The 57,157-nt window shown below is 60.0% G+C and carries 50 protein-coding genes and 12 pseudogenes (2 of these 62 only partly in view); 22 read left to right on the top strand and 40 right to left on the bottom strand.

What is annotated here, in order from left to right:
• On the top strand, positions 1-444 hold the 3' portion of the coding sequence (locus tag AC1ECN_RS07080; RefSeq protein ID WP_245488724.1) for a hypothetical protein. It extends 153 nt beyond the left edge of the window; only the last 444 of its 597 coding nucleotides appear in the window; its start codon lies beyond the left edge, outside the window; its stop codon occupies positions 442-444.
• A gap of 30 nt (positions 445-474) precedes the next feature.
• On the opposite strand, the gene AC1ECN_RS07075 is transcribed toward AC1ECN_RS07080, so the two are convergent.
• The 5 genes from AC1ECN_RS07075 to AC1ECN_RS07055 form a co-directional block, all read right to left on the bottom strand.
• Complete coding sequence (locus tag AC1ECN_RS07075) at positions 475-2,106, bottom strand: ABC transporter ATP-binding protein (protein WP_130674451.1); 1,632 nt, start codon at positions 2,104-2,106, stop codon at positions 475-477.
• Positions 2,103-3,026, bottom strand: coding sequence for an ABC transporter permease (locus AC1ECN_RS07070; RefSeq protein WP_477952588.1), 924 nt, complete (start codon positions 3,024-3,026; stop codon positions 2,103-2,105). Before AC1ECN_RS07070 ends, AC1ECN_RS07075 begins: the two co-directional genes overlap by 4 nt.
• A gap of 1 nt (position 3,027) precedes the next feature.
• Positions 3,028-3,945 (bottom strand): ABC transporter permease, encoded by a 918-nt coding sequence (locus tag AC1ECN_RS07065; RefSeq protein ID WP_477952586.1) that lies wholly within the window; start codon positions 3,943-3,945, stop codon positions 3,028-3,030.
• 92 nt (positions 3,946-4,037) lie between these two features.
• Positions 4,038-5,552 carry an ABC transporter substrate-binding protein gene (locus tag AC1ECN_RS07060; protein WP_477952584.1) on the bottom strand — a complete coding sequence of 505 codons (1,515 nt, stop codon included), beginning with the start codon at positions 5,550-5,552 and terminating at the stop codon, positions 4,038-4,040.
• A 40-nt stretch (positions 5,553-5,592) separates the two neighbouring features.
• A complete protein-coding gene (locus AC1ECN_RS07055) occupies positions 5,593-6,219 on the bottom strand; it encodes an RraA family protein (protein WP_130674522.1) in 627 nt (208 codons plus the stop codon).
• Positions 6,220-6,330: 111 nt separating this feature from the next.
• On the opposite strand from AC1ECN_RS07055, the pseudogene AC1ECN_RS07050 reads away from it, so the two are divergent.
• From AC1ECN_RS07050 to AC1ECN_RS07035, 4 genes and pseudogenes are all read left to right on the top strand, one after another.
• Positions 6,331-6,510, top strand: a pseudogene (locus tag AC1ECN_RS07050) (helix-turn-helix domain-containing protein); the annotation flags it as partial.
• A 39-nt stretch (positions 6,511-6,549) separates the two neighbouring features.
• Positions 6,550-7,290 (top strand): substrate-binding domain-containing protein, encoded by a 741-nt coding sequence (locus AC1ECN_RS07045; RefSeq protein ID WP_245488722.1) that lies wholly within the window; start codon positions 6,550-6,552, stop codon positions 7,288-7,290.
• Between the two features lie 107 nt (positions 7,291-7,397).
• Positions 7,398-7,688: a ribbon-helix-helix domain-containing protein gene (locus AC1ECN_RS07040; RefSeq protein WP_130674455.1), complete on the top strand. Its 291-nt coding sequence runs from the start codon at positions 7,398-7,400 to the stop codon at positions 7,686-7,688.
• Positions 7,675-8,001 carry a type II toxin-antitoxin system RelE/ParE family toxin gene (locus AC1ECN_RS07035; protein ID WP_130674456.1) on the top strand — a complete coding sequence of 109 codons (327 nt, stop codon included), beginning with the start codon at positions 7,675-7,677 and terminating at the stop codon, positions 7,999-8,001. The genes AC1ECN_RS07040 and AC1ECN_RS07035 overlap by 14 nt, the downstream gene beginning before the upstream one ends.
• Positions 8,002-8,126: 125 nt before the next feature.
• Here the strand turns inward: AC1ECN_RS07035 and AC1ECN_RS07030 are convergent, their stop codons facing one another.
• Positions 8,127-8,549 (bottom strand): helix-turn-helix transcriptional regulator, encoded by a 423-nt coding sequence (locus tag AC1ECN_RS07030; protein ID WP_397465660.1) that lies wholly within the window; start codon positions 8,547-8,549, stop codon positions 8,127-8,129.
• Positions 8,550-8,603: 54 nt separating this feature from the next.
• Entirely contained in the window at positions 8,604-8,948 is a 345-nt protein-coding gene (locus AC1ECN_RS07025; RefSeq protein WP_281033852.1) for a cupin domain-containing protein, read from the bottom strand.
• An 821-nt stretch (positions 8,949-9,769) separates the two neighbouring features.
• Here AC1ECN_RS07025 and AC1ECN_RS07020 point away from each other — a divergent pair.
• The 5 genes and pseudogenes from AC1ECN_RS07020 to AC1ECN_RS07000 all read left to right on the top strand — a co-directional run.
• Positions 9,770-9,970 carry a hypothetical protein gene (locus tag AC1ECN_RS07020; protein WP_027688540.1) on the top strand — a complete coding sequence of 67 codons (201 nt, stop codon included), beginning with the start codon at positions 9,770-9,772 and terminating at the stop codon, positions 9,968-9,970.
• A gap of 126 nt (positions 9,971-10,096) precedes the next feature.
• Positions 10,097-10,432 (top strand): annotated as a pseudogene (locus tag AC1ECN_RS07015) (NADP-dependent oxidoreductase); the annotation flags it as partial.
• Positions 10,433-10,996: 564 nt separating this feature from the next.
• Entirely contained in the window at positions 10,997-11,857 is an 861-nt protein-coding gene (locus tag AC1ECN_RS07010; RefSeq protein WP_477952608.1) for a cupin domain-containing protein, read from the top strand.
• A 57-nt stretch (positions 11,858-11,914) separates the two neighbouring features.
• Positions 11,915-13,123 carry an MFS transporter gene (locus tag AC1ECN_RS07005; RefSeq protein WP_130674459.1) on the top strand — a complete coding sequence of 403 codons (1,209 nt, stop codon included), beginning with the start codon at positions 11,915-11,917 and terminating at the stop codon, positions 13,121-13,123.
• Positions 13,124-13,406: 283 nt separating this feature from the next.
• Positions 13,407-13,736, top strand: a pseudogene (locus AC1ECN_RS07000) (hypothetical protein); the annotation flags it as partial.
• A gap of 604 nt (positions 13,737-14,340) precedes the next feature.
• Here AC1ECN_RS07000 and htpG read toward each other — a convergent pair.
• Positions 14,341-16,227, bottom strand: coding sequence for a molecular chaperone HtpG (htpG, locus tag AC1ECN_RS06995; RefSeq protein ID WP_027688544.1), 1,887 nt, complete (start codon positions 16,225-16,227; stop codon positions 14,341-14,343).
• A 589-nt stretch (positions 16,228-16,816) separates the two neighbouring features.
• On the opposite strand from htpG, the gene AC1ECN_RS06990 reads away from it, so the two are divergent.
• Both AC1ECN_RS06990 and AC1ECN_RS06985 read left to right on the top strand, forming a co-directional pair.
• A complete protein-coding gene (locus AC1ECN_RS06990; RefSeq protein ID WP_027688545.1) occupies positions 16,817-17,095 on the top strand; it encodes an HU family DNA-binding protein in 279 nt (92 codons plus the stop codon).
• Positions 17,096-17,321: 226 nt separating this feature from the next.
• A pseudogene (locus tag AC1ECN_RS06985) lies at positions 17,322-17,539 on the top strand (SOS response-associated peptidase family protein); the annotation flags it as partial.
• A 206-nt stretch (positions 17,540-17,745) separates the two neighbouring features.
• Here the strand turns inward: AC1ECN_RS06985 and AC1ECN_RS06980 are convergent.
• From AC1ECN_RS06980 to AC1ECN_RS06970, 3 genes and pseudogenes are all read right to left on the bottom strand, one after another.
• Positions 17,746-18,042 (bottom strand): annotated as a pseudogene (locus AC1ECN_RS06980) (GNAT family N-acetyltransferase); the annotation flags it as partial.
• A gap of 145 nt (positions 18,043-18,187) precedes the next feature.
• Positions 18,188-19,453, bottom strand: coding sequence for a type II toxin-antitoxin system HipA family toxin (locus AC1ECN_RS06975; RefSeq protein ID WP_164563664.1), 1,266 nt, complete (start codon positions 19,451-19,453; stop codon positions 18,188-18,190).
• Entirely contained in the window at positions 19,434-19,745 is a 312-nt protein-coding gene (locus tag AC1ECN_RS06970; protein WP_027688548.1) for a helix-turn-helix domain-containing protein, read from the bottom strand. Before AC1ECN_RS06970 ends, AC1ECN_RS06975 begins: the two co-directional genes overlap by 20 nt.
• A gap of 236 nt (positions 19,746-19,981) precedes the next feature.
• Here AC1ECN_RS06970 and AC1ECN_RS06965 point away from each other — a divergent pair.
• Positions 19,982-20,168: pseudogene (locus tag AC1ECN_RS06965) on the top strand (hypothetical protein); the annotation flags it as partial.
• A 13-nt stretch (positions 20,169-20,181) separates the two neighbouring features.
• Here AC1ECN_RS06965 and AC1ECN_RS06960 read toward each other — a convergent pair.
• The 8 genes and pseudogenes from AC1ECN_RS06960 to AC1ECN_RS06925 form a co-directional block, all read right to left on the bottom strand.
• Positions 20,182-20,394, bottom strand: a pseudogene (locus AC1ECN_RS06960) (NAD(P)-binding domain-containing protein); the annotation flags it as partial.
• A 99-nt stretch (positions 20,395-20,493) separates the two neighbouring features.
• A complete protein-coding gene (locus AC1ECN_RS06955; protein ID WP_245488719.1) occupies positions 20,494-21,636 on the bottom strand; it encodes a M24 family metallopeptidase in 1,143 nt (380 codons plus the stop codon).
• Positions 21,633-22,853 (bottom strand): M20 family metallopeptidase, encoded by a 1,221-nt coding sequence (locus AC1ECN_RS06950; protein WP_130674460.1) that lies wholly within the window; start codon positions 22,851-22,853, stop codon positions 21,633-21,635. Before AC1ECN_RS06950 ends, AC1ECN_RS06955 begins: the two co-directional genes overlap by 4 nt.
• A gap of 22 nt (positions 22,854-22,875) precedes the next feature.
• Entirely contained in the window at positions 22,876-24,507 is a 1,632-nt protein-coding gene (locus AC1ECN_RS06945) for a dipeptide ABC transporter ATP-binding protein (RefSeq protein ID WP_130674461.1), read from the bottom strand.
• Positions 24,508-24,517: 10 nt separating this feature from the next.
• Positions 24,518-25,342, bottom strand: a complete 825-nt coding sequence (locus AC1ECN_RS06940) for an ABC transporter permease (RefSeq protein ID WP_130674462.1) — start codon at positions 25,340-25,342, stop codon at positions 24,518-24,520.
• Positions 25,335-26,282: an ABC transporter permease gene (locus AC1ECN_RS06935; protein ID WP_130674525.1), complete on the bottom strand. Its 948-nt coding sequence runs from the start codon at positions 26,280-26,282 to the stop codon at positions 25,335-25,337. Before AC1ECN_RS06935 ends, AC1ECN_RS06940 begins: the two co-directional genes overlap by 8 nt.
• Before the next feature lie 62 nt (positions 26,283-26,344).
• Positions 26,345-27,895: an ABC transporter substrate-binding protein gene (locus AC1ECN_RS06930; RefSeq protein WP_130674463.1), complete on the bottom strand. Its 1,551-nt coding sequence runs from the start codon at positions 27,893-27,895 to the stop codon at positions 26,345-26,347.
• A gap of 19 nt (positions 27,896-27,914) precedes the next feature.
• Complete coding sequence (locus tag AC1ECN_RS06925) at positions 27,915-29,228, bottom strand: M20 family metallopeptidase (protein WP_477952579.1); 1,314 nt, start codon at positions 29,226-29,228, stop codon at positions 27,915-27,917.
• Positions 29,229-29,343: 115 nt separating this feature from the next.
• Between AC1ECN_RS06925 and AC1ECN_RS06920 the strand changes: the two genes are divergently transcribed.
• From AC1ECN_RS06920 to AC1ECN_RS06900, 5 genes and pseudogenes are all read left to right on the top strand, one after another.
• The gene (locus AC1ECN_RS06920) at positions 29,344-30,108 is read left to right on the top strand and encodes a GntR family transcriptional regulator (RefSeq protein WP_032997563.1); all 765 of its coding nucleotides are present in this window, start codon (positions 29,344-29,346) and stop codon (positions 30,106-30,108) included.
• 15 nt (positions 30,109-30,123) lie between these two features.
• Positions 30,124-30,249 (top strand): annotated as a pseudogene (locus AC1ECN_RS06915) (oxidoreductase); the annotation flags it as partial.
• 2 nt (positions 30,250-30,251) lie between these two features.
• Positions 30,252-30,350 (top strand): annotated as a pseudogene (locus AC1ECN_RS06910) (protein-methionine-sulfoxide reductase catalytic subunit MsrP); the annotation flags it as partial.
• A 155-nt stretch (positions 30,351-30,505) separates the two neighbouring features.
• A pseudogene (locus AC1ECN_RS06905) lies at positions 30,506-30,903 on the top strand (IS110 family transposase); the annotation flags it as partial.
• A 235-nt stretch (positions 30,904-31,138) separates the two neighbouring features.
• Complete coding sequence (locus tag AC1ECN_RS06900) at positions 31,139-32,038, top strand: universal stress protein (RefSeq protein ID WP_130674465.1); 900 nt, start codon at positions 31,139-31,141, stop codon at positions 32,036-32,038.
• Between the two features lie 173 nt (positions 32,039-32,211).
• Here AC1ECN_RS06900 and AC1ECN_RS06895 read toward each other — a convergent pair whose 3' ends face one another.
• Genes AC1ECN_RS06895 through AC1ECN_RS06860 form a run of 8 tightly spaced genes read right to left on the bottom strand, consistent with a single transcriptional unit; the run spans position 32,212 to position 40,821 of the window.
• Positions 32,212-33,255, bottom strand: a complete 1,044-nt coding sequence (locus AC1ECN_RS06895; RefSeq protein ID WP_130674466.1) for a DUF4365 domain-containing protein — start codon at positions 33,253-33,255, stop codon at positions 32,212-32,214.
• Between the two features lie 12 nt (positions 33,256-33,267).
• Complete coding sequence (locus AC1ECN_RS06890; protein WP_018494998.1) at positions 33,268-33,801, bottom strand: NADH-quinone oxidoreductase subunit B family protein; 534 nt, start codon at positions 33,799-33,801, stop codon at positions 33,268-33,270.
• Between the two features lie 12 nt (positions 33,802-33,813).
• Complete coding sequence (locus tag AC1ECN_RS06885; RefSeq protein ID WP_130674467.1) at positions 33,814-35,328, bottom strand: hydrogenase large subunit; 1,515 nt, start codon at positions 35,326-35,328, stop codon at positions 33,814-33,816.
• 13 nt (positions 35,329-35,341) lie between these two features.
• Positions 35,342-36,805 (bottom strand): hydrogenase 4 subunit F, encoded by a 1,464-nt coding sequence (locus AC1ECN_RS06880; RefSeq protein ID WP_130674468.1) that lies wholly within the window; start codon positions 36,803-36,805, stop codon positions 35,342-35,344.
• Positions 36,802-37,467 (bottom strand): hydrogenase-4 component E, encoded by a 666-nt coding sequence (locus tag AC1ECN_RS06875; protein ID WP_026238625.1) that lies wholly within the window; start codon positions 37,465-37,467, stop codon positions 36,802-36,804. Before AC1ECN_RS06875 ends, AC1ECN_RS06880 begins: the two co-directional genes overlap by 4 nt.
• Complete coding sequence (locus tag AC1ECN_RS06870; RefSeq protein WP_477952577.1) at positions 37,467-38,423, bottom strand: respiratory chain complex I subunit 1 family protein; 957 nt, start codon at positions 38,421-38,423, stop codon at positions 37,467-37,469. Before AC1ECN_RS06870 ends, AC1ECN_RS06875 begins: the two co-directional genes overlap by 1 nt.
• Positions 38,414-40,435 carry a hydrogenase 4 subunit B gene (gene hyfB, locus AC1ECN_RS06865; protein WP_477952575.1) on the bottom strand — a complete coding sequence of 674 codons (2,022 nt, stop codon included), beginning with the start codon at positions 40,433-40,435 and terminating at the stop codon, positions 38,414-38,416. Before hyfB ends, AC1ECN_RS06870 begins: the two co-directional genes overlap by 10 nt.
• Positions 40,432-40,821 carry a helix-turn-helix domain-containing protein gene (locus AC1ECN_RS06860; RefSeq protein ID WP_477952573.1) on the bottom strand — a complete coding sequence of 130 codons (390 nt, stop codon included), beginning with the start codon at positions 40,819-40,821 and terminating at the stop codon, positions 40,432-40,434. Before AC1ECN_RS06860 ends, hyfB begins: the two co-directional genes overlap by 4 nt.
• Positions 40,822-41,075: 254 nt before the next feature.
• On the opposite strand from AC1ECN_RS06860, the gene AC1ECN_RS06855 reads away from it, so the two are divergent.
• Complete coding sequence (locus AC1ECN_RS06855; protein WP_027688563.1) at positions 41,076-41,828, top strand: YoaK family protein; 753 nt, start codon at positions 41,076-41,078, stop codon at positions 41,826-41,828.
• A 134-nt stretch (positions 41,829-41,962) separates the two neighbouring features.
• On the opposite strand, the pseudogene AC1ECN_RS06850 reads toward AC1ECN_RS06855, so the two are convergent.
• Positions 41,963-42,398, bottom strand: a pseudogene (locus AC1ECN_RS06850) (IS701 family transposase); the annotation flags it as partial.
• 255 nt (positions 42,399-42,653) lie between these two features.
• Here AC1ECN_RS06850 and AC1ECN_RS06845 point away from each other — a divergent pair.
• The 3 genes and pseudogenes from AC1ECN_RS06845 to AC1ECN_RS06835 form a co-directional block, all read left to right on the top strand.
• A complete protein-coding gene (locus tag AC1ECN_RS06845; protein WP_477952571.1) occupies positions 42,654-43,814 on the top strand; it encodes an iron-containing alcohol dehydrogenase in 1,161 nt (386 codons plus the stop codon).
• Complete coding sequence (locus tag AC1ECN_RS06840; protein ID WP_085065870.1) at positions 43,814-44,086, top strand: acyl-CoA thioesterase; 273 nt, start codon at positions 43,814-43,816, stop codon at positions 44,084-44,086. Before AC1ECN_RS06845 ends, AC1ECN_RS06840 begins: the two co-directional genes overlap by 1 nt.
• Positions 44,087-44,321: 235 nt before the next feature.
• Positions 44,322-44,622 (top strand): annotated as a pseudogene (locus tag AC1ECN_RS06835) (hypothetical protein); the annotation flags it as partial.
• Positions 44,623-45,275: 653 nt separating this feature from the next.
• On the opposite strand, the gene AC1ECN_RS06830 reads toward AC1ECN_RS06835, so the two are convergent.
• The 12 genes from AC1ECN_RS06830 to AC1ECN_RS06775 form a co-directional block, all read right to left on the bottom strand.
• Positions 45,276-45,899: a nucleotidyltransferase family protein gene (locus AC1ECN_RS06830; RefSeq protein ID WP_018495009.1), complete on the bottom strand. Its 624-nt coding sequence runs from the start codon at positions 45,897-45,899 to the stop codon at positions 45,276-45,278.
• Between the two features lie 189 nt (positions 45,900-46,088).
• Complete coding sequence (locus AC1ECN_RS06825; RefSeq protein WP_477952569.1) at positions 46,089-46,784, bottom strand: XdhC family protein; 696 nt, start codon at positions 46,782-46,784, stop codon at positions 46,089-46,091.
• Entirely contained in the window at positions 46,784-47,113 is a 330-nt protein-coding gene (locus AC1ECN_RS06820) for an XdhC family protein (RefSeq protein WP_018068311.1), read from the bottom strand. Before AC1ECN_RS06820 ends, AC1ECN_RS06825 begins: the two co-directional genes overlap by 1 nt.
• 16 nt (positions 47,114-47,129) lie before the next feature.
• Positions 47,130-49,472 carry a glycoside hydrolase family 3 C-terminal domain-containing protein gene (locus AC1ECN_RS06815; RefSeq protein ID WP_130674472.1) on the bottom strand — a complete coding sequence of 781 codons (2,343 nt, stop codon included), beginning with the start codon at positions 49,470-49,472 and terminating at the stop codon, positions 47,130-47,132.
• Between the two features lie 33 nt (positions 49,473-49,505).
• Positions 49,506-49,985 carry a MarR family winged helix-turn-helix transcriptional regulator gene (locus AC1ECN_RS06810; RefSeq protein WP_130674473.1) on the bottom strand — a complete coding sequence of 160 codons (480 nt, stop codon included), beginning with the start codon at positions 49,983-49,985 and terminating at the stop codon, positions 49,506-49,508.
• 55 nt (positions 49,986-50,040) lie between these two features.
• Positions 50,041-50,640, bottom strand: coding sequence for a cysteine hydrolase family protein (locus AC1ECN_RS06805; RefSeq protein ID WP_130674474.1), 600 nt, complete (start codon positions 50,638-50,640; stop codon positions 50,041-50,043).
• A complete protein-coding gene (locus AC1ECN_RS06800) occupies positions 50,640-51,689 on the bottom strand; it encodes an ABC transporter ATP-binding protein (protein ID WP_018068307.1) in 1,050 nt (349 codons plus the stop codon). The genes AC1ECN_RS06805 and AC1ECN_RS06800 overlap by 1 nt, the downstream gene beginning before the upstream one ends.
• Positions 51,676-52,455, bottom strand: a complete 780-nt coding sequence (locus tag AC1ECN_RS06795; protein ID WP_003554934.1) for an ABC transporter permease — start codon at positions 52,453-52,455, stop codon at positions 51,676-51,678. The genes AC1ECN_RS06800 and AC1ECN_RS06795 overlap by 14 nt, the downstream gene beginning before the upstream one ends.
• 10 nt (positions 52,456-52,465) lie before the next feature.
• A complete protein-coding gene (locus tag AC1ECN_RS06790; protein WP_018068306.1) occupies positions 52,466-53,380 on the bottom strand; it encodes an ABC transporter permease in 915 nt (304 codons plus the stop codon).
• Positions 53,370-54,446, bottom strand: a complete 1,077-nt coding sequence (locus AC1ECN_RS06785; protein ID WP_130666410.1) for an ABC transporter substrate-binding protein — start codon at positions 54,444-54,446, stop codon at positions 53,370-53,372. Before AC1ECN_RS06785 ends, AC1ECN_RS06790 begins: the two co-directional genes overlap by 11 nt.
• 363 nt (positions 54,447-54,809) lie before the next feature.
• A complete protein-coding gene (locus AC1ECN_RS06780) occupies positions 54,810-57,047 on the bottom strand; it encodes an MGH1-like glycoside hydrolase domain-containing protein (protein WP_477952565.1) in 2,238 nt (745 codons plus the stop codon).
• Between the two features lie 17 nt (positions 57,048-57,064).
• Positions 57,065-57,157, bottom strand: the 3' end of a protein-coding gene (locus AC1ECN_RS06775; protein WP_477952563.1) for a carbohydrate-binding protein. 2,592 nt of this gene lie beyond the right edge of the window; 93 of the gene's 2,685 nt are visible here — the last part of the coding sequence; its start codon lies off the right edge, out of view; it ends in the stop codon at positions 57,065-57,067.

Below are 57,157 nucleotides of genomic sequence, written 5' to 3'. Positions count from 1 at the left end.
CCGGATGCCGATGTTCTCGGCCGTGGCGCAATGCTCTCGGGTATCTTATGCCGAATTCAGGGTTATCAGCAGGACGCACGCTTAAGAGCGCTTCACGATTGCGTCCTTTTCCTCCAGGCACAAAAGCTCGGCTTGATGGTTCTAACTGCGAATGTGAGCGATTTTGACTACCTGCTGCAACTGATGCCGACTTCTAGGGTTTTGCTATATCGGGTGGCTGCGCGACGAACGTCCCTTGCCTTTGATATCAGCCAGGTTCTGAAGCTCGACCCGACTTCGGCCTACGGCCTGTATCTGCGGGTGAAAATGTTGCGCGGCTATGGCGCGACATCGCAGCTGGGCGAAGCGCTCGACCAGGCGATAACGGCCTATCCGCGCTATATGCCTCTCCACCAGATCGTCTTGTCGACCCTGCAGCCAAAATGGGGGGCGAAATCGATATGATGTACGCCTCGATGCAGCTGTCCTGAATTGTCATGCCGCAGTCGGAATATGCGCCATGCTCGCAGACAAAAGCCGCTTGGTATAGTCGTTCTGCGGATTGTTATAGACGTCTGCCGTCTTGCCCTTCTCCACGATCCTGCCGCGATACATGACCACGACATCGGTTGCGAAATCGCGTACCAGCGCCAGGTCGTGGGCGATGAAGATGTAGGATAGGCCAAGTTCGCTGCGCAGTTGCTTGAGAAGGTCGATGACCTGGGCTTGGATCGACACGTCGAGGGCCGACACGGCCTCGTCGCAGACGATGACTTCCGGATTGAGCGCGAGCGAACGGGCGATGGCAATTCGCTGCCGCTGCCCGCCGGAGAACTGGTGCGGATAGCGGTCGATGTGGTCGGCTTTCAATCCGACTCGCTCCAGCAATTCGATGACCTTGCCGCGCCAATCCTTGCGAGGCAGGACATCCGCATGGATCGCCCAAGGCTCGGCAATGATCTGGCCGATCCTCATGCGGGGGTTGAGGGACGCGGTCGGATCCTGGAACACGAACTGCATGCGCCGGCGAACCTTGAACGTTTCTGCGGCGCTCATGGCGTTGAGATCCTTGCCGTCGAAGCGGATCTCGCCGATGGTCGGCTTGTCGAGGCCGAGCAGCATCCGGGCAAGCGTCGATTTTCCGGAACCGGATTCCCCGACGATCCCCAGCGTCTCGCCGCTTTTAAGGACGAAGCTTGCTTCGTTCACCGCCCGGATCGCGTTGGGGCCGGCCTCCGCCACCTTGCCGGGCCGGATGCCGTAGATGCGCGATACATTGTCGACTTCGAGGAGCGTGCGGCCATGGATTGCCGCCTCCTGCGTCGCGTCGAAGCCGTGACGTCCCGGCATCGCGTCGAGCAGTTTTTGGGTATAGGGGTGCTGCGGCGATGTCATGATCTGTTGCGATGTCCCGGATTCAACGATCCGTCCATCCTGCATGACCGCGACGCGGTCGGCGACCTTTTCCACGACGCTCAGATCGTGGGTGATCAGCACGATACCCATCCCGCTTTCGGACTGCAGCTTCTTCAACAAAGCCAGTACCTGTGCCTGCACCGTCACGTCGAGGGCGCTTGTCGGCTCGTCGGCGATCAACAGGTCCGGCTCGAGCGCAATTGCCGAGGCGATCATGATGCGCTGGCGCTGGCCACCGGAAAACTGATGGGGGTATTGTCTGGCGCGGCGTTCCGGTTCCTCGATACCGACGCGAGCGAGAAGATCGATGACGCGCGCATGGGCGGTCGCCTTGTCGACGCCGTGGACGCGGAGCGTCTCGGCGATCTGCCAGCCCACTGGGTAAACGGGATTGAGGGCTGCCAGCGGATCCTGAAAGATCATCGAGATCTTCTTGCCGTTGATGGCCCGGCGCTCTTCCTTCGAGGACTTCAGGAGATCCTGACCACGATAGAGAATTTGCCCGCTGGCAATCACTGCCGGAGGACTGTCCACGAGATCCAGCACCGCGGAAGCGCTGACGCTCTTGCCGGAGCCGCTTTCGCCAAGGATGGCAAGCGTCTGGCCGGGATTGATCGACCAGCTGACATCGTTCACCGCATGTACGATCCCGGTGCGGTTCGGAAAGTCGATGCTGAGGTTCCTGATTTCGAGGAGTGCCTGCTGGCTCATTTTGCGCCTGCGGATGTTTGGAAACGCCGGCGCTCGACCGGATCGGTAACGATGCGCAGCCAGTTGGAAAGGAGGTTCAATGCCATTGTTACCGCCATGATCGCCAGACCCGGCCAGAAGGACAGCCACCACGCCGAACCGAGATAGTTGCGGCCATCTGCGACCATCAGGCCCCAGGTGACTTCGGGCGGCTGGATGCCAATGCCGAGGAAGCTCAGCCCCGATTCTACCAGCATGACGAAAGCCATTTCGAGCGCCGCCAGATTGATTACCGTCGGCATGACCATTGGTGCGATATGACGCAGCAGAATGCGATCCGTCTTCGCGCCCATCGCCAGAGCTGCCGTGACGAACATCCGCTCCTTGAGTTCAAGCACTTCGGCACGAACGGTGCGCAGGAAGATCGGAATGCGGGAGACGGCAAGCACCAGGATGACGTTGCTGACCCCGGGAGAGAAGACGAAGAGTACGATCACCGCCAGCAGCATCGACGGGAAGCTCATAATCGCGTCGGCAAGGCGCAGGAGCGTCGCGCTGATCCAGCCGCCGGTATAGCCCGCGACGAGGCCGAGAAGACCGCCGACGACGGTGGAAATGACCACGGCGCTGGCTGCGATCAGCATCGTGTTCTGGCTGGCAACGATGATGCGGGCCAGAAGGCTGCGCCCAAGCGCTTCGGCGCCGAGGATGAACAGCCAGCCCTTATCAAGCGAGAAAGGTTTGGCGTTGCGCGCCAGAAGATTCACGGCGCGCGCCTGATCCGCCAGCAGCCAGGGGCCGAGGACGGTGCAGAGGAGAACGAAGAGCAGCAGGATGGCGGCACCGAAGGCAACCTTGTCCTGCCAGAGGAGCCAGACGACGTCGCGGGCGACGGATGTTCTGGCGGCCGGCTTTGCCGCGGCGACGACTGGGACGGTCATCTCAGTTGTACCGGATGCGCGGATCGACGATGGCATAGGTGATGTCCACGATAATGTTGATGATGAAGACCGCGAGCGCAGTCACCAGAACGGCAGCCTCGATGACGGCGAAATCGCGCAGCATGACGGAATCGATCATGAGCTTGCCGATGCCCGGAAAGCCGAACACCGTCTCGACGATGACTGCGCCGTTGACGATGCCGGCGGTCTGGTCGCTTGCGACGGTGATGACCGGAAGAAGCCCGTTTCTGAGTGCATGGACGAACACAATGGCGCGCGAGCCGACCCCCTTGGCGCGAGCCGTCTTGATGTAGGCTGACGACAACGCGGTCAACATGGAGGTGCGCACCACCTGCACGAGAACGCCAGCGGGCCGCAAGGCCAGCACAGCGACGGGCAATACCCAATGCAGGGGCGTTCCGGTGCCGGACGTCGGAAGCACGCGCAAGGTCACCGCAAAGACGAGGACGCCGACGATCGCCACCCAGAAGTTGGGAGTGCTGGCGCCGAGCAGCGAGATGAAGCTGGCGAGCCGGTCGAATATCCCGCCGGGCTTGAACGCCGCCAGGGAACCCGTCACCACCGCAATCACGGCAACCAGCGGCATTGTCACCGCCGCAAGCATTAGCGTCGTCGGAAAAGCCTGCAGCACGACCTCGGTCGCCGGCCGCGAAAATTGCAGCGACTGCCCCATGTCGAGATGGACAAGCCCCCAGATGAAGCGACCGAACTGGATGTAGAGCGGGTCGTTGAAACCGAACTGCTCGTTGAACTGGTTGCGGACTTCCTGCGAGGCCCCCTGCGGCAGATAGAGATCGACCGGAGAGCCCGTAATGCGCGCCAGGAAAAACACCAGCACGATAAGCCCGATGAGCGAAAGCAGGCTTTGCAGCGAACGCTTATAGATGAACGAACCCAAATCCCGCTCCTCCGTCAGATGGGAATGATTGAATCTTTGCGTCAAACGGAAAGAAGGGTAAGCGCCAACAGGGCTCGCGCTTACTCTAGCAGCTATTTCAGCTTGAGGCTTGCCAGTTGCAGCTCGACCGCATTGGCGATCGTCGGCGAGAAATCGATCCGCTCGCCGACCCGCATGAAGTTGACCATGTGGAACAGCGGCACATCGGCGACCTTGTCCTCGTAGATGCGACGGAAAACCTCCTGATAGTCGGCGACGCGCGTGTCGCCCTGTTCCGTGCCCGCTTTGTCGATAAAAGCGTCGAGTTCGAGATCGTGCAGCTCGCTCTGACGGCCGTTGGAGTGATACTTGAAGAAGGCCGTGAACGCAGCGTCACCACTGTTGTTGTCATGCATGGTCAGGAAAATGTTCGGCTGACGATCCGCGGCAAACGGCTTGTTTGCCATCTGCAGCCACTGTGACATTTCAAGATTGTCGAGCTTGATGTTGAGACCCACCTGCCGCAGCATTTCGGCAGCGGCTTCGACGAATTCATTGGAATTGGCGAACATACCCGCCCGGCCGACCATGCGGATTTCCCGCGTCACGTCGACGCCCGCAGCCTTTGCCTCCGCCAGAAGCTTCTCTGCTTGAGCCGGATCGTATTCCCAGGGCTTCAATTTCGGATTGAAGCCAAGGACGCTCGGGCCGACCTGCTGTGTGGCAAGCTGGGCTTCGGAACTGATGACACTGCCGAGGAAGGCATTGCGGTCGATCGCAAGGTTGATCGCTTTTCGGACGCGCACGTCATTGAGCGGCGGCACGTCGACGGAAAGGCGAAACATGGACGTATCAGAATTCGGGTAGACCTTGTCCGTCGCCTGATTGGTCGCATCCTGAGGCGCGATCGAGAAAGCCAGGTCGGCCTCGCCAGTTTCGACCATGGCGGCCGCGACCGAGGATTCGCTGCGCCAGACATAGGTCGCCTTTTCGATGGCGGGCTTGGAACCCCAATAATTGTCGTCGCGCACGATGACGACGCTGGTACCCTGCGTCCAGCTTTCGAACTTGTACGGGCCCGTGCCGATCGGTTTGTTGGTATATTCGCCCTTGGGCGTATTCGGCGAGGACATCGTCAGCTGCGCCAGCAGCGTCGGCAGGATCGGCACCGGGGTTTTCGTGGTGAACTTCACTGTGTTGTCATCGACGACCGAGGCGACGATGCTCGTGCCGTCGAGATATTTGGTGCGGGTAATGCAGGTAAGCTTCGGGTCGTTCGTGCGCTCCACCGAATAGACCACAGACTTCGCGTCGAAAGGTGCGCCATCATGGAATTTGACGCCCTTGCGGAGCTTGAACACCCACTCGTTCGGTGATGGCTGTTGCCAGCTTTCGGCCAATCGCGGCAGGATTTTGCCATTGCCGTAGTCTAGTTCCACCAGTGTCTCGACGACATTCTGTTTGATGATACGGCCGATCACCGATCGTGGCGTTTCGCACGGATCGAGCCGATCCGGTCCAGCAGGCTGAACGATGGTAACGGAATTCTTGGCCTGCGCCCATGCCATGCCGGACGGAACGGTGACCGTCACAGACGCAGCCAGTATAAGTGTCTTCCAGAAATTCACAGACTTATCCTCCCTTTAAGCTGTCTAGATCTTCCGCGATTCAGCCCTGTAGCTGTAATCGCGCCTCCTTGAAGCTTGAGATCTTGACCCTTTCATTTTCCTCCTGGGCCCGGACGCCCGGAAGAAGTTGCACAGCCAAGGTGGGTGCCAGCGCTACGATCCCATCTTCGTCGCCGACGATCAGATCACCCGGATTGATAACAAGACCTCCGATCGAAACCGAGACATTGAGGGCGCCGGGTCCGAACTTGTATGGGCCCCTGTGGGTTACGCCGCGCGCATAACAGGGTAGATCCGACGCGCGGATCGCCGCCACGTCGCGGATCGCTCCATCAATGATGAAGCCGGCTACGCCAAGGGATTGCGCGTGCGTCAGGATGATTTCGCCGATCAGCGCCTGGCTGATATCTCCTCCGCCATCAACAACGATGATATCGCCCGCCCGCGCGATCTTGAGCGCTGCGTGGATCGCCAGGTTGTCACCTGCCCGCGTTTTGACGGTCAACGCCGTGCCGATCATATGGCCCCCCTTGTGGTAAGGCAGGATGCCGGTCGCGCCGGGCAGCCGAGACAGGTTGTCGCTGATAATGGATGTCGCAACGCCGCGATATTCCGCGACAAGGGCCAAGGAGACCTGCTCCGCGGACGGGTGTTCTGCAATGATCATGAAGCCCCCTTCAAAGCCCTCCACGGCCTTGATGTCAGGGATTTATAATATTGCCACGCCACGCAAAAAAGCGATAAATATCAATTTATATAAATCGAAAAAATTCATGGAATGGCGATGTTCACGCTCAAGCAATTGGAAGCGCTCTATTGGGTGGCGACTTTAGGAACCTTTGAGTCCGCCGCGTCCTACCTCAATCTCACGCAGTCGACGATCTCGAAGCGCATTGCGGAACTGGAGGCCGGGTTTGCCTCGCCGCTCTTTGACCGGACACTGCGACAATCGGTGCTGACCCCACAGGGCAACGACGTCAGGGACATCGCCGAACAGATGCTGCGCCTGCACGATCGCCTGAAACTGACGGCGCGCTCTATCTCGACACCACTCAAGTTTCGGCTGGGCGTCAGCGATCTTGTGGCGATCTCCTTGCTTCCGGAGCTTCTGGCGACGATCGTGGAGCGATATCCCGGCATTACGCTGGAACCGGAGATCGACCTGACAAAGGGGCTGCTGGAACGCCTGAACGATCGTAAGATCGACTTCGTCATCTGTCCGCGCCTGTTGCAGCATCCTCAATTCATCAACAGGCGCCTGGGCGAAATCGAATTGGTCTGGATGTGCAGCCCTAAGACCAACAACAGCGACCGGGTTCTGACAAACGACGAGCTTTTGAAATATCCATTGCTGATCCAGTCTGCCGGCTCGATCCTGCGTCCCATCCTTCACGACGTTATCGACAATCCAAAACTGCCTTTCACCAAAACCATATCGTGTAACAATATGGCGGCTTTGGCCGAGCTCGCCACTTTCGGTCTCGGCATCACCGTTCTGCCAAAGGCTTTTTTCAGCAAATACGTCGCGGATGGACGGCTTCGCATTTTGAATACGGAGATGAAGCTTCCGAACCTCGAATATTTCATCACCTATCGTAACGACTACCACAGCGTATTTTTCGAGGAGATCGCTCAGCTCAGCATGGAATTGGTCGTCAACACCGCATTGGGAGAAGATCAAATGAAGAGGGTATCGTTTCGTGAAAAGACGACAGGAGCGCACGTCGCTTTGAAATGAATTAGAAATCGCGCCTGCACCTACCCTCTATCAGACGGCTTCATCTTTTCGCTGGAATCAGGTATGATTTTATCATACTTTATAAGCAATCAAGGAAGAGTGCGACGATGCGAAATGCGGAAAAGGTAACCATTACCCTGACAGCCGATATGTTGCAGGGCATCCGCGATACGGTCGAGGCCGGTGAGTTTGCGACCACGAGCGAAGCGATGCGTGATGCGGTACGGGTGTGGCAGCGCCAACGGCTTGAAGATGCCGAACGCCTCAACGCCATGCGGGCTCGCATCCGGCGTTCCCTGGACGATCCGCGTCCGAGTTTGACGGCGGAAGAGGCGGAAGCGGAAATGGACCGCTTCATGAAAGGTCAGGAAAAAGCATCCCGCAATGCGGTGCGTTAAGGTCATCTACCGGCCCGAGGCGCTTAACGACCTTCGCCAACTCTATATCGATATTGCCGATATGAGTCGGAGCCACGTCACCGCCAATCGCTTTGTGAAGCGCATCATGGCGAGGTGCCGCAAGATCGGTGATGCGCCGAACGGCGGGCGTCCGCGGGATGATCTCGCGCCCGGCCTACGAACCGTGCCGTTCGAGCATTCCGCCGTAATCGCCTATCGCGTCACCAAAGCTGTTGAGATCGTCAACGTGTTCTACGGCGGCAGAGACTATGAGTCCCTGTTTCGGGCGGGCGATGACGAGGAGGGGTCTTAACGGGCTTCCAAGCTCGGCGCAGCTGGTGTCTCGTCTACGGATATTGGGGTGGACGGCAGTAGCGACCCGATCACCTGATCGCGAAGTGAAGTCAGCAGGGCGCGTCACGAACGGTCTCGAACTGCTTATGGTGCGGGTCGCGTTTCAGAGGCTGAGTTTCCCTGTCCGCGATATTGGCGGGGCGAGCATCCAATGACGCGCTTGAACGCTTTGCTGAACGCGCTCTCGGACTGATAGCCCAGCGCTGGCGCGACCACCGAAATCGGATCGTCGCCCTTTTCGAGACGGTCGCAGGCGAGCAGCATCCGCCATCGGGACAAATACTCGATCGGTGTCTCGCCGACGCTTGCCTTGAAACGCTCCGCAAACACCGATCGCGACATGCCGGCGGTCTCCCCAAGTTCCGCCAGCGTCCAATTTTTGGCGGGCTCGGCGTGGATTGCTCGAATTGCACTGATCAAATGCTTGTCAGCCAAGGCGTAAAACCATCCCGTGCCCGGGTGATCTTTGGCCAGATGAATGCGCAGAGCCTGAAGAAGCAGCAGCATATGCGCAAGACGCCATGAGGCAACCACCCGGCTGATGCGAACGCACCTCCTGTATCATGCGCTCGATCGACCAGCGCAAGGCGTTCCGCTCCGCTTCCAGATGAAGGTGCATGATGGGCGGCAGCATTCCAGCAGCTTGTCGGCGTGATTGCCGCCAACCGCGAAACCCGCGCCCACAAGGGAAAAACTGCCCCCTCCGTTGACGGTCACCATCCCGCCGGCACGTGCGGGCGGAAAGATTGTGGAGGCTGCCACCGAGGGTAGGTTCAGGTCGCTTGCAAGTCGGAACGGAAACCTGCGCGGAAGCACGAAGCAGTCGCCCTGTTCGAGACGCACCGCGTCGGTGACGCCGTCCACGGACAACCAGCAGCGGCCCGATAGCATCACATAGCATTTGATCTGACGGTGAACGCTTGCTCGGTCTCATTTCGCAGTTCCAGTTCAACGACAAAAGTGACGTACAACCTGTTCGGTGTGGCTAGTCGGACAACAAGACTGCCACCAGCCAGCCCAACATCGAGACCGGTTTCAAGACTGAAGCCGCGTGTTCAGGAGATGCAGCATTGGATGTAAATGCTCAGGGCAACTGGGAAGCCTTCTAGGCGAACACGTCCATTAGATGCGTTGCTGTGGTCCGGGGGTGATCGCGGGATTTCAACACGCCGGGAACCGTTATCATTGGCCCGAGGAGACGCTTTCTTTGACATGGGTCAATGCAATTTCCTGACTGCGCGCTATCTGTTGCAAAGGGATCAGGAGGACGACGCTATGGGTAAAGGACGGAAGCGAATATATGAAGCGGTCCTAGAGGGAGCAACAGGGGGCCTGTCTGAGAAAGAACTCTACGACTTTACCGTTAAGCGCTGCCAGAAGGTCACAAGTAAAAAGATCGTACGCGCATCCGTGCTTGTACTCTCGGACCCTGTTGTGACAGATAGCAGCATTCTGAGGACTATCTCCACCTTTGCTGTAGAACACCGTCTCAAGCAGTTGGGTATTGAAAACGGGCGCAAGAAAAACGGCATGAAGCGTAGGTCTTCATCTCACGCTTCTGACATCGAGTTCGGGGGCGATGACCGCACCGCCGGCATGTCCGACGCCAAGCAGCGAATGCGATCACGGCGAGGACATCAAAGGCGTTCTACCTCGATAGCACCCCTCCCCACTCCTACATGAATTACTTCTATAAGTAGGGCAGTGAAAACTATTGGAGACGAAAGATGTCACGCGCGCACAAGCTTACCAGCACGGAACAACTACTCTCCGAGGAGGCGTCAAAGCGGCTCGGCTTCAAGGTCACCGTCTATGAGGAGGACCGCTGGATCTGCGATCCGGCCGACGAGAACAAGGTGATGGGTTTTGGCGGGACTGCCGCTGAGGCCATCGAGAAATGTTACCACGAGAACGTCCGGCCATCGTAGGGTAACATGGGCCCGCTCCTAGGGAGGGGTTGTTTCGGCTTCGCCCGTCCCCGGCGCCCCCTCTGGGGTCTTCATCGGGCATCCGGTTTAATAGATCGGAGATGGGTCGGCGTCAGTCGCGTGTGCGCGGTGTTTCCATTGCTGAATGACTTCGCGCGCATACCGGTCTGCGGACTCATCGCGCATTACAACGATGCATCCTCTGCCTCGAGCGGACCTGATCAGCTTCCTGCCGCGATGCGTGCCATCCTGCGGAAAAGCCTCACCATACGAGGCTTCATACAGCGCGAATTTGCCGAACAGCGTCCTGACTTCTATCATTAGGCCGGAGCGTGGATCTCTGAAGGGCGGCTCAAGTACAAGGAAGATATCATTGACGGACTTGAAAACGCTCCGGAGGCTTTCCTTCGCCTTCTGGAAGGGAAGAATTTCGGAAAGCTGATCGTGCGCGTCGCGCCCTGAATATAGCCTTGGCGTTACCTATTTCCCGGTGCGGTTCTTTTTGCTCGCTGGCGCGACAGAACAAGAATCCCGAAGAAGCAAACACCCGTTCCATGCGAAGCTAGACGCTGTGCATCCCGACGTGGTGCGGGATGCAGCCTGCGGACCTTTTGGACGCGCAAGCAACATAGAGTTGACCACACCGCGTTTACCAGAAGGGCTCGGTGCGCTGGCACACTGTCGGTCCGCACCATCGCGTCACAGAAGTCATGATAGGAATTCGCCTCGTGGGAATCGAACCGACATACCCCACGCCGTTTCGGACTTGACTTCAATCCATCGGCTAACAGCTTCAGAGAGGCCGCTGCTGGCAGCGATCACGCTCAAGTTCACAGAAAAATACCGGGCGACACAATCGTGCTTGTATGCCGGACGCTCGAGACCTAAATTGGCTAAATGCTTGACCATTCGTCTCGACCGTTGTCGCCGTCAAATATCCCAATGGATGCGCTAAGCGAAGTGCTGCAAGACTTTCGCTTGAGTGGCGTCAACTATGGGCGCTGCGAACTCAGACATCCATGAAGCATTGCCTTTCCGCGACAACAGCTACTTCGTTTTCACTTCGTGAGCCAGGGTCCGTGCTGGATCCATACCGAAGCTCAAGGGTGGCAGGAGTTGAACGATGGAGATCTCGTGTTGCTGCCCCAAGGTATCGCGCATAGATTAGCCAGCGCGCCAGATGTTGAGGGCGACTCACTCCAAAGCTGTCAGATAACAAGGTTGGGCAGCAACGTCTGCGAAGTGGTGCGGGAAGGAACGGGTGCGACCAGCACCCTCTTCTGCGGCTCCATGGCTTTAAGCGCGTATGCGATTAGTCCATTGATCGCCTTGATGCCGCCAATCATCAAGGGCTGCGATGTAGCCGGCAATGACCCGATCGTCCGTCCCCTGCTGGCGGCGATGTCGGCGGAGGCTTCACAGCCCCAGATGGGCAGCGCGACGGTCCTATCTCGTATGGCAGACTTGCTCGCAGCGCGGCTTATCCGCTGCTGGGTGAATTGCAGCGGAGCCTCGACCACCGGCTGGCTCGCCGCCATCCGCGACCCTCACATAGGTCGCGTTTTGGCAGCCATGCACCGGGACCCCGGCCATAACTGGACCCTCGAAAGCCTCGCAGCCGTGGCAGGCCAGTCGCGCTCGATCTTTGCCGAGCGCTTCAGCGCTATCTTAGGAGAAGGCGCGGCACGTTATCTTGGCCGTCTGCGGATGCAGCTTGCCCGCGAGTTGCTGGGCCAAAGCGGCATGTCAGTTGCCGAAGTTGCTTCCCGTTTGGGTTATGAGTCGGAGGCATCCTTCGCTCGCGCGTTCAAGCGCATCACCAGCGTGTCACCGGGTATTGTGCGCCGCACAAGTTCTGGACGAATGGACATGAATTTCGGATTTTAAGGCACATATCATCCTAAGAAGTTCGTCTATGAAATCTCTGAACGTGGAGGTAATTCTATGACGGACACGACATCGAAACTTGACAACGCGGCGATAGACTTTGACACCGCCGAGCCAGCCGCCTGGAGCGTTCCTACTTGGTTTGCGGTTCTTTCGATGGCCGCAACCAGCTTTGCGCTGGTATCGGCTGAGTTCCTGCCGGCCGGCCTGTTGACACCAATGGCGCACGATCTCGGGATTACCGAGGGAACTGCCGGACAGGTCGTCACGGCTACCGCTTCAGTCGGCGCCGTGACGGCCCTATTGAGCAATGTTCTCATCGGCAGACTGAACCGCAAGGGGGTGCTGGTCGGTCTTAGTGCGTTGGCGATCGGATCCAATATTCTTGCAGCGCTAGCGTCCGATTTTTGGCTGTTGTTGTTGGGACGGGCTGGGCTAGGCATCGCGCTTAGCGGTTTCTGGGCGCTTTCAGTCGCGGTCGTGGCGAGATTGGTTGGCGCCAATGCGACAGGTCGGGGCATGGCTATTGTCACCCTCGGCGTCTCGCTCGCCACTATAGCTGCGCCATCGATGGGCGCTTTGATCAGCGATTGGCTGGGATGGCGCGTCGCCATGGCGATGACCGCCGGACTTGCCGCACTTGCCATGCTGCTGCAGGCATTCAGCTTGCCAACGCTGCCGGCAAGCACAAGCAACAGCCTAGCCGACGTGTTCCGGCTGACAACCCGGCGTGGCGTTCAACTGGGAATGCTTGCCATCCTTTTGCTGATGACAGGGCATTTTGCCGGCTCGGTTTACCTGCGTCCGTTCCTGGAACAAGTGACGCACCTTGAAACCGAATGGCTTGCCTTAGCGCTGCTCGGGTTTGGCATCGCCTCTGTGATCGGCAACGTCGCCGGTGGCCGAATGGCCGACGCAAGTATCCGCCTGGCGCTTGGTGTCACTGCCGCGCTGATGGCGGTCGCGGCGCTCGCCTTGGTGCTTTCGGGTGCTCACATCGGCGTTGCGTTCACCTTCGTTTCACTTTGGGGCTTCGCGTTCGGCATGGCACCAGTGGTGCTGCCGACCAATCTGTCCCGCGGAGCCCCCGACGCTCTGGAGGCAGCGGGGAGCCTGATGGTCGTCTCCTTTCAGGTCGCCATCAGTATCGGCGCGGTTCTTGGCGGCTATGTCGTCGATCACTACGGTGCTGTCGGTCCCTTGACCGTTACCACCGTCCTAGCCGCATCGACGATCGCCTTGGCGCTGCCGCAGCCTCGAAGCTGATCTTCACCTTCCGGGTTGAGCAAGTGCGACCACCGTTGACTGGCAAACGTCCTCGAGAGCTGGACACTTGTCTAATACGTCGCCTTGATGAGAATCGAACCGTCGGCCTGCCATTGCAACTGAGAGACAGCCTTAAGCAAGCTCCCCTTACGGTCCCGCGACAGTCCCGGTGACTCTCACGCGCTGCGCTTATGCGCGCGAAGAGGCCCCGTTCGGGACGCTCCGACTCCAGTTGGATGTCATCCTACTGCAGCGCTTGTTCTAACACGGCAGGCATGTCCTCTCGTTGCAGCCTTTGAAGTGGAACGATTCCCGCGCAAAGTTCTGTGGCGCCGACCCCGCTGCTGCCGACAAGGCCGACGAGGCGGACGTTACCGCCACGAGCGAGAAGGAACCGGCAAAGCCGACGACCGCGGCGGCGAAGAGCGTCAAATTCCCGAAGGCGATCGACAAGAAGTATTCGAGCGAAACGCCTGGCAAGGACCGCCTGCACACTTGCGTCCACTCCTACCATGCGGCCAAGGATGCCAGCACGCTCGGCGATCTGAAGTGGATCCAGAAGGGCGGCGGCTATTGGAGCCTGTGCAATACCAGCATCAAGKCCGCTGGTTGATCGAAGCTTTAATAGGTCTGCAGATGCATGAAAGACCGCCGCCAGCGGTCTTTCCGCTGCCGCGGCAACAACGCCTCGATCCCTTTTGCGATGATCTGCGATACGGGCGAGAAGGTCGGGAAGCCAAGTCAGTGGATCAAAACGGTTCATTTTCGCTGGAGGCTCTGAGGGAAGCACGCGGGACCAGACCTCCTGGTCAGTCTGAGACCGGGCGCGAAACTAGGTTTGGCCCGTATTTCACCATCACAATGGCCCCGCACCTTTCGCCTTGAGTTCGAAACAGCGGCCTGTCCCCCTCCCATTTGAGACTTTGGCGTCTTCACCCTCACTGCGTCGAGATGCCGACAAAGTTGTCGCGGCGGAACGGGCTTATCATTGCAATTTCGTCGGAGTTCTTGAAGAGCAGCAAGGAATCAGTTCCGTCGATGCTTGCTCCACCGTTCTGCGATGGCAGCAGCCGAAAGGCTCAAGCCACAAAACGCCGCGACCGCGCAAACCCTGCTTAGTCAACTGAACGTCGGCACCCACGGTCGATGAGGCCAGGAATATTCGGAGGAATGTGGTGGAGGCTGGATCTGACCCACCCCCACCTTGCTCCTTGTTGCTACGACTGCACCGACCTCTGAAAGACCCGTGCGAGCCGCTCGGCAAATCGGCGTGGATTTGCAGGCCGATCGCCATCCAAAATGCGCGCTTGGTCCAGCAACAAGAACGCGGCGTCCTCCTGATACAGGGCATCACCCTCCACGCTCGCAATCGCCTTGATCAAAGGGTGCACCAAATTGATCTCCAGGATCGGCTTGGCTGCATCTTCAAGGCGACCGGCGTTTCGCAGGATTTTTTCCATCTGCCTGTCATAGCCATCTTCCGGTGCAACGAGGCAGACTGCGCTTTCCGTCAGACGGTCGGATGCTCGGACATCGGCTGTATGTTCGGCCAGCGTCTGCTTGGCGAAGGCAAGGAATGTCGCCATGCTGCCGCTCTCCGGTTCCTGCGTTGTCTGACCATCAAGCTTTGCGAATTGTGCGAGATCCGCGGCTCCCTGCGTGATGGACTTGAACGCCCTCCCCTCGAATTCAGGTGCATTCATCGCCCAGAAGCTGTCGACAGAGTCCGTCAAGTACAGCACTTCGATGCCCCGTGCCCGGAAACCTTCAAGCTGTGGTGATGCCTTAAGCTGGTCCAAGCTGTCGCCCGTCAGATAGTAGATCGCGTTCTGGCCTTCCTTGATATCCCTGAGGTACTCAGCGAGCGAACGGTAGCCTTCGCCCGATGCGGACGTCCGAAACCGCGCAAGCGCCATAAGCTGAGCGCGGCGCTCGAAATCCTCGTAGATACCTTCCTTGAGGACCGCTCCGAAGTTCTCCCAGAACTTGAGGAAGGCCTCGGCGTCGCTTTCGCCCAGTTTCTCGACCGCGGTGATGACCCTGCTGGTCATGCCTTTGCGGATCGCCATCAGGATCGGGCTTTCCTGAATCATCTCGCGAGAGACGTTGAGAGGTAGATCAGCTGTATCGACCAAACCACGAACGAAGCGCAGGTATCTCGGCAGCAGTTCCGCATCATCTGTGATGAAGACCCGTTTGACGTAAAGCTTCATCCTGCCTTTGCGTTCGGGATCAAGCATTTCGAAAGGCTGCGTTCCGGGTATGAACGCCAGAGCCGTATATTCATGCCGGCCTTCAGCACGAAAATGTACAGTCAGCGCCGGTTCGTCGTACTGCCCGGAGACCCCACGATAGAAGTCCGTATACTCTTCCTTGGTGACTTCGCTCTTCGATTTGGTCCATAGCGCGCTGCCGTCCGTTATCTGAACTGGCTCACTGCCGGGCTTCTCGGCAATGCGGATCGCGACCGGCACGTGGCCGGATTGTTCCTTGACGATACGCTCGACCGTCCAACGGGAAGTGTATTGCTTCGCATCCTCCATCAGATGCAGGACAATGCGTGTACCGCGGGGTGGAACTTCGGCGAGGTTTGCAGGGCTGACGCTGTAACTTCCCTTGCCGTCTGAGGCCCATATCCACGCATCCTGCGATCCGGCACGATGGGAGATCACATCGACGCGCTCCGCAACCATGAAACAGGAATAGAAACCGACACCGAACTGTCCGATCAATTGAGCGCCTTCAGCGGCCTTGCTTGCTTCAATTCGCTCCATAAACGCCCGTGTCCCCGACCTCGCGATCGTCCCGAGCGCCTCGATCATCTCATCGCGGCTCATGCCGATGCCATTGTCCTCGACAACAAGCTGACGGTTCTCTTCGTCCAGCGTCAGCGTGATCCGGCTTTCGGCATCGGCTCCCAGGAGCGACGGTGTCTCGATTGCTTCATAGCGCAGCTTCTCGCAGGCATCGGCCGCATTCGAAATCAGTTCGCGCAGAAAAACGTTCCTGTCCGAGTAGACGGAGTGGACCATCATATGCAGAAGGCGGGCAACGTCAGCCTCAAAAACGTGGCTTTCAGCGGTCTGTTCTGCAGTCGTTGTCATGTGCTTGTGTTCTCCAAGAAAGCGAAATTTGCGCCGAACAAATGGCGAAACAGGTTTGAAAATTCAAGGTGGGAAAAGATCTGATCATGAAGGAAACACGAGCAAGCATTCCTCTTCAACGTCTCTTTATGATTTAAGGCAATCAAGATGTTTGAGATTCAGCCGGGCAAGGAGCGATCTGCGGGCGCCGTTCAAAATCAAGTGCGAAGGCTGCATCATTGGAAGGATCCATTAGTTGCGTCAGGCGCCCTGCCGGCAGATCGGGCAGCGATGGTTTCGTCGCCGCGTTGCGCGATGCTTTAGAGTAAGCCGACGAGAGGCCTCGGCCGGGTTGCTGCTCTGGAACCAGCCAGCGTCGACGAGTTCCTCGACGATCAAATCGCGGACGGCCTTTTATCCTCAACACACATAACTGATATCATGGCTCATCTCTGCGTTCGATTACGCGATCGCGCACCCAGGCGCGCTGTCGCTCGGTCGGAAACTGTGGAAATCCGGACAATTCGACATACGATGCCGCAGTGCCTCAATGACAGCAGCGCAATCCGCTGTCAGGGATTCCGCATGAACAATGATGCGGAGAAGCACAATGACCACCACGAATGAAATCGCCGACAAGATCGCGGTCGAACACAACCTGACCAAGACACAGGGCAAGGCGATCGTCGAAGCCGTGATTGCCTCTATCACCCAAGCTGCGATCGCCGGCAACGAAACCTCGCTGCCGGGATTTGGTAAGTTCAAAGTGAAAGCAACGCCGGAGCGCGAGGCGCGCAATCCGGCAACTGGCGCGACCATCAAGGTCGCAGCGGCCAAGAAGCTGGCGTTTACGCCGGCCAAGGCTTTGAAAGACGCGTTGAATAAGTGAAGCGAAGCATCGAGCCTGGCCCGCCGGTCGATCCGGTACGCCAGGCTCGATGCGGCCTTCCTGTCGGCAATGAAAATCTCGCGTTCGGCCAGCGCAGTTTGAGTTCCGCAGTTCGGCCTTGAGTTCATCGAATATCTCGACTGCCCTCTGCTGATCATTTACGCGCTTTTTTCGGCCAAGACGCGCGCTACGCGCCGGCCTGCCGCCGGAGGTACCGTCCCAATGACCGAAAAAGAAGCGCAAGGACAGATCGCTCTTCTGCGTAACCGGTATCTGGCGCGAAACGCCGTGGTCGGGCAAGCCTTCACCATGTTGACGATGGAACCGAGGCCAGACATCGCGCAATATCACGACCGGCAGGTTGTCATCCTGGGCGCGATGCGTAGAGCTGATTGGCTCGATCCCACAATCTCTGCCAAGTCGCTGCTCAAGCCCCCTTCATAGAGCTGGTGGTGCCGATCCTTCAAGAACGCGGTCTGTTCCGCACCGAACACAGTGGGTCGACGCTACGTGACCACCTCGGACTTGCCAAGCCCGCTTTGCTTCAGTCTACCTTTGAAGGACGGCCTTGAGCGGATCGGAACCCTCGGCACCTCATTTCTTGCGCCGAAGTTCATGATTTGGTTTCAGCGATTTAGCAATCAGCTTGGTCAGGAGGTCAGCGCATTGTGGAGGTCATGTAACCCGACCAGCAGCACCATGGGTTCAGACGGGGAAGGCAGGAAGCCAACCGCTTCGTAGAAGGCTCGCGCGTCATCCGAAATCGCATGGACCAAAACGCCGCGAATCCCAAGTATCTCGGCGGCATCGATCAATCGCAGACCTGCGTCGCGCACTAACGCCCCGCCGAAACCACGTCCGTGATAGGATTGATCAATGGCCAGACGTCCAAGCACAGCGACTGGTATCGGATCAGGCATGTTCCGCCGGAAACGTCCCGGCGCTTCCTCCGCCGCGCTGCATGTCATCCAGGAAGTCCCGTCGCTCAGAATCGTCGACGATGCCCTTTGGCAACGGGTGAAAATGCGCCAGGAAAATTTGCGTGCCGGCTAGTACGAGCCTTGTGCCGTTCGGACAGACGACGCCGTTAAGCTAGGCCGCGCACGTGCTGAGGATTGGTATCATCAACTTCACATGAGCATCGATCCGCTCAAGAACTTTTGCYGGAACGACCTCACGCTCCGGCAGCAACCACCAAAGCTCGTTGACACGTTCAACGGTTTCGATCACCGCTTTGAGCACCGCCGCTTCCGGCAAACGTGCACGATTGGCGAAGACTTTCCATCGCTGTGCATTCATCGCCTTGAAGGAACGCTCGCCGGCGAGCGACAGCGCCATGGCATCCGCCGGTATGTAGGGAATGGTCGAGAGCACATCATAAATAGGAGCGAGCTTGGGTTTGTCGCCCGCGCCCGGATAGATCAAAGACCAGTTCTTGAGATGCATGTCGCCATTGCCGGTGATGGCGGCCAACGCCAGTCGACGGACAAATTCAATCGGCGCCGCCGACGATACAGCGATGCCGAGAGCAGCAGCAATATCGTGATAGGCTGCACCCTCGTATTTGCGTGAGGGATAGATGCCAAATACCTGGGCGAAATCCTCGATATGAATTCGTTCGGCACGAGCGCCACGATCGAAACGTTTGACGAGCAGGACTTTTCCATCCGACAACGTCTCGAACTCCTCCGGGATGCCCTCGAACTCTGCTTGCTCGACGAGTTCACGTTCCGGCACTTCCATGCCGATCGCTTCAGCCAGAGCGAGATTGGCATATTCATTTTCCGAGACGCCAGGAAACGACGTCGACGGAAATTTGGCAATATAGGATCCCTGCTCATCGCCCAGTGGCAGCGTCAGACCGCCGCCCTTGCCCGTGTTCTTGATGACGGAAAGTTTCATCTGCACGCCGGCGAGCGAAAAGCGGGCCTTTGATTTGAGAGGTGACGGATCGTCGACGCGAGCAACCGTTCCTTCGCTTGGCACAACGCGGACGGCACCCGGCAGATCCGACCCGAGTGCAACCAGCAGATCAAAGTCGTTTCCGGCGCGAACACTGCCAGCGTGGTGCTTTTCCATCGCCTCACGCAGCTTGTCCTCGGGAAGAAGATTGGCAAAGAACGCCGGCAACGCTCTGGCAACAGGCTTGGGGTCTTTGCGCAGACCGCCGGTGGCTGCGCGGAAAGACAGGCTGAGCACCGGAAAGCCGCCCGTTGCGCGATAGCTATCCTCGAAGCTGAACGCGTTGAAGTCGCCGGGCGTTCTGACAATCGTGCCAACCTTCAGGTCATTCAGCAGCACTTCAAGTAACGATATGGATCTTGGATAGAGAGGAGCCTCAGGCATTTGCATCACCATCGGCGCTGGCCATGAACGCCGGAAGGTCGTCTTCAGCACCATCGGGCTGCAGCAGGGCATCAACCGCCGGGATCATAGCCTGCGGGATGAGCATCAGTTCAAGACCGAGCGCCCGAGAAATGTTGATCAAGGTCGTTGTGCGAGCAGCGGCGCTTCCAGCCTCGATCTCGCGATAGCGAGGACGCGATATGCCTGCCAAGTCGGCAACCTGCTCTTGAGTGAGCCCCAAGTTTTTACGTGCCGTTTTCAACAGCCGGCCGATCGCAAGCAAAGCCTCTGACTCAGCAATCATTTGATCTCTAAACCTATCATCGTCCATTGAATGTTACGTTTACATATCTCTGCTCCTTCGAAAAGTCAAGGCAATTGATCTATTTACAGATCATATTATGAATTATGATCTGTTTACATGCCTTTTYTGAAAGCACTGCGGGGTCGAGCGCGACCGCCAATTGTATATTTCGATACATGCTAATGCCTGCCTCCTATTCCCGCTCGCCCTCGGCACTCGTGCCTGAGAGAAATGGAATGAGCATGACAAAACAAGATCTTTCATCACGTCATTTTCAACGAAAAATCCCGGAATTCTGCGAGGTGCGCATGGCGCCGATCGCACCGAAGCGGGTGCTGGAAAATATCCGCCCTATCTCATTAGCTGATTATATACCGCAAACCGCCGCCGATCCTAAATGGCCGCATCGACTGGACAACGATCGTGACAAGCGTGACAGCTGGTCCGGATTGCGATATTTCGTCGAGTGCATCTGGGTGACATCGGGCGCATCGGCAATAAGATCGGGGACGATTGGGACCTGGAAGGCGCCGGTCGCAGCAACCACATTCTGCGCCTCGATCACGCCTTCTGACGTTTCGACGCGAAAGCCAGGGCGGCCGACATGTCTCTCGACACTTTTGACCTCGACGCCACAGCGGATGGGGGCTTTACAAGGTTCGTAAAGATGATGTCGTTACGCGAGCAATCGGCGGCTCAAATGCGGCCTTTCCGGAGCAGACGCACAGCCGGTGATCGATCCACCTTTTTACCAACGGCCATCTGGGTTGGGCGCTAAAACCAATCTTGGCGTTTTCGTCAGCCGAGTGCCTCCCTCTTTATCGACGACCACCGTTTCGCTGAAGCCCAGGCCTCGAGCTGTAGCATAAAGGTGAAACACCATCCTCTCCTCCAGAACCCAGTTGGATGTCGGCAGGAAAACCCTCGAAAAGTCGCTGGTGCGCGGCGTGCGGGTATAAAGGCCGAGGGTATAGGCGGTGACGTTTTCGTAGGTCGGTCGCAGGCCCGTGTCGAGGGCACCTCGGCGCATAATCGCATCAACGTCTCGCGCTATGGCGCCCGGCTTCATCGCCATAATCTGCCGATCCTGCAGCTCAACCAGCTTTCCGGCCGTAGCGGTAAGTTCCGCGGAGGGAGTACCCACGACGATTGGCCGCATCATCCGCGCGCCGTAGTTTCTGACGCGCGGAATGAGTTCGACATGCAGGACGTCGCCTTCCGTGATCGTTTCGGTCTTAAACGCACCGTGCAGAAACTCGTGGCTGCCGGTGGCCTTGACGACGGAGCCCACTTCCCCGGTATCAGCACCTTCACGCAGGAAGACCTGCGAGGCGATTGCCGCAGCATCGCGAGTGGTCATTCCCGGACGAGCCTGCCTTGCAACCTCCAGCATCGCCTTGTCGGCGATTGGAGATGCTTGGCGAAGGATGGCAATCTCCTCCTCCGACTTGACCCAGCGCAGGCTGTCGCTGAGCCCCGGCATGGGAATGAAGCTCGCATTCGGTAGCAGCACCGAAAGCCGCATGAACGTCGCAGCACTCATGCTGTAGGAATTGGTATCGAGGCCGATGCGCGCACCGGCAAATCGGCGCTCGCGGATGCTTGCCGCGACGGCCGCTTGCGCTTCGTCGGTATCGGCGAAGCCGACCACGTCGGAAATCCAGCTCTTTTCCCGGCACGGCGCCTCGTCCAGCGCCCGCAGCGCAAACCAGGCGTCACCCTCGCGCGGCAAAAAGGCGGCCCGGTACATGGTTTCGGAGACGGTGTAGCCGGTCAGCCAAGCCAGCAGCTCGCCGCTATCGACGAGCAGCAGATCGACGCCGGCCGATGCCATGGCATCCCGGGCGCATGCGATACGGCGATCAAATTCCGCCCGGGAGAACATGGTCATGCAACCTCGCAGATATCGAGGATGGTCAGCATGTAGACGCGGATCATGTCGAGATAGTCGACGATGTCGACACGCTCGTCTGGCATGGTGTTGTAACGGCCGCCGGGGCCACAGACGATACCTTCCATGCCGAGTTCCTTGTAGAGATGGCCGGCATCAGTACCGTAGAAGCGGGTCGGCGTGATCGCGCCGGTCGGCTGTTTTTCGCCGCGCACGGCTTCATAGGCCGCGTTGATGGATTTGACGATGCGCGATGTCGGCGAGACCTCGAAGGGCGGCATCAGCGGGCGACCCTCGATCAATTCCGGAACCAGCTTTGCCTTGAGGCCGGGGAAGCGGCCTTCGAGGGCCGCCAGTTCCTTTTCGAGATCGGCCAGCACGCCCTCCTGCGTCTGCCCCGGCGCATAACGGCACGAGCCCTTGAGGCGGACGAAATCTGCGACCTGCGGCGGACGCCATTCTTCGAGACTGCGCCCGAGAGCACCATGGACGACGCCGACATGGCCGCGGTTGATCGACCGGTGCACGTCGCTCCTGGCGCCGCTGAAGGTCATGGCGTTGATGCGCGGGATGATGTCGCAAGCCGCGGCGATCGCATCGACGGATTCCTCGCGCTTGGAGAGATGGCGCGTGTCGCCGGTCAGTTCGATGACATAGCTGAGAGCTGCCGCATGCATGGTGACGGCGACGAGATCGCTCGGTTCGCTGTTGATAAAATAGTCCGCCTTGACGCCGTGTCTGATCGCCGCAAGCGTGCCGACACCGCCCTGCAGTTCGCCGACCACGAAGGTCAGGATAACGTCACCCTTGAGATTGACGCCGGCATCGAGCAGCGTCTTGACCGCGCAGAAATAGGCAGAATCGCCGGCCTTCATGTTCGACACGCCGATACCGTAGATGAACTTGTCATCGACGAGGCCGGCATAAGGATCGACCGTCCAGCCTTCGGTGACCGGATTGGTGTCGAGATGGCCGTTGAACAGCAGGCTCTTGCCGCCGCCGGTGCCCCTGAGGCGTCCGATCGTGTTGAAGCGGCGGCCTTCGTCGAATGGCTGCAGTTCGGCTTCGACCCCGATCTTTTCCAGTTCGCCGGCCATGTAGCGCGCAAGGTCACGCTCGCCATCGGTTTCCGAATGGCTCTTGTGCTGGACCATCTTCGATAGGAAATCGAGGCAGGCCTTTTCGTCGATCCGATCCACTAGGGATTTCGGGTCCATCGTCATACTCCTTGATGCATTGTCATAGGTATTGGCCGGCCGCCCGCGGCACCGCCTCGATCAGGCGGCGGGTATACTCGGCCCGATCCCGGCTATCGATGTCTGCGGCCGGTGCGATCTCGACGAGATTGCCGCGATACATCACCGCGATCCGGTGGGCGATCTGGCGGATAAGGTTGAGGTCGTGGGTAATGAACAGGTAGGCGGTGCCACTGGCCTTCTGCAGCTCCAGGAGCAGTTGGACGATGGACGCCTGCACCGATACATCGAGCGCGGAAGTGATCTCGTCGCAGATCACCAATTTCGGCTTGGAAGCAAACGCACGGGCGATCGCCACGCGCTGTTTCTCGCCACCCGACAGCTGATGCGGATACCGCTGGGCATGGGTGCGCGGCAGGCGCACCTGCTCCAGCATGTCGCCGACCTTCTGGTCGAGATGAGACGCGTCCCCGAACAGCTTTAGCGGCCGCGACAGGATCTCGCTGATCTTCTGGCGGGGATTGAGCGAGGCGTCGGGATGCTGGAAGATGATCTGCACGTCCTTGCGATAGGCATTGTCCATGTCGCCAAGGTTCCTGATCTCGCGACCGTCGAACCAGATCTTGCCCTCGAAGCGGTTGAGACCGGTCATCGCCTTCGCCAGGGTCGATTTACCGGAGCCGGATTCGCCAACGACGCCGAGAATTTCCCCCGGATTGATGCTAAGGCTGATGGCATTGTTGCCGGCAACGCGTTCAGTGGCGCGGCCGGTCAGCGCTGCCAGAAGCGGCTTGCGGCCATAATGGACGCTGACGTTTTCGACACGCACCAGCGGCTTGTCGGTTTCAACGACGATGTCGCCGACCAGCCTGCGGGCCGGATCGGGAACCGCCGCGATCAGTTCGCGCGTATAATCCTGCTTCGGATTGGCAAAGATATCGCGCACCGCGCCCTGCTCGACGATTTCGCCGCGACGGATGACCGCGACGCGGCTGGCCGTGCGCGATACCAGCGCTAGATCGTGGGAAATGTAGAGCGAGGCGACGCCCGTCTCGGCCTGCAGTTCCACGAACAGGTCGAGGATCTGGCATGAGGTGATGACGTCGAGCGCCGTCGTCGGTTCGTCGAAGATGATGCATTCGGGATTGCACGCGAACGCCGATGCGATGACGACGCGCTGCTTCTCGCCGCCCGATGCCTCGTGCGGCATGCGGTTCATCATCGCGGCCGGTGCCTTCAGACCGACGCGGTCCAGCATCGCCTCGCCTTCCTTCCAGGCCTGCTGCCGTGTCAGCCCGCGGTGACGGACCAGCACCTCGGCGAGCTGGGTGCCGAGCGACAGGGTCGGGTTGAGCGACGTGCTCGGATCCTGGAACACCATGCTGATGCGCCGGCCGCGAAAGGTCTCGATCTGGGCATCGGTCTTTTCGAGCAGGTTCTCGCCGCTCAGCAGTATGCGGCCGCCCGGTTCGCGGGCGTTCTTGGGCAGATAGCGCATGATCGACCAGGCAAGCGAGGTCTTGCCGGAACCGGATTCACCGACCAGGCCGAGGATCTCGCCTCGGTGGACGGAGATGTCGATGTTCTTGAGCGCATGGAAGACGCCGGAGGCCGTGTCATAATCCAATGAGTAATTTTCGATCGCGAGAACCGGAGTTTCTGGTTTTGTCGTCATGGTGATGGCCTCAGGTTCGCGGATTGAGGGCATCGCGAAGACCGTCGCCCAGAAGATTGAAGCCGACGGCGACGATGGCGATCGCAGCACTCGGCCAGATCAGGATGCCGGCGGAGAGATGCATGTAACGGCGCGCCTCCGAGACCATCAGGCCCCATTCGGCAGCCGGCGGCTGGGCACCGAGACCGAGGAAGCTGAGCGTCGCAAACAGCATCACGGCAAACGACACGCGGATGGTCATCTCGACGATGATCGGCGCAATCACGTTGGGCAGCATTTCGCGACGGATGATGTAACCCGAGCTTTCGCCACGGGCGATCGCCGCGTTGACATAGTCCTGCTTGCGAACCGAAAGCGCCACGCTGCGGGTAATGCGGGCCATGCCCGGAGCAAAGGCGATGGCGACTGCCACCAGCGCGTTGACGGTGCTGGAACCGAGCAGGTTCACAACCAGAAGCGCAAACAGGAGGCTCGGGATCGACATCACGGCATCGATGGTGCGCATGATGAACTCGTCGGCACGTCCGCCGAAAAAGGCGGACGCGGTGCCAACCAGAGCGCCGACCAGCGTGCCGCCGATGGTGGCGAGAACCGCCATGACGACCGTTGCGCGGGCGCCGATCAGGAGGCGGCTGAAGATGTCGCGGCCATACTGGTCGGTGCCGAGCCAATAAGCGGCACTTGGGCTTTTGTAGCGGGCGAGCGGTGAGATCGCTTCCGGATCATGCGGGGCGACCAGCGGGCCGAACACGACGATCAGCAACACAAGCGCGACGAGGAACAGACCTATGGCGCCCTGCGGCGTCTTCGGGAGACGTTTCAAGAACTCAGTCATACTGGATCCTCTTGTCGAGCCAGGCATAGAGGATGTCGGCAATGAAATTGACGATTGAATAGGTGGCGGCCATGATCAGCACCCCGGCCTGGATGGCCGGCAGGTCGCGCGCCTGGATGGCGACGATCAGCTGGCGGCCGATACCGGGAATGGCGAAGATTTCCTCCACCACGATGACGCCGCCGAGCAGATAACCGACGTCGAGCGCTACGATGGTGATGGTCGGCAAAAGCGCATTGCGCAGCGCATGACGGCGCAGCACATGTCCGCGCGACATACCCTTCAGCCGGGCGGCGCGGATATAGTCGGTATCCAGCACATCGACGAGTTCGGAGCGCACCATGCGCGAAACGTGGGCTATCAGGATGATCGAGATGACGCAGACCGGCAGCACGAGATGGGCGAGGCCATCGGGGAAATTTTCCGTCAGCGGCACGTAGCCGGTCGGCGGCAACCACTTCATCCAGTCGGCAAAGACGAGAACGGCGATTGTCGCCGTCACGAATTCCGGCAGAGCGACACCGGCATAGGAGATCAGACTGACGACCATATCAGCAATCTTGCCGCGGCGGACCGCGGCGATGATGCCGAGCGGAATCGCAAGCACCAGCATCAGGCCGATGGAAAGCACTGTTAGCAGAAGCGAGCGGCCAAGCGCTTCGAACATAACCGGGCCGACGGGCTGACCGGTGCGCAGCGAGGTGCCGAGGTCGCCCTGCAGGACATGCCAGATCCAAGTGAGATATTGCTGCCAGACCGGCTGGTCCAGACCCATGGTCTGGCGCAGCGCGTCGAGCGCATTCTGTGTGGCGTTCTCGCCCAGCATCATGACTGCAGCATCGGCCGGCAGGATCTGAGTGATGGCGAAGACGATGAGCGATACGACTAACAGCGTGTAGACGATCATCACCAGCCGCTTGGCTATGTAGTTCGGAGACAGGAGCATGTTCCTTGGGACAAGAGGGCCGGACGCCATATCAGGCGCCCGGCGATATTGACGGATCAGCCGCGCTTGGGCGCCTTGTCGGTCAACGAGGCGTAGTCGAGACGGAAAACCGAGGCGCGCGGATGCGCTTCGAACCCTTCGACCCAGCTGCGCTTCGCAGCCAGCACGTCGAAGAAGGACGGAATGATTGAGGGCACTTCGTCGTTCATGATTTCCTGCGCCTTCGTGTAGAGGGCGGTGCGCTTCTCCGCATCGATCGTGCCGCGGGCTTCTGCGACCAGAGCATCGAAAGCCTTGTTGTTCCAGCGCGTCTCATTCCAGGAGGCGTCCGACGTGTAGAGCAACTTGAAGATGCCATCCGGGGTCGGCTGCATGTTGTAGAAGCCGACATAGAAGCTGCCCTTCTTCCAGACCTGGTCGAGATAGGTCGCGTGCGGCATGGTCTGCACGTTGATGGTGATGCCGGCCTCCTTGGCCATCTCCTTCAGCGCCACGGCGAGCTGGGTGCGCACGGCCGGACGGTCGGAGGCGACCAGCGTTGCTTCGAGGCCCTTAGGGAAACCTGCTTCCGTCAGCAGCTTCTTGGCTTCCTCGATGTTCTTCTCGCGCTGCTTGACATCCTTGAAGAAACGGTAGGACGGGTTGAGCGGCGTGTCGTTGCCGATGGTGCCGAAACCTTCGGTGACGAAACCGACCATGGCTTCGCGATCGACGGTGAGCGCAATCGCCCGGCGCACGCGGGCATCGTTGAACGGTGCCGTGTCGCAACCGAAGTTGATGTTGCAGAACTGGCCGGACGGCGTGCGCAGCGTGGTGATGCCGTCATTGCCATCGACGCGCATGAATTCCGGCGGCTGGATGGTCGAGACGATGTCGATATCGCCGGCGAGCAGCGCGGAGCTTTCCGCCGAGGTATCCGGGAACACCTGCACTTCGATACGGTCGACATAGGGACGGGCCGGATCGTAGTAGGTCGGGTTGCGCTCGACGACGATCAGGCGGTCCGGCTCGTAGGACACGAGCTTGAACGGACCGGTGCCGACAGCCTTGCTGGACAGGCTCTTCAGATCGCCGGTGGCGATCGATGCCGGGATGATGCGGGCGTTGGTATAGGCCATGGCGACCGGAAGGTCGGCATAGGCGCCCGACAGCTTGAACAGCACGGTCGAATCATCGACAGCGACGATATCGGCGATCGGGCCGACATTGTTGCGGCCGGGCGATGCCGTTGCCGGATCGAGGATCGCCTTGAAGGTGGCGACGACATCCTTGGCGGTGAAGGCGGAACCGTCATGGAAAGCGACGCCCTTGCGCAGCTTGAAGGTCCATTCGGTCAACGCTTCGTTTGCGCTCCAGCTCTCGGCCAGATCCGACTCAACCGACATGTCGACCTTCAGCCGCGTCAGGTTGCTGTAGAGAAGTTCGGTGACCAGGTATTCCGGGTTGACGCGCGTCAGGAGCGGATGGATGACGCTTGCTGCTTGATCGACCGAGATGCGCAGCGTACCCCCCTTGGCCGGCTTTGCGGACTGCGCCAGGCCCAGCACCGGTGCAGCAAAGACGGCGGCGGTGCCGGCGAGGAAGACGCGACGTTTGATTTCCAGCATTTTTCGGTTCCCTTATGGTTCAGGCGCGGTTTTCAGGAATGGAGTCGGCGGCAAAGTCCGCCGCGAGATAGGCCAGTATGCTTTTCGCCAGGGCGATGATGTCCCGGCGGGTGGTATGCTCTTCAGGACTGTGGATGCAGCTTTCCGGGCGGCCGAGGCCGCCCAGCAGCACCTCCTGTGCAAAACCGGACTTCTGCACGTAGCCAAAATCGGAGCAGCTTGCGGCGCCCCATTTCTGAAAGTCTTCCGGCTTGTAGCCGAAGCCCAGCGACAGCGCCTTTTGCCAGCGTGGCCAATGTGGACCTTCCGGATCATTCGTCGGGATGAGGTGTCCGACAAGGGCCATTTCGAGCCCCAGCCCTGTGCCGGCAACGCTGTCGCGGATCAGGCTTTCGATCTCGGCGAGCGCATCCTCATAGCTTTCTTCCGGAGCGTAACGCCGGCTCACGAGAATCTTGATCTCCGCCGGTACCTGTCCGCCGGCGGTGCCGCCATTTACTGCCGAAATCAAAAGCTGCGGTCGCAGCGGACCTGACGCGTGCGGCGGCGGCGTCAGTGCGGATGCCCGGCTGGCCACGTCCGGCTTCAATGCCATCAAGGCATTGAGCAAGGGCAAAGCACCTTCGATAGCATTGATGCCGGCGCCGGTGCGATTGCCTTCCCCCGCATGAACGGCGCGCCCCCTAATCGTCACCTGCAGATGGAAGACGCCGAAGCAGCCCGCCCAGATACGCGGCGCCGCGGAGCCGTTGAAATTGAGGATATGACCTTTCAACATGCCCTGCTCCGCCAGATAGCGAATGCCGGGATATAACCCCCCTTCCTCGTCGGTGCAGAGGAGCAGCATCGGATCGTAATACAGAGGCAGGCCGCATTTTTTGGCAGCCCGCAACGCCAGCAGGGTGGCTGCGATCGTGCCCTTCATGTCCCCTGCGCCGAGCCCGAACAGATCCTCGCGCTCGACCGTCAACTTCAGCGGATCGCGTGCCCAGCCAGGCGCGGCCGGGACCGTGTCGACATGATAATAAAGACCGCAGACGGGCTTTCCCGTATCGCGGGTGGCAATGAGGTTGGTCCGCTCGCCGGATGCCGGTCCACCGGCCACGTACCAAAGATCACGCGGCACGACGACCCGCTCGAATTCAAACCCCAAGGGCGAAAGCAGTTCGGCCATCAGATCGGCAAAAGCGTCGTAGCCCAGTCCCGGTGGGAATGAGGTGTCAACTTCGATCATCCGGGCCAGATCATCGACAGCAACCTCGACATCCCGCTCAATCGCTGCCATGGCAGGTCCAAGGATCTGTTGCGAAGAAGCTGGCTGCGGCATGTTCATGGCAGTGCCCTCGATACCCGTCGCGCCAGCCTCCCAGCTTGCGCTTTTATATAAACTATATAGTAATACTGCGTAGATCGAGACCCTGAGTCAACTCCAAAGAAGAAGCAAATCATTGCCGGAACTGCCCAACAATTCATCAGGAGTGATCAAGCTGACGGAATTGTCGTTGCCGCTCTATGAAGTGGTCAAACGACAGATCACCGAAGCGATCATGCTCGGCAAACTGGAACCGGGTTCGGTTCTGCCGAGCGAAGTGGCGCTGTCGCAAACCTACGGCGTGGCCGTCGGCACCATCCGGCGGGCGCTGATGGATCTTACCAATGACGGCCTTCTCAGCCGCCGTCGCAAGACCGGCACAGTCGTGACCGGCCGCAAGCCGCAGCACAGCCTGCGACTGTTTTTTCAATATTTTCGACTGCACGGGCTGGATGGTTCGCTCAGCAAGTCGGTCACGAAGGTGACTTCGCTCGACAGGAGCGTTGCTTCCGCAGCCGATGCGCGAAAACTTCAGATCGACGAAGGATCGCCGATCGTTACCTTCCACCGTGTGCGTTACGTCGACGAACGCCCGATCATGCACGAGACGCTGACGCTTTCCCGCGAGCGGGTTCCGGACTTCCCGGAAAGACCGGAGGAAATCCCTCAGCTCTTCTACCTGCATCTGCTGGAAAATTATGGGATCCGCATCTCGGCCATACGCGAGCAGATCGGTGCCGACCTTGCGGCCGAGTGCGATGCCCATTGGCTGGACCTGAGCCGGCCAGCAGCGGTCCTAACGATCGACGAAGTGGCCTATGACCAGATGGCTGTACCGGTTTTGATTTCAGCGCATCGGGCAACCACCGCCAACCACCGCTATGTCAACGAGGTGCAGTGAAGCGGGTTCTTCGCAGGCCACACGACCGCCAAGCTCTTTGCTACCGAAGGCGCCCGCGTATACATCACGGGCCGCCGCAAGCACGCGCTGGACAAGGCAGTGGCCGAGATCGGAAGCGGCGCCGTTGGTGATCCCGTGGATCGGCCGACGTGAACCCGGCGGTTGACCGCCCAGGCTGGAGCCAGGCGACAGAGCGGCGCATCGGCGAAGGGGGATTTTTCGACGCAGGCCGTTATCCGACGCACCGCTGCCCGATGGCATTTCAATCAAGCCACTTAAGAGCGGGCGACGTTCCCAGGCCTGAGCACACATGGCCGCCTTGAGATCCCATCAGGGGCGAGTAGCAGCCTGCACAGTGGCAGAGTGTGGTCGCTAGAAAACTCCCGGTAGGCCAATCATCCCGATCACAGCAGATCAAACTCAAGCACAGACCACTACCGCCGTCGATCTTGGCGCAATTTTCGTCTCGTTGGAATTGAGCAAATCGACATGGCGCGTGACAGCTATGTCGCCTGGAAGCGAGAAGCTGTCCCGTCATACGGTGACCGGAGGCGATATCGCCGGCTTATTTCGTGTTTTGCCACCCTTCGCCAAAAGGCACGGAGGCGCAAAAGTAGCCTTTATCCGCTGGTGGTGATCAATGAGGCCGGACTTGATGGCTTCTGGTTGGGGCGACTACACCGATCGCATTGATGGAGAAACCTTGATCCGCGCTTTGATGGCATGGAAACGTGGCGACCCGCGTGCTGCTCGATGGTCAAACTCCTCACACCCGAGGAGGTTGATAACCGTCGGGACGACGGAAGCCGGAGTTTCAAGCTCATCGAGGGCGCGCCGTTGCGCACGAGCTTTGGCGAAGATCTCTATAAAGTCATTTTCGCGACGTCGGCCGGAGGTGCGCAGCAGTTGCCCGGCTGACCTTGAACAATCCCGCGCCGCCGCCGGCGTTGCGAGCCATGCGACGCGGGAGTAAAATAATGTTTTCTGGACCAGGAGCGATGCTGGAGCGCATCGTGGAAGGAGGTCCGACATGAACAATGCGCTGTCGAATGGCAACCCGCAAGAACCGCCGCAACAGGCCGGCGTCATCGTCGCTGAGCATATACGCGATGTAACCGTCCACGCCGAAGTTCTCGCATTGCTGCCCGATCCGGCTACCGCCCGGCTTTGCCTTGATATCGCCGAATATGCCGCAGGTGCCATCGATGGCACCATGGCCGCCGCTCATGTGGGTGCGGACCCCGAAAAGATGATCGCCGCCGCCGAGGAGATCGACCTGCAGATGCTGAGAGAGCACGATGAAGGCTCGCCACGTGAGCGACTCGAACGGGTGACGCGGGCTTTCGAGGATTGGAAGCAGGAAAGGCCCGGCCGAATGAGCCTGCTCCTGGACGATTGCCGCGGCGATCTCGATCGTTGCGTGACGACCGAATGTCATGAGACGGCGCTTGTCGTTGCCCCATGCCATGGCAACATGGATGCCCGTGACGCATTCCACGACATCCTTTTCAACGAACACAAGCTGGTGTTGGTGCCGCCACCCGGCCAATATGCCGGCAACCTCCTGGGCCATGTCGTGATTGGCTGGAAGCCGCACGATCATGCGCAGCGCGCCGTCGTCGCAGCGAGACGCTGGCTGACCGCGGCCGATCGCGTTACCGTTCTCTGCGTCAATGATAAACCCGACGGGAGTTATCAGTTCACAGCGCGGGAACTGCTCAAGCAACTCGGGCTTGACGGCGACGTTATCGCGATCAACTCAGGCAACCGCTCTGTCGGCGAAACTATCCTCGATTTCGCGAAAGCCGAAAAGGCCACCTGCCTGCTGATCGGCGCCTTCAAACACGGATATTTCCTGGAGCTGCTGCTCGGCCGCGTCACCCGTTACCTGTTGTCGCATGCCACGTTGCCGATGATGATCAAGCACTAGCCGTTGGCTTGTCTCACTACAGCACGGGCATCAAGAGGATAAGCCTTTCAACATCCAGGCGGCCTCTCCAATTGCACTCGAACCAGAAACAACTCTTCTGTTCTTTCATTCAAGGAGGCAGCGTTGTGCCTGCCGCCTCTTTGATCCCCAAATCCGCAATCTGCGCGGTATCGTCATACGTCTTGATCACGATGTCCGCGAGAAACACCCCGGCTCCGCCAGAACGCCTCTTCTTCTTGCGCGGTGACATAACCCTCGGATTCCGGGGCGCGCGGCTCCTCTTCATCGGGATAGCCCGCCACCAGAAAGTCTTCGGCCTCGAGGTAGGCCTCTGCTTCGGGTCGAAGTTCGACCTCGAGAACATGCACGGCAACCTCTTCGGAATATTCCTTGATAGGCGCGGCGTAGGAGTAGGTCGCCCAGGGGAAGAGCCTGGTCATGACGTCATGCAGATTGTTTGCCCGAAGATGATAGTCGATCCGAATATCCCGCTCATCCCCCTCCCCTTCGCCGATATAGATCTGCAGGTTGGAAAAGATCGCCGTTGTATCACCCCACTCGTCCCAAACAAAAAAAGTTGTTCGATCTTGAACCTCCTCCATGAGCTCTCGATCAAGAGCAAAGGCAGAGCGCATCAGCGACTCCTGATCGGAGGCAACGGCGTCGTCAAAACAGAGCCTGGCGTTTGCGTCCAACACGTTGGCTGCCGGAACAACCACCTCCCACCCCGACTCGGTTTCCGTCCGGCTCCCCTTGTCGGCTCTTTGCCATCGCATCATCCCGCTGTGGGCATCGACGATGACGATACAGACCGGCAACAAGTGCTTCGCCCAGTAATTGACGCGATTGTGTTCGCAACGATGGACGTAATCGCCACCGTCTTCCGCCCATGATGGTATCGATCTGATTTGAAGGGGCAGGAACTTTCCAGTTGGCCGACCGCTATCAAGAATCTCGGCTCGTGCATCGATGCCGGCCCTCGAATAGGGCAGCCTGCGAAAAGACCACTTGAAATCCCGAACAAACACCTTCTCGACAGCATCCATTGCCATGCATGTAGGGGGATCCGCCCGATGGCCGCCCTGCGCAGTTTTATGCTGCCGGCGCGGCGGTGGTATCGGTGGCACGATCCAGTGCCAGATGGTCGCGAGTAGCCTCACTGCTGACGCGGTCAGTTTGGTGAATGCAATGATTCCAGCCTGCAGAAGTCGAACCATCAAAAATGCCCGTCACGAAACGCGGCCCTCCTCGTTCACATTTTCAAGCAGCCCGAGCAGACCCTTGAGGATATCCACCGGTGAAGGGGGACATCCTGGAATATGCAGATCGACGGGCACGACCTTCGAGACCCCGCCGAAGACGGCATAGCTGCCTGCGAAGCAGCCTCCATCGCGACCACAGTCGCCGAGGGCAACGACCCATTTGGGGTCGGGCGTGGCAATGTACGTCCGTTCGAGTGCCTGCGCCATGTTGCTGGTCACCGGGCCGGTCACCAGCAGCACATCGGCATGCCGCGGCGAGGCGACGAAACGAAGACCGAAGCGCTCGATATCGTAGAAAGCGTTGCTGAGGGCGTGCATTTCGAGCTCGCAGCCGTTGCAGGACCCTGCATCGACGGCGCGGATCGACAGGCTGCGTCCAAGCCGTCGGCGCGCGCTCCTTTCGATGGCGGCGGCGAGTTCTGTCATCGCAGCGTCGGAAACCGGCGGTCTCGGCTCTGTCAGTGGCGGCCGTATAAGACTTTCGAAGAGGAGCTTGCGCATGATGGGCTGCCTTCAGAGATCGTGACCGGAATAGGAACAGTTGAACGACTTGTTGCAGAGCGGGAAGTCCGCAACGATATTGCCCTCGATCGCTGCCTCCAGCAGTGGCCACTGAAACCAGGATGGATCGCGCAAATGGCAGCGTTCGATCCCGCCTTCCCGAGTCAGCCGCAGCCAGACCAGCACATCGCCGCGAAAGCCTTCGACGAGCGCCATGCCTTCCCGGCTTTCATTGATGAACGGAATATCCTTCACGATCGGACCATCCGGCAACCGGTCGAGGATCTGGCCCAGCAAGGATAGGCTCTGCTCGACTTCGCGAATGCGGACCCAGACGCGGGCGTTGACATCGCCCTCGTTCAGCACCGGAACCTCGAATGAAAGCTGGTCATAGGGCGGGTAACGTAGGGCATCCCGTGCGTCGAAACCGCGCCCGGAGGCCCGCCCGACATAACCGCCGGCACCATATTGGCGGGCAAGTTCGCCTCGCAGCCTGCCGGTCCCGACCATTCGGTCCTGAAGCGAGGCCGTGTTGTCATAGAGTTCCACCAAGGCCGGCAATTTTCGGTGGATTTCATCAAGCAGAGCCTTCAAGATGGCGCGTCCATCATCGCCGAGGTTGACCGCAACGGCGCCGGGGAGGATACGATCGCGCATCAACCGGTGGCCAAAGGCGATATCGGACGCGCGAAGCACACGTTCGCGCAGCACGCCGCAATGGGCCAGCATCAACGGAAACGCGGCGTCGTTGCAGATGGCGCCAATATCGCCGAGATGGTTGGCGAGCCGCTCCAGTTCGGCCATCAGGGCCCGCAGCCATACCGCGCGGGGCGGGACAACAAGTCCGGCCGCTGCTTCCGCCGCCTGAGCAAAAGCATAGGCATAGGCGACCGTGCTGTCGCCGGACGTCCGCCCAGCGAGCTGTGCTCCGCGGAGCAGATCCCTGCCGACCATCAGCGCCTCGATCCCCTTGTGGACATATCCGAGACGTTCTTCGAGACGGACGACCGTTTCGCCGTTGGCCGTGAATCGAAAATGCCCGGGCTCGATGATGCCGGCATGCACCGGGCCGACCGGGATCTGATGCAGACCATCACCCTCCGCACGCAGGAAGGTGTAGGGCTCAGGCTCGGCCAGGGTTGCCGCCTGCTTGCCGAGCGGGTGGCGCAGATCCCAGCGTCCATGATCGAGCCATGGACGGATATCCGGCAGATCCTGCGGCTCCAATCCGGTAAGGTCGCGGATTGCCCGCTCCAGCCGCAGCGCGGGTGGATGATGCCGCGCAACGGAGGGATATCCATCCGCCAGCCCTTCAAGGCTGATGACCGCGATCGAGCCGGCGGATTCATCGAGGAGAGCCATGTGCACGGCGTGCTTCTCTCCCCAAAGGCCGAGCAAGGTCAACCGCCCTTTCGCGAGCTCTAGTGTCGCCGATTCCCATACCGCCGGATCGACGACCGCCCGCGGCCACGGCGCATGATGTTGAACCGCACCCCCATTCTCAATCAGATCGCTTAGCGCCGACATCTTTTCCCCCGCATCATCGAAGAAGGTTGGCGATATGCTGGAACCAGGCGACCAGCGGCGGCGGCAGATAGACGCCGGCGACAAGCACCAGCGCGAGATGGGCATACATCGGCAGGTAGGACGCCTGGGCCGGCGCCGTGCTGCCGCGCGGCTGGCCGAAGACGGCCCCTGTCAGTCTGAGCAGTAGGGCGCCGAAAGCGATCAGCAATCCGAAGACCAGCGGAATGGCAAGCAACGGCTGCTTGGCGAAGGTCGAGCTGACGATCAGGAACTCGCTCATGAATATCCCCGCCGGTGGCAGGCCGGCGATAGCGATGACGCCCGTGAGCAGGCCCCAGCCAAGTCCCGGATGCGTTTCGCTCAGGCCGCGGATGGCGGAGAGCCTCTGCGTTCCTTTGATCTGGGCGATATGGCCGACGGCAAAGAAGATCGCCGATTTGGTCAGCGAATGCATGACCATATGCAGCAGCCCGGCGAAATTGGCGATCGGCCCGCCCAGACCGAAGGCAAAGACGATGATACCCATGTGCTCGATCGAGGAATAGGCGAACAGGCGCTTGATGTCGCGGCGACGGTAAAGCATGAAGGCGGCGAAGATCAGCGAGGCGAGGCCCATCGTCATCATCAGCGGCCCGGGAGCGAGCGCCTCGGGACTGGCCGACAGCAGCATCTTGAAGCGCAGCACGGCATAGAGCGCGACATTCAGGAGCAGGCCGGAAAGGACCGCCGAGATCGGCGTCGGCCCTTCGGCGTGGGCGTCCGGCAGCCAGGCATGCAGCGGTGCGAGACCGACCTTGGTGCCGTAGCCGAGCAGCAGAAAGATGAAGGCAACGTTGAGGAGCGCCGGATCGAAGGCGGCGGCATGGTCGATCAGGATGGTCCAGACCATGGCGTCGTAACCTTCGCCCACCACCGGCTGCGCCGCCAGATAGACCAGAATGGTGCCGAAGAGCGCGAAGGCGATGCCGACGCTTCCCAGTATGAAATATTTCCAGGCAGCTTCGAGCGCGTCATGCGTGCGGTAAAGGCCGACCATCAGCACGGTGGTCAGCGTTGCAAGTTCGACGGCAACCCACATCAGGCCGATATTGTTCGACACGAATGCGAGATTCATACCGAACATCATGATCTGATACATGGCGTGGTAGAAGCGGATGTTTGCCGGTGTCAGCCGCCCGGTCTCCAGCTCGTGGGCGATGTAGCTGGCGCTGAAAACGCTGGTGGTGAAGCCGACGAAGGTGTTGAGGACGATGAAGACGATGTTGAGATCGTCGACGAGGAGATATTGTCCGGGTGCCGGGCGATCGGTCACGAACAGGCAAAGGGCGGCAAGCAGGGTCAGCAGGCTTGCAAGGACGTTCAGTCGCGCTGTCATCCGGTAGCCGGGCAGGAGCGCCAGAAGGGCCGCCGCCGCAATCGGTATCAAGAGGACGGCCGTTACAGCATCGAAGGCCAGGACAGGGGAGAAAACGTTCATTTTCGCCTCCTTCCCTTGAAATCATCGAGCGCGCGGACATCGACGGTGTCGAACCGCTCGCGGATGCGGAACAGGAAAACGCCGATGACGATGAAGGCGATGAGGATCGAGAAGGCGACACTGATCTCGACCACCAGCGGCATGCCCTTGGCTCCGGTTGCGGCAAGCACCAGCCCGTTTTCCAGCGACATGAAGCCGACGACCTGGCTGACGGCATTGCGGCGGGTGACCATGATCAAAAGCCCGAGCAACAGCACCGAGAGGGCGAAGGCGAGATCCTCCCGCGCCAGCGGATCCGCCTCCGGCGTCACCCGCAGCATTACCGCCGTCGCCAGGGCGACCAGTCCGATCCCGGCGAGCATGGTCGGGCCGATGCCGACGACCGTCTCGATCTCGCGGTGGATGCCGAGCTGGCGGATCATGCGGTGGAGCACGACGGGAATGACGATCGCCTTGAAGACGAGGGCGATTGCTGCCGTTAGATAAAGATGCGGCGCATCCTGGATGAAGGCCTGCCAGGCCACTGATAGCGTCAGTATCAGCGAGTGCAGGGCGAAGACGTTGAGCAGCGCGTAAAGACGGTCCTGATAGAGCATCATCATGCTGACCAGCACCAGGCCGCCGGCGAACATATGGGCGATGTCGAAGACCGGCCCGTCCATCAAAGGCTCCTCGAGACGAACCGCAGGAGGGTGGCGAGCAGCGCGAGCATGAGTGCCGCGCCAAGGAATTCCGGCACGCGGAACACCCGCATCTTGGCCGTTGCGGTTTCAAACAGCGCAAGCAGCGCTCCGCCGGCCGCAAGCTTGGCGAGGTAGGCGAGCAGGCCGGCCAGATAGACGGCAGGGCCGGCGCCCAGGACGGCCAGTTTCCACGGCCCAAAAATGCAGGCGATCAGCGAGATGTAGAGCAACAGCTTGAGCGATGCCGCGAGCTCGATCATCGCTAGATGGCGCCCGGAATATTCGAGCACCATGGCTTCATGCACCATGGTGAGCTCCAGATGGGTCGCAGGGTTATCGACCGGAATACGGGCATTTTCGGCGATCGCGACCATGACCAAGGCGATCAGGGCGATCGCCAGGGAAACACGCAGGCCCACCTGCGATGAGGCCATGAAAGCGGCGATGGACGAAAGCTGGGTCGAACCGGCGATGAGGGCGAGGGTGAAGATGATAAGCAGCATCGAAGGCTCGGCGAGCGTCGCGATCATAACCTCGCGGCTCGATCCGATGCCGCCGAAGCTGGTGCCGACATCCATGCCGGCGAGTGTCAGGAAGAAGCGGGCACTGCCGAGTAGCGCGACGATGGCGATCAGGTCCGCGGTCCAGCTGAAGATGAGGCCGGTGGCGAAGGTGGGGATGATGGCGGCTGCGACCCACGTGACGGCGAAGATCAGATAGGGCGTCACCCTGAACAGCCAGGAGGCATTTTCGGCGAGCACCACCTCCTTGCGCAGAAGCCTCAGCAGGTCACGGTATGGCTGGATCACGGAAGGCCCCCGCCGACGCAGCAACCGCGCCTTGATGAGACGTATGAAGCCTGTCAGCAGCGGCGCAAGCAGCACGACGAGCGCMATCTGGAATGCCTGGACGAGAAGAGCTGTGATCAAGACCATAGCGCCAGCACCAGAAGCAGGAAGACGAGCGCGAGGAAGACCAGGCTCAGATAACGCCGGATCGTGAGAAACTGCAGGTGGTTGAGCTTTTCGGCCACAAATCCGACCGCGCCTGCGATCGGCAGGTAAAGCCCTTCCCAGATCAGATCATGTGTCTCGACGGCAAAATGTGCCGGACGGACATTGCCGGGCGCCGGCATGTCGACCCGCTCGCGCGCCCGGAAGATCAGCGTTCCGAAAACGCGCCGGACGGGCTGGGCGAAGCTGCCGCCGCCATATTGCGTCATCGGATTGACCTCGGGGAAGCCGCAATCCCAGGCGGGCGCCCGGCGGAGCCGCCGCGAAGCGAAACGGTGGATGAGATAGGCCGTCAGCGACGCCGAAAGCAGGGTGAACAGGAAGACCAGCAGGCCGTTATAGGAACTGCGGCTTTCGGCGACCGGCACGATCGACAGCCACGGAATATCCGTCTGCACCGGCATCCGGTCACCGATCAGCGACAGTGTCACCGGTGCAAGGCCGTCGATGATGATTCCCGGCAGGATGCCGGCGAGAAGGCAGAGCGCTGCCAATACGGACATTGCCGCATGAGAGAAGCGGTCGACCTCCAGCGCCTGTTCGGCGACGACGGTTCGGGGACGGCCGAGGAACGTGATGCCGAATGCCTTGACGAAACAGGCGCCAGCCAGTGCCGCCGACAAGGCGAGTAGCCCGCCCACCGCCGGCACCAGGATTTTCAGGCCCCATTGCGGCAAAGCAGGGCTTTGCAGGATCGCCTGGAATGCCAGCCATTCGGAAACGAAGCCGTTGAACGGCGGCAGGGCGGAGATCGCGACGCAGCCGATGAGGAAAAGGAAGCTGGTGACCGGCATGCGGTGGATAAGGCCGCCCAGCTTGTCCATGTCCCGCTCGCCCGTTGCCGTCAGTACCGCGCCGGCGCCGAAGAAGAGCAGGCTCTTGAAGAAGGAATGATTGAGAGCGTGAAACAGCGCGGCCGTCAGCGCCAGTGCGGCCGCCAGATCCATGGCGTTCGCCTTGAAGGCGAGCGCCAGGCCGAGGCCTACGAAGATCACGCCGATATTCTCGATCGTACTATAGGCAAGCAGACGTTTGAGGTCCCTCTCCATCATCGCATGCAGGATGCCCAGCACAGCCGTGCCGCCGCCGAGCACAAGGACGATGACGCCCGACCACCATGTCGGCGCGCCGATCAGGTCGAAAATCACGCGGATGAACGCATAGACGGCGACCTTGGTCATGACGCCGCTCATCAGTGCCGAAACATGGCTCGGCGCAGCCGGATGTGCCAGCGGCAGCCAGACATGCAACGGGACGAGGCCGGCCTTGGAACCGGCGCCGAGCAGCAGCAGGATGAGCACGAGACCAGCCGTGAACGGCGTAGGGTCGGACATCCGCATGGCGGCAAAACCATAGTTTCCGTCAGCCCCGGCAAGCAGCCCGAAGGCAAGCAGGAGCGCGAGCGTGCCGAAGCTCGCCATGACGATATAGAGATAGCCGGCCTTGCGGTTGCCGGCGTCGCGATGATGGGCCATCACCATCGCCCAGGACGCGAGCGACATGAACTCCCAGGAAATGAGGAAGGTGAAGGCATCATCGGCCATGATCACAAGGTTCATGCCGGCGAGGAAAGCCGGAAAGAACGGCAGCACCCGATGCGGCGCGTGTTCGTGACGGCCGTAGCCGAGACCGTAGAGGCTGGAGAGCGCGCCGCCGAGGTTGACGATCACAAGGAACAAGGCCGCAAGCGCATCGATCCGGAAATGGCTTCCGAGCCATGGCAGGCCGAGAGGAAGGACAAGCGCCGACGCTTCGGCGGCAGGGAGAGCTGTGGCCAAATAGGCGAGCGCAATAACGAAAGCGATGGCGGAGAAAACCAGGCTTGCACCGTAGATGACAGGCGTGGACGAAGCCGAACGGGCGATCGATACGGCGAGCACAGCTGTCCCAAGCAGCGCCGCGACACATGACAACAGGACGCAAACCGATGTCACGGATCATCCCTCGCTGCGGGAAAGGGTCTTGATGGTTCGGTCGCTTCGCTCTCGGATGACTTGAGTTTCGCCCTGAGCCTGACGCCTCGCCCACCATCCGTGCTGGCAGCCCCCTCGTTGATCACCTCGACACCAGCGCTTTCCAACGCGGCCAGCAAACGCATTAGGGAGTCGACATTGCCGCGCACGACATCGGCGCTCGCTTCCATGCGTTGAATTGTCGGGACAGAAATTCCCGCCAATTCGGCCAGTTGGCGCTGGTCGATACCGAGAAGGGCCCGGGCGGCCCGCATCTGAGCGGCGGTGATCACGACTGAAACATCGCTTATCTTGCGCAGTCTCTGACAATTGACACCTATGATGTGCCTATTGATGTCTGAAATCAATATTTTGATGCGTCAGCACCGTTTTACCTTGAACCGCTGCTTGTTAAACCTACCCGGCTGAGAGTAGGTAGATGTCGTTTTCACACACCGAAGGAGCCGTTCGTGGCCGACGAGCGCCGATCTGTGCAGTCAGCCGTTGCTGCCCTTGATGACGAGTTGGCCGCTCGAGTGTGCCGGCAGCGGAACCGTCCACCGTCATCACGCCAAAAGCTTCCCGTCAAACCTGATAGCATCACGCCAACAGCTCGCCATACATGCTCGTAAGACAGGGCTCTCACCGTAACGAGAAGATCGACCGCGGCCTCGCAGCATCGCTTGCCGCGATCGCCGGCGCGCTCAACGCATCGGCTTTTTATGCCGTCGGTTTCTTCTCCGCCAATATGACCGGCAACGTCTCCACGCTCTCCGACCACCTCGCTGTCGGCCAATGGCTGTCCGCCCTGTTCTATGGCGGGATCGTGATGGCCTTCGTGCTCGGTGCGGCTGTGTCGACCCTGATCGTCAACGAGGGTCGGCGTCGTGGCGTGCATGCCATTTACGCCTACAGCATTCTGGCCGAAGCGATGCTGCTTGCGATTCTCGGCTGCGCGGATCTTTGGTTGCTGGCCGCCTGGCGGGTGCCGGTGCTCGTTCCCGGCCTGGCTTTCCTGATGGGGTTGCAGAATGCCGTCGTCACGCGCATCTCGGATGCCCGCGTGCGCACCACCCATGTGTCCGGCATGGCCACCGATCTCGGCATTGAACTCGGTATTGCCTTCGACATACTGTGTGGGCGCGAGCCGGCAACAGAGACCCGGCACAATCTGACCAAGCTTCGCCTGCACCTCTATACGATCGGTGCCTTCCTGATCGGCGGCATCTTGGGCGTCTTCATCTACCGTGCGGTCGGGGGCTATCTCCTCATTCTGGCGGCGACGTTGCTCACGGCAATCGCGCTCGACGCGATCCGGCGGGCCAAACGGACATCACTTGGCCGAAGCAGTGTCTCATCGGAGATAGGATTATGATTCTGGGAGTAATCCAACGGTCTTCTACGGCATGTGGCGCAAAAGTGTGCAGCGGTTTGGCGACAACGACATGCGTAAAAACAAAGACCTAAAGCGCGACAAGCGAATCTGAAAGATCGCGACGCGCTTTAGTCTTACTGGGCCGGAAATTTGTGGATTTTAGCGGGCATTGTCCCGGTGCAGCATGGACATCGCTGAAGGTTGCGACTGAGTGCGACGGTCAAGTGCCTTCTAATGGTGGCGATCGATTTGGCGCGTATCGTTCGGGTTGGATCGGGGGATCCGCGGGGTCGATAACCTTCGGGAACGACAGGTTCTGGGCGGTTTTTGGTTTTGGTCGGCGCTGAGGGGGAATCGTCTCCGTTTGGGAGATGAGGAATCCGTAGCCGGCGATGCAGAGGCTTGCATGATGATGGAAGCCCGCCAGCCGCGCCCCTCGTAATGGCCGAGCCGGAGTTCCTGCTTGAGTTCCTGATAGTCGCGCTCGATGCGCCAGCGCAGCTTGGCGGTGCTGACCAGCGTCGCGAGCGAAGCGTCGGCGGCGAGAGTGGACAGCATCTCTAAAGTCGGGCCGGTCGGCTCCGGAGGTCGACGGTAATCCGCCATGTCAAAGAGCCAACACGATAATGATCGCAATCGGCAAAATTGGATGAGAAATTTGTCGTCACTCAAATTTGTGACGCCAGCACAAAGCTCCCAAGCTCTTTTGCCAGGCGTCCGCGAAAAGCAGCTGGATGGCTCCCCCCGCGGTTGGAATTGCGGTAGTCCTGTCGTGCAAACCGCGAGGCGTCGAGCCAAGTAATGATGCTGCCCGAGGAGTGTGCGATGCAGAGCTTCAAATTCAACACCACGGCTTCACTGGTCTTCGAAAGCGGTGCAGCCGGGCGGCTTGCCGAAATCGTCGGCATGCGGCTCGGCCGGTCGATCCTCATCGTGACCGACCCCGGCATCCGCAGGTTGGGACTATGCGACGACGCCGTTGCCTCGCTGTGGGCCGCGGGGCATATCGTGATGATATACGACCAGACGGAGGCGAATCCGTCACAAGCATGCCTCATGGAGGCCGTGGAAGCCGGCCGGGCAGCGCACGCCACCGGCATCATCGGTTTCGGCGGCGGCTCATCGCTCGACGTCGCGAAACTGGTGTCGCTGCTCCTTGGGTCAGGGGAAGAACTTGATACCGCCTGGGGTGTGGGGAATGCCAAGGGGCCAAGGCTGCCGCTGGTTCTGGTGCCCACCACGGCGGGCACCGGGTCCGAAGTAACGCCCGTCTCCATTATCACCGTCGGCGGCGAAGAAAAGCGCGGTGTCTCATCGCCGATTCTGCTTCCCGATATAGCCATCCTCGACCCGGATCTCACCATCGGCCTTCCGCCTCCCATCACCGCCGCCACAGGCGTTGATGCCATGGTGCATGCCATCGAGGCCTATTCATCCAGGCACGCGAACAACAATCCGTTGTCGAAGATGTTGGCCAGGCAAGCCCTCCAACTCTTGGGCGCAAACATTGAAAAGGCCGTGTTAGACGGCAAGGATCGCAAAGCCAGGGGAGCCATGCTTCTCGGCTCCCTGCTGGCGGGCCAGGCATTCGCAAATTCGCCGGTCGCCGCCGTGCACGCACTGGCCTATCCGATCGGCGGCACCTTCCATATTCCCCATGGTCTTTCCAACGCCTTGGTGCTGCCGCATGTCCTGCGCTTCAACGCGCCGAATGCTTCCGCCGTCTATGCCGAAATCGCTACCGACGTCTTCCCGGATCTCGTTTCCGAGCCAGGCGGCCAGGCGCGCTGCGCCGCATTCATCGAACGGCTTGCCGACCTCTCGGCAAAACTCGGTCTGCAGCCCCGGTTGCGCGACGTGGGCATCGGCGAGGAGTATCTGGCCGGCATGGCGCGCGATGCGATGAAGCAGACGAGACTGCTCGTCAACAACCCGCGCGATGTCAATGAGGCCGATGCGCTGTCTATCTACAGGGCGGCCTGGTGATGAGCGAACGTAGCGGCCCAAGCAAGCGTTCCGCATACAAGATTTTCCGGATAGTTGGGACACGATGGTCCGACAACGACATCTACGGGCATATGAACAATGTCGTTCACTACAGCTTGTTTGATACGGCGGTTAACGGCTTCCTGATCGAAAACGGAGCATTGGACATCAGTCAGGGTCGCGAAGTCTTCGTCGTTGTCGAAAGCGGCTGCCGCTATCATGCGGAGATGGCCTTCCCCGAAGTCGTGACCGCCATTCCGTCCGTTATTTAAGCAAGTGCCCCTTTATTTAAATAAGCATCAAGCTTGGGTAAGCGCGCTTAATTAACGTAGACCGTTGTCACTGCGTCAAGCGCAGGCGCCGGATTCCAGGCCAGCTCCCTAAGACCACGGTGCAGATGGATTTAGCCGCCAACCGACGGGCCGTCCTCTAATACATCATTTCTTAAAACCGCGCTCCTATTCCCGCTCGCCCTCGGCATTGGCGCCGAGAGAAATGGAATGAGCAATTTGGGACTGGTATCTGCAATGGCGCGAACAACGACGTGGCTTTTATACCAAATGGGAAGAGGACATGCTGATGGCAGCCCAGGCCCTAACCCGGGCAGAGGGGCAGAGGTGGGCTGGATCCGCCAATATCCAGAACTCCTGAGTAATATCCGACCAATCAATGGCCTAATCGCACCGGAGAAATCGAATTCGCCGCACGCGACTGGCATGGTGCTTGCGATGCGTTTCATCGACATGCGGCAAACCGCTCGAAGGAAATCCAGCGTGTCATGCGCGTCCATCGCGATCCGTTCGAGCCTAACCGTTCGGCGGGGAAACGATGATGCTAGGGATCGGGTGGCAGCTTCTTGCCACCAGACTGATTTAGCCCCGATCCGTGCGTCTAGATTGCCCTAAGAATACCCGATCAGCCTTCAACCGCGATCGCACCGATGCCGCGTGGGGCACAGCTAAGTCGCAGCAGTATCCGCTGCTACTCTCCCGTTTGGGGGGTTCTTGCAATTCGTTCGCCCGTTTGGGGGCTTGCCCCTTCGCCATGCGATCGTTCTTCATCCTTGGAAGCAGGCGCTTCGGCCCCGTTTTGCGGGCCACCCAACCAATCACCAAGGTGATTTTCTTCCTCCCCGTTTTGCGGCCCGCCCAACCAATCACCGGAGCCGCCCGATAGTGAACCTTTTGGCTATGATGCCAATGTACTTTCGGCGGCGGCCCCAGCCGTCAAACCGGCTGAAGGCAACTCGAAAGGGTCTTCCTCAGTTATCTTCTGCCTGTTTTGATAACGACCTGCCTTTCTGCGGCGCGACGGACTAATTTAGTCGCCGGGGTACGCAGTTGGCAGCCTAACGGCTTCGACGGGCTAAGACCCGCATGACAGATGACCACGGTGACGTGGAACTCTTCACCTTAGGCGCTCAGAGCCGTGAGAATCCGCTGGGTCGAGCGGCGGCATCGCTTAGCAGTCCTCAACTGGAATGCCACCGGCAGCGATAATCGCCTCGGCGGTATCGACATCGGTTAGCGCCGCGGTTCCTATCTCGACCTCAATGACCTGCAGCCCCGATGTTCTGATCAGGTCGCGGGCACCGATATCGCCCCTCAAGCGGAGAACGCTGTCGTTAAGGGACCGTGGCAAGATTACCGGGTTGCCTCGCATACCCTCAGAAGCGGCGCAAACGATTGCGGCGCCGTCCGCGACTTGGAACGCGTCAATCAGTTGATTCAGATTGTCCGTGGAAATGCCTGGCATATCGGCAAGCAAAATCAGAACACCATCGGCGCCGTCGGCTACAGCAGCGGCAAATCCGGCCGCCAGTGAACTAGACATGCCCGCTCGGTAGTCTGGATTGACAATAATATGCACGGGCAGGCCGGTGAGAACGTCGCGGATATCGTCCTGCCGATGGCCGACGACGACGATGATGGAAAGGGCGGCACTGGCCTTGGCGACCAAAGCCGAGCGACGCACGAGCGGCATTCCGTCAAACATGGCCAACAGCTTGTGCCCGCCATTCGAGCCCATGCGCGTTGCCAAGCCAGCCGCCAGCACGACGATTGATACATTCGGCTTTGCTCCCATCTCTTTCCCGATCCCACCAACGCCGCAGCGTCCTCCGTCGACAAGCTCCAGGTTGCGAGGTCGCGAACTTGCAGCGGCTTTTACCTCGGCAGCAATGCGTTTTCGAAACAACGCCTTGCAGCAGCTTAGCGTCCAGGCAAGCTATTTTCCATCTGCGTCATCGTAGGAGGGTGAGCATCTCCGTAGGCGCTACGCAGGCATCGTCTGGCGGCTGCTCGTGCGAAGCGCTTTGATAACCTGAGCAAGGATCGCTACGGAGATCTCAGCTGGATTGGATGCGCCGATGTCGAGCCCGATCGGCGCGTGGATCGTTGAAAGCGCATCGGCACCGAAGCCGTATGCGGCAAGGCGGCCCGTCCGCGCTGCGTGGGTCTTTCGGCTGCCGAGCGCGCCGATATAGAAGCAGCCGGCGCGCAATGCCTCGGCCAGGGGAAAATCATCGATCTTGGGATCGTGGGTGAGTGCGACTAAGGCGGTATAGCGGTCGAGTGGATCCGCCATCAATGCATCGACCGGCCAATCGGTGAACATCTGCACATCGGGAAAGCGATCACGCGTCGCAAAGGCTGTGCGCGGATCGATGATGCGCACATCGAAACCGGCCAACCTTGCCATCGGCGTCAGATACTGGCTGATATGGACGGCGCCGATGATGGCGATGCGCGGGGCAGGTATGTAGACATTGAGGAAGCCGCTGGCATCTATCGTGTCGAAAGCCATCGAGCGGCCAGACCGAAAGGCGCCTTCGACGAGCGCGGCAAATGGCGGCTCGACTGGATCCCCTTCCAGGAAGATATGCTCTTTTCCCCGAAAATCTGTCAGCAGCACGACGGCGAGACGTTTCCGACGCGCGGCGTTTAAACGCTGCAGGCTGTCGCGGCGCATCAGCCGAGCCTCTCGACAAAGACGCGGATGCGCCCGCCGCACGACAGCCCGGCGCGCCAGGCGGTCTCGTCCGCAACGCCAAATTCCAGCATCTGCGCCTTGCCGGCGGCAATCACCTCCGCAGCGGCGGTAACCACCGCACCCTCGACGCAGCCACCGGAAACCGAACCCTCGAAGTTGCCATCACCATCGACCACCAGATGACTCCCAACCGGACGCGGCGCCGAGCCCCACGTCTCGATCACCGTCGCAATCGCAACAGCTCGGCCCGCTTCCATCCAAAGCTCGGCCGTCAGCAGCGGGTCGGTCAGGTTCGTCTGGATGGTCATTCCCGCGGGCCTCAATCTAGTGTTGGTTCAGTTCTGAAAAGAATTCGGCAATATCCGCCTCTTTGACGCTGTCTCCGACATACCAGCTCAAAGTGTCGTAGAAGCCGAGAAAGGAGCCCTTTGTCTTGGCAAGAAGGGCCATGGCTTCGGCGGCGGAGATCGAAAGCCTGCTGACGAAGAAACGAACGAGAGCGGGCTCGGTGTTCGGGTGGGCAAATACAAGCGCTGTCGGAGAGTTGGCCGAAATCGTCGGCAGGACCGGAGCCTCCGACCTGCATGGCAAGGTGATCGACAAGCGGATGTCTCTGGAGGATGCAGCCGCTTCGATGACAAAAGCCTCGGCATCGAGAACCCAAGCCGAACGCGACGTGTCGAAATACTGGAAATCGCGCTGCGCCAGCCGAAGCGTTACCGTCTTCGCTTCTCCTGGCGCCAGATGAAGCTTGGTGAAGGACTTAAGCTCACGGACGGGTCGTTTGAGACCCGGCTTAATCGGCCGGACATAGAGTTGCACGATTTCCTTGCCGGCAACCGTACCTGTGTTGCGGATGGTAAGGGCGGCGGTGCAGCCGGCGCCGGGCGTGATCTCCTGCGTATCGAGCCTGAGATCCTCATAGGCGAACGTGGTGTAGCTGAGACCATGTCCGAACGGAAAGGCTGGCGTCATCGCCTTCAGATCGTAGAACCGGTAACCGACGAAAATGCCCTCGCTATAGACGTGCCGGCCATGCTCGCCCGGATAGGTGTGCCAGCCCGGAATATCCTGCATGCGAACCGGCATGCTGGCGGAGAGCTTGCCGCACGGGTTCTGCTCGCCAAACAGGATGCGGGCCAGTGCTTCGCCACCGCCCTGCCCGGCATAGAAACTGGCCAGGACGGCGTCGACATCCCCGATCCATGGCATCTCGACCGTGTCTGGCATCGAGAGCACGACGACGAGCTTGCGACCTGTCGCCGCCAACGCCGTGATGAGTGCATCGTGGCTGGCGGCGAGTTTCAGTGTGTCGCGGTCGTTGCCCTCGCCGTGACGGCTCTTCTCGTTTTCCGCAAACACGACAACGACATCGGCACACTCCGCGGCTTCGACGATCACCTCGATCGACGCCGTCACGTCGGGCTGCGCGACCGGCGAGAAGGGCAGATGCCGGACTTTCAGGCTGTCTCCTGCCCGCGCAGCAATCTGAACGAACGGACTGTCGACGCGATAGGGATTGGTGGTGGCCGAGCCGGAGCCCTGGATTACAGGGGTGACCGCGCCGTCGCCGACAATGAGAAGCTCACCCGCCCGGCCGGGATCGAGCGGCAGCGCCTGGTCTTGGTTGCGCAGCAGCACGATCGATTCCGCCGCGATGTCGCGCGCCAGCGCATGATGCGCCTCGAGACCCGCCGGCGTGCCGCGCCGCTCGCCCAACTTGCACTTGCGCACGAACGCCAGAACTCTCGCGCAGGCGGCATCGATCACCTCGGGCGCCACGTCGCCGGCGTTGATCGATGCATGGAGACGCGCCTTGCGAGGCTTGCTTTCCGGCATGTCCAGCTCGGTGCCGGCATCGAGTGCTGCGCCACGATCCTTGATCGCATGCCAATCGGACACGACAAGCCCGTCAAAGCCCCATTCCTCGCGCAGCACCGTGCGCAGCAGCCAATGATGTTCGGCGGCCTGGATGCCGTTCAGCGGATTATAAGCGCTCATCACGGTCCACGGCGCGCTCTTTTCGATGGCCCGCTCGAAGCCTGCCAAGTATATTTCGCGCAGGGCGCGCTCATCGACATCGGAACTGGTCGTGGTTCGCTCGATTTCGGAATTATTGCAGGCGAAATGCTTGAGCGACGCCCCGACGCCGTTATCCTGCAATCCGCAGATGACGGCTGATGCCATGTCGCCGCTAATAACAGGATCCTCGGAATAATACTCGTAGGCCCGCCCGGCCAGCGGCGTGCGCCTTATGTTGATGCCGGGCCCCAAAAGCAGATGAACCCCGAAATCCTGGCACTCTGCCGCCAGCGCAGCGCCCATGCGATAGGCAAGATCAATATCCCAGGAACAGCCCAGCAGATTGCCGTTGGGAAAGCACGTGGCTGGACGGGTGGCACCGAACATGCCGCCCGATCCGTCGCCCTGTTGCCCGACGAGATCGAGGAACGCCCGCAGACTGTCTTCGTCGTTGTCGCCGGCGTCGATCTGGGTGGTAGAATAGCGCACGCCATAGGCCCCATCGGTCATGACGATCGAAGGAACATCGAGCCTTTTGATCGATGCCGTCTTCCACAGGCCACGCCCGCTCAGGAGTTCGACCTTTTCGGTCACCGTCATCTGGTCGACAAGCATTCGAATGTCGGCGTCGCTCGGCTGGAACATGATTGGTCTCCGGTACTGCGGATCAGGCGTGTGTCAACAGATCTTCTGAAGGAGTTCCATCAGCATCATCCGCTCGGCAAGCGTCAGCGTGCTCAGCGTTTCCTGCGAGATCTGCAGCGCGACCGACAGATTGCGGGCGACTGTCACCTCGCCTTCCGGCGTCAGCGTCAGCACCAGCCGGCGCGCGTCGGCCGCGTCGGGGGCGGTGTGAACGAGGCCACGCTTCACCAGTCGATCGACGACGCCCTTGATGGTCGCCATATCCATGGCGGTCTCGCGGCCGAGATTGCCCTGCGAACAGGGCTGCAGGTCCTTCAGCCTGACCAGCGCCGCCCATTGGGTGGTGGTCAGCTTCTCGGCCATCAGGCTCGCAAAGATCGCCACGTGCCGCTGGTTGGCCTGGCGCAGATAGAAGCCGATCTGCTCGCCAAGTGTATACTGGGCCTGCTGGCCCTGCGCCTCGGTCGCTGCGGTCTTTTGTCGGCCGTCTTTTTCTTTGAACGGAACGTCCATCGGATCTCTCAAATCTGCCTGTTCCTCGTGATGACCGGCAATGGCGCTGCCGATTTTACTCTCGCCATAAATTCAGAATGGCTTCTGTCGTCAGAATTTCAATCTGCTCCGAAAGCCTTGGCGCCAAGATCTCGATGACCATGGCATGTGCCTTCATGTCGCCGCTTGCCAGTGCGTCCTCGGCGAGGATGACCCGGTAGCCGGCGTCGACCGCATCGAGAACGCTGGCGTAGACGCAGACGTCGGTCTCGACGCCAGAGAAAATCAGCGTGTCCGTTGCCGATCCTTGCAAACGCGCAGTAAACCCGGGCGAGCCAAAGACCGAGTAGGTCTCCTTGTCGACGATGGAGCCTGGAGCGGCGATCGCTGTAAGCGGCGCCACCAGATCCAGCATGGCGACATCGAGCTCATCCAGCGTCACCGATGGCCAGCGACGATAGTAGGTCTTCCAGCGACCCGTAGCATCTTCGGCACTTTGGGGCACCATGAAGCGAGCAAAGACAGTCTCAGCGGGCCGCGCTTTGCTGAGCGCCACCACATTGGGAAGGATGCCTTCGATCGCTGGCGTATACCACGCCGTTTGCTCAGCGAAGAGGCGTTGCATGTCGATGACGACATGCAACGCATTCCTGGAGAGTGGCGCGGGTGCCATCATCAGTCGGCCACCGGGACGGTGTGTTCCGCGGCCCAGGTCAGGGTGATGGTGTCGCCATCACTCAGGACTTTGCCATCGCGGTTCTGTGCAAACAGCTTCAGCGGCAGACCGTCTGCGGTTTCCAGCAGATAGGACAGCACGGGACCTGCATAGATGACGGTGGTAATGCGTGCCGTCAGGCCGTTGCCATCCGTCGGACCCGATGCGATCGACATCTTCTCCGGGCGCACGGCGAGCGTGACGTTCGAACCGCTTGCGGGCAACGTGGCGGTGGTCTGAACGACCGTCCCATCGGCGAGACGCACCGCGCCGTTCTCCACGGTGCCTGTGAGGAAGTTGGAGTCGCCGAGGAATTCGGCGGCAAAGCGCGTCAGCGGTCGCTCATAGACGGTTTCCGGCTCGCCGATCTGGACGATACGGCCCTTGTCGAGGATCGCTACCTTATCGGACAGCGTCAGCGCCTCTTCCTGGTCGTGGGTGACGAAGATCGTCGTCAGGCCGCTTTCGCGCTGGATGCGCAGCAGTTCGACCTGCATTTCCTGGCGCAGGCGCCGATCGAGCGCCGACAGCGGCTCGTCGAGGAGCAGCACGCTCGGCTTGATGACCATGGCGCGGGCAAGCGCAACGCGCTGCTGCTGGCCCCCGGACAACTGCTTGGGCATGCGATCGGCAAAGCCAGGCAGATGCACCATTTCCAGCGCACGGTCGACTTCCTTGCGGGCGGCGGCGCCCTTGATGCCCCGGCGTTCGAGACCGAAGGCGACGTTCTGGGCAATCGTCATATGCGGAAACAGCGCGTAAGACTGGAACATCATGCCGATGTTACGGCCCCAGACCGGAATGTCGGTGACATCATTGTTGCCGATCGTGACGACGCCCTGGTCGGGCTTGATAAAGCCCGCGATGATGCGAAGCAGTGTGGTCTTGCCGGAGCCGGATGGGCCGAGAAGGCTGGTGAAAGAGCCTTCAGGGAACTCGGTGGTGATATCGGACAGGACCGGTGTGGTGCCGTAGGTCTTGGCAACGGAATTGACTTTAACGTTTGTCACTTGTGTCTCCGGGCTTGGCGAAGCGCGCAAAAATCAGGATGATCGTCATCGAGCCGAGCAGAAGCACGGTGGAGATCGCGTTGATTTCAGGGGTGAAGCCCTTGCGGATCGAGGAGTAGATCTGCACCGGCAGGGTGGTGTATCCGGGCGTTGCGAGGAAGTAGGAAATCACGAACTGGTCGAGCGACACGGCGAAGGCGAAGAGCGCGGCGCCAAGGATGCTCGGATAAAGCAGCGGTAGCGTCACCGAGAAGAAGGCGTGAACCGGTGTCGAACCAAGGCTCATCGCGGCTTCTTCAAGGTCGGCGCGGATTGTCTTGAAGCCCGTGCCGACGACCAGAACAACGTAGGGGATGGCGAGCGCCACGTGGCCGATCAACAGGGCGTGCATGCCGCGCCCGATACCGGTCCAGTAAAAGAAGATCAGCATGGCCGTGCCGGTGATCAGCCAGGGAATGGCAATCGGCGGCAGCAGCATCAGTTGCAGGAGACTTCTGCCGCGAAAGGTCCGGCGCGACAGCGCAACGGAAGCCATGGTACCCAAAGCCGTCGCCAGAACCGCGGTGATACTCGCGATCACCAGGCTGTTCAGGCCCGCCGTCAGAAGGATGCTGTTGTCCCAGAGCGCGTCGTACCATTGCAGCGAGAAATGGAACGGCAGTTCGTAAAGTGGCGAAGCGTTGAACCCCATCGCCATCATCACGAGAATGGGCGTGTAGAGGAAGATGAGGATGGCGATGAGATAGATTGGACCGAGCGTTTTCATGATCCCTTCCTCAAGCGACCGTTCCGCGGCGCAGGACACCGGAGAAGGTTGCGAAAATTGCGAGCACGACAGCCAGCAGCGTAAAGGACAAGGATGCGCCCAAAGGCCAGTTGAAGGCCTGGGTGAACTGATCCTCGATCACCGTTCCCATGGTCACGCCGACACGACCGCCCAGAATGCGCGGTTCCATGAAGGAACCGATGACCGGAATGAAGATCAAAACGGCGCCGGAGATCAGCCCGGGAGCCGCAAGCGGCATCAAAATCTTGAACAGGATGGTCCACCAGCGCGCGCCGAGGCTTGAAGCAGCCTCAATGATCGCGTCGTCGATGGCCACCAGCGCTATGTAGCAGGTCAGGATCATGTACGGCAGGTAGCCGTGAACAAGACCAACCACCACGGCATAGCGCGTGTAGAGAAAGCCGATGGAACCCGCGTCCGGAGCAATCATATGCAGCAGACTGTCGAGAAAGCCGTTTTCGCGCAGCACCATGGTCCACGAAAAGACGCGCACAAGACCGTTGGTCCAGAATGGCAGGAGAATGAGGATCAACAACATCTCTCGCGTCTTGCCGAAGGTCGAGCGGACCAGTGCCACGGCCGCCAGGAAACCAAGCACCGCGCAGAACAGCGTCGTCCAGAAGCCGATCAGCAGCGACGTGATGCCGATCCCGACCAGATAAGGTTGATCGATGAACGCGCGGTACTGCTTCAGCGTAAAGATGATCGGGGCCTTGCCCATCGGTGTCGCCGACATGAAGCTAAACACGAACATGGTCAGCAGCGGCAGAAAGACGGCAAGTGTCAGCCAACCATAGGTCGGCAGCAGCAGCGCCGTCGTCGAAACCCATGGCGGGAGTGGGCGCCGGCTGCGCGGACCCGAAGGTCCGCGCTCTGACGCTGATGTCAGACGATCATTCTGCATAGAAGGCTTTCACTTCCTGCCAGATATTATTGAAGGCTTCGCGCCGGTCGTCGGGAATGCCCGAGACAAAGGACGTCGTCTTCAAATATTCGGTCTTGTGGACCAGGCGGGTGAGATCGTCGGCAGGAAGTGCTGAAAGGGCTGCCGAATTTGAAGAAGCAGGGGCCCCGATCTTGGTTGCCCATTCGACATAGAATGTCGGATCGATCATCCAGTTGACGAATGCAAGAGCACCTTCTGGATTCGGAGCCGATGTCGGAACACCGAGACCATCGACCCAACCGACGCCGCCTTCCTTAGGCACTACGAACTGAACCGGAAGTTTAGAAACGCGCTTGGATCGCACCGAGCCGCCCGACCAGAACAGCGACAGGTCGAATTCCTTGGCGGCGAACGACTTGTTCCACTGATCTTCCGTCGACCACAGCAACTTGACGTTCGGCTTGATCGATTTCAGCGCGGCCGTAACAGCAGCCAGATCCTTGGGATCGTTGATGTCCTGCCCGCTCATCAGCGCGCCAACGCCGACATTGATGATGGCGTCGTCGTCCATGGCAACACGGCCCTTATAGGCCGGGTCGGCGAGCACCGCGTAACTGTCGGGAACGGTCATGCCTTCACGGATGGCAAGCGAGGTCATGCCCCAGACCCACGGAACGGCATAACCCTTGCCGTCCTTGCTGAAGTTCGGGTTGGCGCGCAGGGTCTCGTCGACTGTTGACGCGTTTGGAACCTTGCTGAAATCGATCGGCTGCAGCAGGTCTTCGGCAACCGCCTGGGCGCAACGCGCAGCGTTGAGGATAACAAGATCATAGGCGCCCGGATTCGTGCGCATCTTGGTCAGCATTTCCGATTCCGAGCTGTAGTAGTCATGGACGACTGTGATGCCCGTCTTTTCGGTGAAAGCCTTCAGCGACCAGGCTTCGTCGGTTCCGTAGCCCTGCCAGTTGAGGACCGTGATGGATCCGGCCGAAAGGGCTTTGCGCGGCAAGGTGGAGATGCTGACGCCAGCAATCAGTGCTGCGGACATCAACTTCATTGTGTTGCGTCTGGTGAGTTCAGTCATTGTGGCACCCCTCTTGAAGATACACAGTTATGGACCATCATGACCCGCGGTCATCGACCTCAACGGATCGGCTAGCTTGAAAACAAACAACGTGCCAAAGCGCGCTTAATCATTTGTATACATACTAAAAGCAGATGAGCGTTGTCCGTGTGGCGCTGACGTCTCGGCGAAATGAAGCGCTCGCTGCGACGCAGCGGCACACCACTTTGTAAGAAAAGCACACACTTCATTGAGCGGCCGGCATGAATCCACGGATCTCCTGCAAGCTGTTCGTTCAACCCTCTGACTTTAGCATCAGTCTTTTATTTTATATGTACACAAACTATCGGTGAGGAATCGAGACCTGTCAAGCACTGCCTTGCTTTAGTGAGCGCTTGACGATGAAAAATAGACGTCCAGCCGGCGATCCTCAGCGTGTCCAGCAATCATGACGCGTATTCCGTCGCCGCCCGACACATAGTTGATGTCCTGCCCGTTGATACGGGCGGCAAGAACATCGCCCAATGCCAAGCCTGGCAACTCGATGTAACCAGCCTCGGAGACCGGAGCAATCGTGCAGGCCACCCGCCCGTTGGCAAAGACGATGCGCGACAGCGTGGTGCGCAGATCCGTCTTCAGCGCTGCGCGACCGTTCAACGTCATCACCAGGGTTCCGGATTTGACGACCAGCTCGAGCGTTCCCGACGGCGAGACCATAGGTCCGAGCACCACATCCCAGCCGGCATGGCGCATCGTCCATCCGGTCCACGGATCGAAGTCAACGATCTCACTGGCAGCCATCAGCGGCAGCATGGCGGCCCAGATGTAGAACGGATCGGTATCGCCCTGATCCATTGCCTCGCCGGTCACCGCGTTGTAATTTTCGGCGGCGATGCGATCGTAACGCCAGTTCTTCATGAACAGGTCGTAGCTCTGGCTTGCCAGCTTGCTCGCCTCCGCCACGAAACCGCAGCGCCGCAGGCCAAGCCAGACCATATAGTTGACGTTCGGCCAGATGCGCCCGCGCCAGTAGACGTTGTCGGTGAAGGCCGGATCGTCTCGCGTTGCGTTCGGCAGCACGAAATCGCCGCCGAAGGTCGTCTMATCGCTCAGATGCTCGAGCAGACGTGCCGCCTGCGCCGGCGTCGCGGCGCCGCACAGCAGCGGGTAGAAGCTGGTCGGCGACAGCGAGCGCACGAAACCGCCGCGCCGCTGGCGATTGGCGAAGATGCCGCGGCTCTCGTCCCAGAGCGTCTGCGAGATCAGCGTCCGCTGACGTTCGGCCAAGGCGGCGAATTCGCGGGCATCGTCATGCTTGCCGAGCACGGCGGCCATTTTCGAAAGCATTTCGGCGTCGAGAGCGGCCGCGCAGTTGACGCCGAGATCGAAGGTCGACAGCGTCCGGGTGACGGGATCGTAGATCGCCTCGTCATGGGTCGCCGAATTGTCCATGCCGGTTTCATTGCGCGCGGCAAAGGCCGTCCCCTTGTAGAGGCCCTCGCCCACGTCGGAGGTTCCGCAGGACAAAAGGCCGGTACCATCAGGATCACGGTTGTCCTGCCACCAGCGCCGATTGCGTACCAGCGCCTCGTAACTTGCCTGAATTATCGATCGTTCGCCCGTCCGCTGGTAGAGCTGCCAGACGACCAACGCGCCGAACGGCAGCTGGGTGCGATCGACCCAGGCATCGTTGGACGTGACGATGCAGGCGATATTGCCCTGCGGGGTCGCGCCGGCCATCGCGGTCGCCATGTTCTCGCGCGCCAGATCGGCGTCGAACACGCCCGCAAGAAGGGCAGCGAAAATCTGGTCGTTGAACCAGACGGCGAATTTCCCGAGGTTCCAGATCCGGGTGACCGCCGTGTAGGAACGCGCGTTGGTTTCGTCCCAGATGGTGTTCCAGGCGACGACGTCACGCATCGCGTCGAGTGCGCCCTCGAACACGCCGGTCTGCGCATCGGCGATCGCAACTGGCGCGCCGGCGGCAAGGCAGGCCTGCGCCTTGGAGATCGCCAGTTCGGCACTATCGGCGACGCCTGCGGCATAGGCCCCCTGGCGCATCATCTCAAGATTGAAGCGCAAGCCTATGACCGGCGCTTCGTTCTTGCGGGTCGCCGTATAGAAGTAGCCGTTTTCCTCGAAATCCGCGCGCAAGGCGTCGATCGTCTCGTGGCCAGTCACATGCACCGGCACCTCGGTGGTCGCGACCGCCACGAACCGTGTACCGATCTTCAAGAGCGTGACGTTTCGTCCTGCATCATGGACCGCCACCTCACCTCCATCGCAAGAGATCGCCAGCGTCAGCCAGAAACGCAGCCCCCATTCGGCTGACACCTTGCCGTCCCAGCTGCCGCGAATGGCGAAAGGGTCGGTCTTCGTCGTCGAGAAGGCTACGGTCGTGCCGCTGTGATCTGTCTCCAGCTCGATCAACGAGCCGTCGATCGTATGGCGTCCCAGCCGAACGGTATCGCGGCGCGGCTCGATGGCGGAGGTTGTCTTGCTGCGGGTCGAATAAAGGATCGGCGTGATCCGCACGCCGAGCGGCAGGAAGACCATTTCGGCCGGCCGGGTGGACCAGCTGTTCCAAGCACGCATCAGGGGGATCGTCGAATGTTGTGGCATGGCTCTATGACTTCCGGTCAGTTTGTCAGCGGGATGAGTTTCGGTGCTGCGGCCAATCCACTCTTGTCGAGGCTGTCGCCGAGGTAGGGTGTATTCTTGTAGTACCGATT

This window comes from Rhizobium sp. 01N447_2 (assembly GCF_056399245.1).
The sequence above is the reverse complement of the archived record's forward strand: the minus strand, read 5'-3'. Positions and strand labels throughout refer to the sequence as shown.

Excerpts from the sequence above, each read along its gene's own strand:
- AC1ECN_RS07075 (WP_130674451.1), bottom strand. The coding sequence starts at position 2,106 with ATGAGCCAGCAGGCACTCCTCGAAATCAGGAACCTCAGCATCGACTTT.
- AC1ECN_RS07070 (WP_477952588.1), bottom strand. The coding sequence starts at position 3,026 with ATGACCGTCCCAGTCGTCGCCGCGGCAAAGCCGGCCGCCAGAACATCC.
- AC1ECN_RS07055 (WP_130674522.1), bottom strand. The coding sequence starts at position 6,219 with ATGATCATTGCAGAACACCCGTCCGCGGAGCAGGTCTCCTTGGCCCTT.
- AC1ECN_RS07045 (WP_245488722.1), top strand. The coding sequence starts at position 6,550 with ATGCTGCGCCTGCACGATCGCCTGAAACTGACGGCGCGCTCTATCTCG.
- AC1ECN_RS07040 (WP_130674455.1), top strand. The coding sequence starts at position 7,398 with ATGCGAAATGCGGAAAAGGTAACCATTACCCTGACAGCCGATATGTTG.
- AC1ECN_RS07035 (WP_130674456.1), top strand. The coding sequence starts at position 7,675 with ATGCGGTGCGTTAAGGTCATCTACCGGCCCGAGGCGCTTAACGACCTT.
- AC1ECN_RS07030 (WP_397465660.1), bottom strand. The coding sequence starts at position 8,549 with ATGCTGCTGCTTCTTCAGGCTCTGCGCATTCATCTGGCCAAAGATCAC.
- AC1ECN_RS07020 (WP_027688540.1), top strand. The coding sequence starts at position 9,770 with ATGTCACGCGCGCACAAGCTTACCAGCACGGAACAACTACTCTCCGAG.
- AC1ECN_RS07005 (WP_130674459.1), top strand. The coding sequence starts at position 11,915 with ATGACGGACACGACATCGAAACTTGACAACGCGGCGATAGACTTTGAC.
- htpG (WP_027688544.1), bottom strand. The coding sequence starts at position 16,227 with ATGACAACGACTGCAGAACAGACCGCTGAAAGCCACGTTTTTGAGGCT.
- AC1ECN_RS06990 (WP_027688545.1), top strand. The coding sequence starts at position 16,817 with ATGACCACCACGAATGAAATCGCCGACAAGATCGCGGTCGAACACAAC.
- AC1ECN_RS06970 (WP_027688548.1), bottom strand. The coding sequence starts at position 19,745 with ATGATTGCTGAGTCAGAGGCTTTGCTTGCGATCGGCCGGCTGTTGAAA.
- AC1ECN_RS06955 (WP_245488719.1), bottom strand. The coding sequence starts at position 21,636 with ATGACCATGTTCTCCCGGGCGGAATTTGATCGCCGTATCGCATGCGCC.
- AC1ECN_RS06950 (WP_130674460.1), bottom strand. The coding sequence starts at position 22,853 with ATGGACCCGAAATCCCTAGTGGATCGGATCGACGAAAAGGCCTGCCTC.
- AC1ECN_RS06945 (WP_130674461.1), bottom strand. The coding sequence starts at position 24,507 with ATGACGACAAAACCAGAAACTCCGGTTCTCGCGATCGAAAATTACTCA.
- AC1ECN_RS06940 (WP_130674462.1), bottom strand. The coding sequence starts at position 25,342 with ATGACTGAGTTCTTGAAACGTCTCCCGAAGACGCCGCAGGGCGCCATA.
- AC1ECN_RS06930 (WP_130674463.1), bottom strand. The coding sequence starts at position 27,895 with ATGCTGGAAATCAAACGTCGCGTCTTCCTCGCCGGCACCGCCGCCGTC.
- AC1ECN_RS06925 (WP_477952579.1), bottom strand. The coding sequence starts at position 29,228 with ATGAACATGCCGCAGCCAGCTTCTTCGCAACAGATCCTTGGACCTGCC.
- AC1ECN_RS06900 (WP_130674465.1), top strand. The coding sequence starts at position 31,139 with ATGAACAATGCGCTGTCGAATGGCAACCCGCAAGAACCGCCGCAACAG.
- AC1ECN_RS06895 (WP_130674466.1), bottom strand. The coding sequence starts at position 33,255 with ATGGTTCGACTTCTGCAGGCTGGAATCATTGCATTCACCAAACTGACC.
- AC1ECN_RS06890 (WP_018494998.1), bottom strand. The coding sequence starts at position 33,801 with ATGCGCAAGCTCCTCTTCGAAAGTCTTATACGGCCGCCACTGACAGAG.
- AC1ECN_RS06885 (WP_130674467.1), bottom strand. The coding sequence starts at position 35,328 with ATGTCGGCGCTAAGCGATCTGATTGAGAATGGGGGTGCGGTTCAACAT.
- AC1ECN_RS06880 (WP_130674468.1), bottom strand. The coding sequence starts at position 36,805 with ATGAACGTTTTCTCCCCTGTCCTGGCCTTCGATGCTGTAACGGCCGTC.
- AC1ECN_RS06875 (WP_026238625.1), bottom strand. The coding sequence starts at position 37,467 with ATGGACGGGCCGGTCTTCGACATCGCCCATATGTTCGCCGGCGGCCTG.
- AC1ECN_RS06855 (WP_027688563.1), top strand. The coding sequence starts at position 41,076 with ATGCTCGTAAGACAGGGCTCTCACCGTAACGAGAAGATCGACCGCGGC.
- AC1ECN_RS06845 (WP_477952571.1), top strand. The coding sequence starts at position 42,654 with ATGCAGAGCTTCAAATTCAACACCACGGCTTCACTGGTCTTCGAAAGC.
- AC1ECN_RS06840 (WP_085065870.1), top strand. The coding sequence starts at position 43,814 with ATGAGCGAACGTAGCGGCCCAAGCAAGCGTTCCGCATACAAGATTTTC.
- AC1ECN_RS06830 (WP_018495009.1), bottom strand. The coding sequence starts at position 45,899 with ATGGGAGCAAAGCCGAATGTATCAATCGTCGTGCTGGCGGCTGGCTTG.
- AC1ECN_RS06825 (WP_477952569.1), bottom strand. The coding sequence starts at position 46,784 with ATGCGCCGCGACAGCCTGCAGCGTTTAAACGCCGCGCGTCGGAAACGT.
- AC1ECN_RS06820 (WP_018068311.1), bottom strand. The coding sequence starts at position 47,113 with ATGACCATCCAGACGAACCTGACCGACCCGCTGCTGACGGCCGAGCTT.
- AC1ECN_RS06815 (WP_130674472.1), bottom strand. The coding sequence starts at position 49,472 with ATGTTCCAGCCGAGCGACGCCGACATTCGAATGCTTGTCGACCAGATG.
- AC1ECN_RS06810 (WP_130674473.1), bottom strand. The coding sequence starts at position 49,985 with ATGGACGTTCCGTTCAAAGAAAAAGACGGCCGACAAAAGACCGCAGCG.
- AC1ECN_RS06805 (WP_130674474.1), bottom strand. The coding sequence starts at position 50,640 with ATGATGGCACCCGCGCCACTCTCCAGGAATGCGTTGCATGTCGTCATC.
- AC1ECN_RS06795 (WP_003554934.1), bottom strand. The coding sequence starts at position 52,455 with ATGAAAACGCTCGGTCCAATCTATCTCATCGCCATCCTCATCTTCCTC.
- AC1ECN_RS06790 (WP_018068306.1), bottom strand. The coding sequence starts at position 53,380 with ATGCAGAATGATCGTCTGACATCAGCGTCAGAGCGCGGACCTTCGGGT.
- AC1ECN_RS06785 (WP_130666410.1), bottom strand. The coding sequence starts at position 54,446 with ATGACTGAACTCACCAGACGCAACACAATGAAGTTGATGTCCGCAGCA.